This window comes from Burkholderia sp. BE17 (assembly GCF_009362305.1).
GTDB classification, from domain to species: domain Bacteria; phylum Pseudomonadota; class Gammaproteobacteria; order Burkholderiales; family Burkholderiaceae; genus Burkholderia; species Burkholderia pyrrocinia_C.
The window spans coordinates 1-55256 of the sequence record NZ_WHNU01000058.1; the positions used below are offsets into that span (position 1 = coordinate 1).

Annotated in this window: 57 protein-coding genes and 2 pseudogenes; 18 read left to right on the top strand and 41 right to left on the bottom strand. The window is 66.8% G+C overall.

Going from position 1 to position 55256, the window contains the following annotated elements; genetic code table 11:
• From GD429_RS35785 to GD429_RS35795, 3 genes and pseudogenes are all read left to right on the top strand, one after another.
• Positions 1 to 277 (top strand): annotated as a pseudogene (locus GD429_RS35785) (tetratricopeptide repeat protein); the annotation flags it as partial.
• A gap of 233 nt (positions 278 to 510) precedes the next feature.
• Positions 511 to 942 carry a large conductance mechanosensitive channel protein MscL gene (gene mscL / locus GD429_RS35790; RefSeq protein WP_152864388.1) on the top strand — a complete coding sequence of 144 codons (432 nt, stop codon included), beginning with the start codon at positions 511 to 513 and terminating at the stop codon, positions 940 to 942.
• A 333-nt stretch (positions 943 to 1275) separates the two neighbouring features.
• Entirely contained in the window at positions 1276 to 1722 is a 447-nt protein-coding gene (locus GD429_RS35795; RefSeq protein ID WP_027784713.1) for a hypothetical protein, read from the top strand.
• Between the two features lie 66 nt (positions 1723 to 1788).
• Here the strand turns inward: GD429_RS35795 and GD429_RS35800 are convergent, their stop codons facing one another.
• Positions 1789 to 2682 (bottom strand): NAD(P)-dependent oxidoreductase, encoded by an 894-nt coding sequence (locus tag GD429_RS35800; protein ID WP_321575101.1) that lies wholly within the window; start codon positions 2680 to 2682, stop codon positions 1789 to 1791.
• A gap of 135 nt (positions 2683 to 2817) precedes the next feature.
• Here GD429_RS35800 and GD429_RS35805 point away from each other — a divergent pair, with 135 nt between their 5' ends.
• The gene (locus tag GD429_RS35805; protein ID WP_021160372.1) at positions 2818 to 3027 is read left to right on the top strand and encodes a dodecin; all 210 of its coding nucleotides are present in this window, start codon (positions 2818 to 2820) and stop codon (positions 3025 to 3027) included.
• A 222-nt stretch (positions 3028 to 3249) separates the two neighbouring features.
• Positions 3250 to 4179 (top strand): LysR substrate-binding domain-containing protein, encoded by a 930-nt coding sequence (locus tag GD429_RS35810; protein WP_006478550.1) that lies wholly within the window; start codon positions 3250 to 3252, stop codon positions 4177 to 4179.
• 86 nt (positions 4180 to 4265) lie between these two features.
• Here GD429_RS35810 and GD429_RS35815 read toward each other — a convergent pair whose 3' ends face one another.
• Positions 4266 to 5678 (bottom strand): 8-oxoguanine deaminase, encoded by a 1413-nt coding sequence (locus GD429_RS35815; protein ID WP_152864390.1) that lies wholly within the window; start codon positions 5676 to 5678, stop codon positions 4266 to 4268.
• 519 nt (positions 5679 to 6197) lie between these two features.
• Here GD429_RS35815 and uraH point away from each other — a divergent pair.
• Positions 6198 to 6551 carry a hydroxyisourate hydrolase gene (uraH, locus tag GD429_RS35825; RefSeq protein ID WP_011352401.1) on the top strand — a complete coding sequence of 118 codons (354 nt, stop codon included), beginning with the start codon at positions 6198 to 6200 and terminating at the stop codon, positions 6549 to 6551.
• 54 nt (positions 6552 to 6605) lie between these two features.
• Positions 6606 to 7799, top strand: a complete 1194-nt coding sequence (locus GD429_RS35830) for a urate hydroxylase PuuD (protein ID WP_152864392.1) — start codon at positions 6606 to 6608, stop codon at positions 7797 to 7799.
• Between the two features lie 90 nt (positions 7800 to 7889).
• Here GD429_RS35830 and GD429_RS35835 read toward each other — a convergent pair whose 3' ends face one another.
• Positions 7890 to 8300 (bottom strand): ACT domain-containing protein, encoded by a 411-nt coding sequence (locus GD429_RS35835; RefSeq protein WP_152864394.1) that lies wholly within the window; start codon positions 8298 to 8300, stop codon positions 7890 to 7892.
• A 71-nt stretch (positions 8301 to 8371) separates the two neighbouring features.
• Positions 8372 to 9292 carry a LysR substrate-binding domain-containing protein gene (locus GD429_RS35840; RefSeq protein ID WP_152864396.1) on the bottom strand — a complete coding sequence of 307 codons (921 nt, stop codon included), beginning with the start codon at positions 9290 to 9292 and terminating at the stop codon, positions 8372 to 8374.
• 134 nt (positions 9293 to 9426) lie between these two features.
• Here GD429_RS35840 and GD429_RS35845 point away from each other — a divergent pair, with 134 nt between their 5' ends.
• The gene (locus GD429_RS35845) at positions 9427 to 10242 is read left to right on the top strand and encodes an aminotransferase class IV family protein (protein ID WP_152864398.1); all 816 of its coding nucleotides are present in this window, start codon (positions 9427 to 9429) and stop codon (positions 10240 to 10242) included.
• A 39-nt stretch (positions 10243 to 10281) separates the two neighbouring features.
• On the opposite strand, the gene GD429_RS35850 is transcribed toward GD429_RS35845, so the two are convergent.
• Positions 10282 to 10686, bottom strand: a complete 405-nt coding sequence (locus GD429_RS35850; RefSeq protein WP_152864400.1) for a RidA family protein — start codon at positions 10684 to 10686, stop codon at positions 10282 to 10284.
• Positions 10687 to 10838: 152 nt separating this feature from the next.
• Between GD429_RS35850 and GD429_RS35855 the strand changes: the two genes are divergently transcribed.
• The gene (locus GD429_RS35855; RefSeq protein WP_152864402.1) at positions 10839 to 11804 is read left to right on the top strand and encodes a LysR family transcriptional regulator; all 966 of its coding nucleotides are present in this window, start codon (positions 10839 to 10841) and stop codon (positions 11802 to 11804) included.
• 84 nt (positions 11805 to 11888) lie between these two features.
• Here GD429_RS35855 and GD429_RS35860 read toward each other — a convergent pair whose 3' ends face one another.
• The 11 genes and pseudogenes from GD429_RS35860 to GD429_RS35910 form a co-directional block, all read right to left on the bottom strand.
• The gene (locus tag GD429_RS35860; protein WP_152864404.1) at positions 11889 to 12401 is read right to left on the bottom strand and encodes an ureidoglycolate lyase; all 513 of its coding nucleotides are present in this window, start codon (positions 12399 to 12401) and stop codon (positions 11889 to 11891) included.
• Entirely contained in the window at positions 12398 to 13411 is a 1014-nt protein-coding gene (gene alc / locus GD429_RS35865) for an allantoicase (RefSeq protein ID WP_152864406.1), read from the bottom strand. Before alc ends, GD429_RS35860 begins: the two co-directional genes overlap by 4 nt.
• Before the next feature lie 62 nt (positions 13412 to 13473).
• A complete protein-coding gene (gene uraD, locus GD429_RS35870; RefSeq protein WP_152864408.1) occupies positions 13474 to 13995 on the bottom strand; it encodes a 2-oxo-4-hydroxy-4-carboxy-5-ureidoimidazoline decarboxylase in 522 nt (173 codons plus the stop codon).
• Positions 13992 to 14945 (bottom strand): allantoinase PuuE, encoded by a 954-nt coding sequence (gene puuE / locus GD429_RS35875; protein WP_152864410.1) that lies wholly within the window; start codon positions 14943 to 14945, stop codon positions 13992 to 13994. Before puuE ends, uraD begins: the two co-directional genes overlap by 4 nt.
• A gap of 149 nt (positions 14946 to 15094) precedes the next feature.
• Entirely contained in the window at positions 15095 to 15886 is a 792-nt protein-coding gene (locus GD429_RS35880; protein WP_034181155.1) for an aspartate/glutamate racemase family protein, read from the bottom strand.
• 10 nt (positions 15887 to 15896) lie between these two features.
• Positions 15897 to 17381 carry an NCS1 family nucleobase:cation symporter-1 gene (locus tag GD429_RS35885; RefSeq protein ID WP_152864412.1) on the bottom strand — a complete coding sequence of 495 codons (1485 nt, stop codon included), beginning with the start codon at positions 17379 to 17381 and terminating at the stop codon, positions 15897 to 15899.
• A gap of 147 nt (positions 17382 to 17528) precedes the next feature.
• Entirely contained in the window at positions 17529 to 18233 is a 705-nt protein-coding gene (locus GD429_RS35890) for a GntR family transcriptional regulator (protein WP_152864415.1), read from the bottom strand.
• A gap of 307 nt (positions 18234 to 18540) precedes the next feature.
• On the bottom strand, positions 18541 to 19479 hold the full coding sequence (ldcA, locus tag GD429_RS35895; protein ID WP_152864417.1) for a muramoyltetrapeptide carboxypeptidase: 939 nt from the start codon (positions 19477 to 19479) through the stop codon (positions 18541 to 18543).
• Positions 19480 to 19578: 99 nt separating this feature from the next.
• Complete coding sequence (tadA, locus tag GD429_RS35900; protein WP_321575102.1) at positions 19579 to 20175, bottom strand: tRNA adenosine(34) deaminase TadA; 597 nt, start codon at positions 20173 to 20175, stop codon at positions 19579 to 19581.
• Complete coding sequence (locus tag GD429_RS35905; RefSeq protein ID WP_072437118.1) at positions 20172 to 20573, bottom strand: DnaJ family domain-containing protein; 402 nt, start codon at positions 20571 to 20573, stop codon at positions 20172 to 20174. The genes tadA and GD429_RS35905 overlap by 4 nt, the downstream gene beginning before the upstream one ends.
• A gap of 280 nt (positions 20574 to 20853) precedes the next feature.
• Positions 20854 to 21549 (bottom strand): annotated as a pseudogene (locus GD429_RS35910) (MFS transporter); the annotation flags it as partial.
• Position 21550: 1 nt separating this feature from the next.
• On the opposite strand from GD429_RS35910, the gene GD429_RS35915 reads away from it, so the two are divergent.
• The 4 genes from GD429_RS35915 to GD429_RS35935 all read left to right on the top strand — a co-directional run bounded on the left by GD429_RS35915 (position 21551) and on the right by GD429_RS35935 (position 24276).
• Entirely contained in the window at positions 21551 to 21796 is a 246-nt protein-coding gene (locus GD429_RS35915; protein ID WP_034181146.1) for a ferredoxin family protein, read from the top strand.
• Between the two features lie 146 nt (positions 21797 to 21942).
• Positions 21943 to 22932, top strand: coding sequence for a HEAT repeat domain-containing protein (locus GD429_RS35920; protein ID WP_152864420.1), 990 nt, complete (start codon positions 21943 to 21945; stop codon positions 22930 to 22932).
• The gene (locus tag GD429_RS35925; protein WP_152864422.1) at positions 22929 to 23270 is read left to right on the top strand and encodes a gamma-butyrobetaine hydroxylase-like domain-containing protein; all 342 of its coding nucleotides are present in this window, start codon (positions 22929 to 22931) and stop codon (positions 23268 to 23270) included. The genes GD429_RS35920 and GD429_RS35925 overlap by 4 nt, the downstream gene beginning before the upstream one ends.
• Before the next feature lie 388 nt (positions 23271 to 23658).
• Entirely contained in the window at positions 23659 to 24276 is a 618-nt protein-coding gene (locus GD429_RS35935; protein WP_152864424.1) for a PolC-type DNA polymerase III, read from the top strand.
• 287 nt (positions 24277 to 24563) lie between these two features.
• Here GD429_RS35935 and guaA read toward each other — a convergent pair whose 3' ends face one another.
• The 5 genes from guaA to GD429_RS35960 form a co-directional block, all read right to left on the bottom strand.
• Positions 24564 to 26183, bottom strand: a complete 1620-nt coding sequence (guaA, locus tag GD429_RS35940) for a glutamine-hydrolyzing GMP synthase (protein ID WP_152864426.1) — start codon at positions 26181 to 26183, stop codon at positions 24564 to 24566.
• A gap of 107 nt (positions 26184 to 26290) precedes the next feature.
• Complete coding sequence (locus GD429_RS35945) at positions 26291 to 26890, bottom strand: hypothetical protein (protein ID WP_152864428.1); 600 nt, start codon at positions 26888 to 26890, stop codon at positions 26291 to 26293.
• 6 nt (positions 26891 to 26896) lie between these two features.
• Positions 26897 to 28357 (bottom strand): IMP dehydrogenase, encoded by a 1461-nt coding sequence (guaB, locus tag GD429_RS35950; RefSeq protein WP_034181136.1) that lies wholly within the window; start codon positions 28355 to 28357, stop codon positions 26897 to 26899.
• A 290-nt stretch (positions 28358 to 28647) separates the two neighbouring features.
• Positions 28648 to 29454, bottom strand: coding sequence for a DUF2182 domain-containing protein (locus GD429_RS35955; RefSeq protein WP_152864430.1), 807 nt, complete (start codon positions 29452 to 29454; stop codon positions 28648 to 28650).
• 30 nt (positions 29455 to 29484) lie between these two features.
• A complete protein-coding gene (locus GD429_RS35960) occupies positions 29485 to 30249 on the bottom strand; it encodes a DUF899 domain-containing protein (protein ID WP_152864432.1) in 765 nt (254 codons plus the stop codon).
• A gap of 114 nt (positions 30250 to 30363) precedes the next feature.
• Between GD429_RS35960 and GD429_RS35965 the strand changes: the two genes are divergently transcribed.
• From GD429_RS35965 to GD429_RS35975, 3 genes are all read left to right on the top strand, one after another.
• Complete coding sequence (locus GD429_RS35965) at positions 30364 to 31584, top strand: helix-turn-helix domain-containing protein (RefSeq protein ID WP_152864434.1); 1221 nt, start codon at positions 30364 to 30366, stop codon at positions 31582 to 31584.
• 31 nt (positions 31585 to 31615) lie between these two features.
• Complete coding sequence (locus GD429_RS35970; RefSeq protein ID WP_152864436.1) at positions 31616 to 32302, top strand: DUF5074 domain-containing protein; 687 nt, start codon at positions 31616 to 31618, stop codon at positions 32300 to 32302.
• Between the two features lie 175 nt (positions 32303 to 32477).
• Complete coding sequence (locus GD429_RS35975) at positions 32478 to 33461, top strand: DMT family transporter (RefSeq protein ID WP_152864438.1); 984 nt, start codon at positions 32478 to 32480, stop codon at positions 33459 to 33461.
• A 61-nt stretch (positions 33462 to 33522) separates the two neighbouring features.
• On the opposite strand, the gene GD429_RS35980 is transcribed toward GD429_RS35975, so the two are convergent.
• Together GD429_RS35980 and GD429_RS35985 are read right to left on the bottom strand one after the other, a co-directional pair.
• Positions 33523 to 33846: an RnfH family protein gene (locus tag GD429_RS35980; RefSeq protein ID WP_152864440.1), complete on the bottom strand. Its 324-nt coding sequence runs from the start codon at positions 33844 to 33846 to the stop codon at positions 33523 to 33525.
• 4 nt (positions 33847 to 33850) lie between these two features.
• Positions 33851 to 34288, bottom strand: a complete 438-nt coding sequence (locus tag GD429_RS35985) for a type II toxin-antitoxin system RatA family toxin (protein ID WP_152864442.1) — start codon at positions 34286 to 34288, stop codon at positions 33851 to 33853.
• A 98-nt stretch (positions 34289 to 34386) separates the two neighbouring features.
• Between GD429_RS35985 and smpB the strand changes: the two genes are divergently transcribed.
• On the top strand, positions 34387 to 34833 hold the full coding sequence (smpB, locus tag GD429_RS35990) for an SsrA-binding protein SmpB (RefSeq protein WP_047900992.1): 447 nt from the start codon (positions 34387 to 34389) through the stop codon (positions 34831 to 34833).
• Between the two features lie 242 nt (positions 34834 to 35075).
• Here the strand turns inward: smpB and GD429_RS35995 are convergent, their stop codons facing one another.
• From GD429_RS35995 to ppsA, 3 genes are all read right to left on the bottom strand, one after another.
• Positions 35076 to 36011 carry an SPFH domain-containing protein gene (locus tag GD429_RS35995; RefSeq protein ID WP_152864443.1) on the bottom strand — a complete coding sequence of 312 codons (936 nt, stop codon included), beginning with the start codon at positions 36009 to 36011 and terminating at the stop codon, positions 35076 to 35078.
• 33 nt (positions 36012 to 36044) lie between these two features.
• Positions 36045 to 36479: an NfeD family protein gene (locus GD429_RS36000; protein WP_152864445.1), complete on the bottom strand. Its 435-nt coding sequence runs from the start codon at positions 36477 to 36479 to the stop codon at positions 36045 to 36047.
• A gap of 252 nt (positions 36480 to 36731) precedes the next feature.
• On the bottom strand, positions 36732 to 39131 hold the full coding sequence (ppsA, locus tag GD429_RS36005; RefSeq protein WP_152864447.1) for a phosphoenolpyruvate synthase: 2400 nt from the start codon (positions 39129 to 39131) through the stop codon (positions 36732 to 36734).
• Positions 39132 to 39508: 377 nt separating this feature from the next.
• On the opposite strand from ppsA, the gene GD429_RS36015 reads away from it, so the two are divergent.
• Positions 39509 to 40324 carry a pyruvate, water dikinase regulatory protein gene (locus GD429_RS36015; protein WP_034181125.1) on the top strand — a complete coding sequence of 272 codons (816 nt, stop codon included), beginning with the start codon at positions 39509 to 39511 and terminating at the stop codon, positions 40322 to 40324.
• A gap of 100 nt (positions 40325 to 40424) precedes the next feature.
• Here GD429_RS36015 and GD429_RS36020 read toward each other — a convergent pair whose 3' ends face one another.
• From GD429_RS36020 to tsf, 15 genes are all read right to left on the bottom strand, one after another.
• Positions 40425 to 41207, bottom strand: a complete 783-nt coding sequence (locus GD429_RS36020; RefSeq protein WP_152864449.1) for a TrmH family RNA methyltransferase — start codon at positions 41205 to 41207, stop codon at positions 40425 to 40427.
• The gene (gene rnhB / locus GD429_RS36025; protein ID WP_152864451.1) at positions 41204 to 41848 is read right to left on the bottom strand and encodes a ribonuclease HII; all 645 of its coding nucleotides are present in this window, start codon (positions 41846 to 41848) and stop codon (positions 41204 to 41206) included. Before rnhB ends, GD429_RS36020 begins: the two co-directional genes overlap by 4 nt.
• Positions 41845 to 43014, bottom strand: a complete 1170-nt coding sequence (lpxB, locus tag GD429_RS36030; protein WP_152864453.1) for a lipid-A-disaccharide synthase — start codon at positions 43012 to 43014, stop codon at positions 41845 to 41847. The genes rnhB and lpxB overlap by 4 nt, the downstream gene beginning before the upstream one ends.
• A gap of 3 nt (positions 43015 to 43017) precedes the next feature.
• Positions 43018 to 43806, bottom strand: a complete 789-nt coding sequence (gene lpxA / locus GD429_RS36035; protein WP_152864455.1) for an acyl-ACP--UDP-N-acetylglucosamine O-acyltransferase — start codon at positions 43804 to 43806, stop codon at positions 43018 to 43020.
• A 58-nt stretch (positions 43807 to 43864) separates the two neighbouring features.
• Positions 43865 to 44332 carry a 3-hydroxyacyl-ACP dehydratase FabZ gene (gene fabZ / locus GD429_RS36040; protein ID WP_152864457.1) on the bottom strand — a complete coding sequence of 156 codons (468 nt, stop codon included), beginning with the start codon at positions 44330 to 44332 and terminating at the stop codon, positions 43865 to 43867.
• Positions 44333 to 44461: 129 nt separating this feature from the next.
• The gene (gene lpxD, locus GD429_RS36045) at positions 44462 to 45544 is read right to left on the bottom strand and encodes a UDP-3-O-(3-hydroxymyristoyl)glucosamine N-acyltransferase (protein ID WP_152864459.1); all 1083 of its coding nucleotides are present in this window, start codon (positions 45542 to 45544) and stop codon (positions 44462 to 44464) included.
• 16 nt (positions 45545 to 45560) lie between these two features.
• Positions 45561 to 46058, bottom strand: a complete 498-nt coding sequence (locus GD429_RS36050; RefSeq protein ID WP_034185423.1) for an OmpH family outer membrane protein — start codon at positions 46056 to 46058, stop codon at positions 45561 to 45563.
• Between the two features lie 64 nt (positions 46059 to 46122).
• Positions 46123 to 48432: an outer membrane protein assembly factor BamA gene (bamA, locus tag GD429_RS36055; RefSeq protein WP_152864461.1), complete on the bottom strand. Its 2310-nt coding sequence runs from the start codon at positions 48430 to 48432 to the stop codon at positions 46123 to 46125.
• Between the two features lie 62 nt (positions 48433 to 48494).
• Complete coding sequence (gene rseP / locus GD429_RS36060; protein WP_152864463.1) at positions 48495 to 49880, bottom strand: RIP metalloprotease RseP; 1386 nt, start codon at positions 49878 to 49880, stop codon at positions 48495 to 48497.
• An 11-nt stretch (positions 49881 to 49891) separates the two neighbouring features.
• Positions 49892 to 51088 (bottom strand): 1-deoxy-D-xylulose-5-phosphate reductoisomerase, encoded by a 1197-nt coding sequence (locus GD429_RS36065; RefSeq protein ID WP_152864465.1) that lies wholly within the window; start codon positions 51086 to 51088, stop codon positions 49892 to 49894.
• A 15-nt stretch (positions 51089 to 51103) separates the two neighbouring features.
• Positions 51104 to 51925, bottom strand: a complete 822-nt coding sequence (locus GD429_RS36070) for a phosphatidate cytidylyltransferase (RefSeq protein WP_152864467.1) — start codon at positions 51923 to 51925, stop codon at positions 51104 to 51106.
• Positions 51919 to 52701: a polyprenyl diphosphate synthase gene (gene uppS / locus GD429_RS36075; RefSeq protein ID WP_034207662.1), complete on the bottom strand. Its 783-nt coding sequence runs from the start codon at positions 52699 to 52701 to the stop codon at positions 51919 to 51921. The genes GD429_RS36070 and uppS overlap by 7 nt, the downstream gene beginning before the upstream one ends.
• Positions 52702 to 52748: 47 nt before the next feature.
• Positions 52749 to 53309 (bottom strand): ribosome recycling factor, encoded by a 561-nt coding sequence (gene frr / locus GD429_RS36080; protein ID WP_047901007.1) that lies wholly within the window; start codon positions 53307 to 53309, stop codon positions 52749 to 52751.
• A gap of 91 nt (positions 53310 to 53400) precedes the next feature.
• Positions 53401 to 54114, bottom strand: a complete 714-nt coding sequence (pyrH, locus tag GD429_RS36085) for a UMP kinase (protein ID WP_006402648.1) — start codon at positions 54112 to 54114, stop codon at positions 53401 to 53403.
• 156 nt (positions 54115 to 54270) lie between these two features.
• The gene (tsf, locus tag GD429_RS36090; protein WP_152864469.1) at positions 54271 to 55152 is read right to left on the bottom strand and encodes a translation elongation factor Ts; all 882 of its coding nucleotides are present in this window, start codon (positions 55150 to 55152) and stop codon (positions 54271 to 54273) included.
• Positions 55153 to 55256 lie beyond the last annotated feature (104 nt).

The window sequence follows — 55256 nt, forward strand, 5'->3', positions numbered from 1 at the left end:
GCAACAGCAGCCGTCCGTCGTGATCCAGCAAGGCGGCGGCGGTTTCGGCGGCGGGATGGGCGGGCTGCTGACCGGCGTGCTGCTCGGCGAGGCGATGTCGGGCGGCCGCGAGCGCGTGGTCGAACGCGACGTGATCGTCGACGGCGAGCGCCGCCGGCAGGAAACCGACCCGGGCTTCGACCTCGGCCGCGGCGACGCGTCGAACTGGAGCGACGGCGGCAGCGGCAACGTCGATCTCGGCAGCAACGACGACGGCTGGACGGACGACAACACCTGACCCTGCGCGGCGCGTCGACGTTCCCGTCGACGCGCCGCAACACACGCCACGCTCCCCTGCATGACCGGCCGCGCCGACGCGCGGATTTGTCAATCATTTCAAGATGGACTACCGGCAATGGGGAGCGTTCGCTATCATGCGGCCATCGGCGTGCCACCGACCCTCATTCGACGCAACACAAGCCTGCGCGTCGCGGCACGCCTCCTCTAGCACCAACAAGGAGAAAGCCGCTCATGAGCATCATCAAGGAATTCAAGGAGTTCGCCGTCAAGGGCAACGTGATGGATCTCGCCGTCGGCGTGATCATCGGCGGCGCCTTCTCGAAGATCGTCGACTCGATCGTGAAAGACCTCATCATGCCGGTCATCGGCTTGCTGACGGGCGGCCTGGATTTCTCGAACAAGTTCGTTCTGCTCGGCACCATCCCTCCGACGTTCAAGGGTAATCCCGATTCGTTCAAGGACCTGCAGACCGCCGGTGTCGCCGCGTTCGGCTACGGCTCGTTCATCACCGTGGCGATCAATTTCGTCATCCTCGCGTTCATCATTTTCCTGATGGTGAAATTCATCAACAAGCTGCGCAAGCCGGAAGAAGCCGCGCCGGCCGCGGCGCCGGAAGACATCGTGCTGCTGCGCGAGATCCGCGATTCGCTCAAGCAGCGCTGAGCGCCGAGCGCCCCGCCCGCCAGGCCCGCCCCGTGCGGGCCTTTTTATTGCGCGCGCCGTGCACCGCCGCATGCGGCCTGTCTCACTTTTTTGTGACGCGCGAATGCACGCGCGGGGAAAGCGGGTCTATGATGGAGACTAAACGACAGTACGGGCGCCAAGACGCTGGCTGTGTCGATCATGGCGAGCAGGTCGACGGGAGACATTGATCGTCGTACTGCACGAATGCAGCATTTTCGTGTGCTATAAAGGATCGACATGCGGCGTACATAGCCGGGAGTGGGTCGCATGAAAGTGCCGCATTTCTTGCAATTGTTTTTGAGGCGAGTGTTTATGTCCTTCCCGAAAAAACGTCGGCGTGCGCAGCAGGATGGCCAGGAGTCATTCCTTGCGGTGTTGCGCCACTCGAAACCTTTCGCCCAGCTCGACACCAAGATTGCCCGCGCCCGTGCGCAGGACGAACCCGTCCTCTACGCGCATGTGCTGCCCGGTCTCGACGTGCTCCTGTGCAGCGTGCGCGGCGCACAACCGCCCTATCCGGCCATCGCCGAGCTGCGCAAGCGCTGCATCGAATCGATCGCCAACGCACTCGAGCAGCCGCTCGACGGCCTCGAGAACGGCGGGTACTGGTACGAAGCGAACGGCTTCGGCTTCCTGGTATTCGCGAGCCGGGCACGCGCGCGCATCCTGCCCGAGTTTGGTGCAGGCACGAAAGCGAGCCTGCGCGGCGGGCTCGGTCGCCAGAACGCCGGCGACACGACACCTCGCTCGCTCGGCTGAACCGCCAGCCATTCGATGGGCCGCCTCCGGGCGGCCCATCTGCCATTCACGCGCGCCGCTTGCCCGTCACGCGTGCTGCCGACGCCCGTTGCCGGGCCGCACGATGTCGATGAACGCAGCGAAATCGGCGTCGGCGAGCCCCTGCGCGGCGCCGAGCCGCAGCACCTGCTGCACGGTGGCCGACACGGGCATCACCGCCCCCGTGTCGCGCGCCGCGTCGGCGATCGCATCGACGTCCTTCTGGAACGTGCTGAGCGCGCCGATCGACGCGTGACCGCCCGACGTCATGCGCGGCACGAACGTCTGCAGCAACACCGAATCGGCCCAGCCGCCGGCCAGCGCCTCGGCCAGCCGCGTGGCGTCGATGCCGCTCGCTTGCGCCAGGCCGACGGCCTCGGCGATCGCGGTCACCGTCGCGGTGACGATCGCCTGGTTGCACAGCTTCGCCGTCTGGCCCGCGCCCGCGTCGCCCATATGCGTGATGCGCGACGCGTACGTGCCGATCAGCGGCCGCACCGCGTCGAGATCGGCCGCGCGACCGCCGGCCATCACCGCGAGCGTGCCGGCCTGCGCGCCCGGCACGCCACCCGACACGGGCGCATCGACCCAGCCGGCGCCGAGCGCGGCCGCGCGCGCCGCGTAGACGCGCGTCGCGGCAGGCGGGATGCTCGAATGATCGACGATGCGCCGCAGGCGACGCGCAGCCGCATCGCCGGAGAACAGCCCGTGCTCGCCGAACGCGACGTCACCGACCGCACGCCCGTCGAGCACGCATACGAACACCGTATCGACGCGTTCCGCCAGTTCGCGCGGCGTGCCGACCACCTGCGCGCCGTCCTTCACGAGCGCCTCGGCCTTGTCGCGCGAGCGATTCCACACGCTGACGCGATGCCCGGCCGCCAGCAGATGCCGAATCATCGGCGCGCCCATCAATCCCGGTCCGCAAAATCCGACTTCCACGATGTTCCTCGTCTCCGATATGGGTTGCACTTGCCGCCCATCATACCTATCACTCAAGAAGCCGGGCACGCGCGGCGCAGCTTCGGGACCGCGGCTTGCACCGGCGAACCATACGGATATCCCAGGGAGCGCATCATGAGCGACCACGTGTACAAGATGATCGAACTGACCGGTTCGTCGCAGCAATCGAGCGACGACGCCATCCGCAACGCGATCTCGAAGGCCGGCAAGACGCTGCACAACCTGCACTGGTTCCAGGTGACCGAAACGCGCGGCCACATCGAAGGCGACCAGGTCGTTCACTGGCAGGTCACGCTGAAGGTCGGCATGCGCATCGACGACTGACGCAACCGCCGCATCGCACGCCGCGCCGCGATCCGGATTCGCACTACACGCACCTCCGCACGGCGCCGCACGCCCGCTTGCAACCCCGTTCAGGCCCCTTGTCGCGGCCCGGCCGGCGGGTGCCTGCGGGTATCCATCTCTTGACGCTGATTTTCGTTCATATTAAAAACGATATACCCACAGTACCCCTCGATCAGCCTGGACATATAACCCGGAGAAATCATGAGTCAGCAACGCGAGGCGATCGACACGTACCTCTTGCGCGTCTTGCACACCTTGTTGATGGAGCGCAGCGTCACGCGCGCGGCCGTCAAACTGAACCAGTCGCAACCGGCGATCAGCGCCGCGCTGCGGCGCCTGCGCGACATCACCGGCGATCCGCTGCTGGTGCGCGGCAAGTCCGGCATGGTGCCGACCGAATACGGGCTGCGTCTGCTCGAGCCCGTGCAGAACGCACTGCGTGAAATCGAGCGCATCAAGTTCCAGCAGCACAACTTCGACCCGGCCACGTCGATCCGCTGCTACCGGATCGGCTGCCCCGACTACCTGAACGTGCTGTTCGTGCCGACCGTCGTCGAGCGCTTCCGCCTGGCCGCGCCGAACGCGACGCTCGAGTTTCACTCGCTCGGCCCCGCGTTCGACTACGAACTCGCGCTGGAAGACGGCAAGCTCGACATCGTCGTCGGCAACTGGCCCGAACCGCCCGAGCAACTGCACCTGTCGAACCTGTTCGTCGACGAGATCGTCTGCCTGATGAGCAACACGCACCCGTTCGCGAAGCGCGGCGGGCTCACGCTCGACCAGTACCTGAACGCGCCGCATCTCGCGCCGACGCCGTACTCGGTCGGCCAGCGCGGCGCGATCGACGTGCATCTCGCGCGCGAACGGCTCAAGCGTCATGTGGTCGTCACGCTGCCGTACTTCAACCTCGCGCCGTACGTGCTCGTGAAGTCCGACCTGATCTTCACGACCACGCGCCTGTTCGCCGATCACTACGCGAAGTTCCTGCCGCTGTCGGTCGTGCCGGCGCCGCTCGACTTCCCGCCGATGCAGTACTACCAGCTGTGGCACGAGCGCTGCCACTACTCCGACGAAGTGCGCTGGCTGCGCAGCCTCGTCGCCGAAGCGACCCGCACGCTGATCGAGGCGTAACGGCACACGCCGCCCGCGCCGTCGCGGCGCGGTGACGGCTGGCGGCACGCCCGGCAAGGCGGCCGCCGTATCGCTTCAGGCTTCGTTCAGCGCGATGCCTCGACGAGCGCATGCGCGAGCGCGTTATGACGCTCGATAACGGGCGGCAGATCGAGCGTCGCCAGCCGCCCTTCCCGCACCACCACCTTCCCGTTCACCACCGTGTACGCCGTCTGTGACGGCGCGCAGAACACCAGCGCCGCGACCGGATCGTGCAGCGCGCCCGCGAACAGCGGCTGGCGCAGGTCGAACGCGGCGAAGTCCGCGGCCATGCCCGGCTTCAGCGCGCCGATATCGTCGCGGTTCAGCACCTTCGCACCGCCGAGCGTCGCGATCTCGAGCGCTTCGCGCGCGGTCATCGCATCGGGCCCGAAGCCGACCCGCTGCAGCAGCAGCGCCTGCCGCACTTCAGCGACCATCTGCGCGCCGTCGTTCGACGCGGAGCCGTCGACGCCGAGCCCGACCGGCACGCCCGCGAGACGCATCTTCTTCACCGGCGCGATGCCCGATGCGAGCCGCATGTTCGAGCACGGACAGTGCGCGACGCCCGTGCCGGTGCGCGCGAACAGGCCGATGCCCGCATCGTCGAGCTGCACGCAATGCGCATGCCACACGTCGTGGCCGACCCAGCCGAGATCTTCCGCATATTCGGCGGGCGTCATCCCGAACTTCTCGCGGCTGTATGCGATGTCGTTGACGTTCTCCGCCAGGTGTGTATGCAGCGACACGCCGTACTCGCGCGCGAGCACGGCGGCGTCGCGCATCAGGTCGCGACTCACGGAAAACGGCGAGCATGGCGCGACCACCACGCGCAGCATCGCGTAGCGGCCTTCGTCGTGATAGGTCTCGATCAGGCGCTGCGTGTCGCGCAGGATGTCGGGTTCGCGCTCGACGACCGAATCGGGCGGCAGCCCGCCGTCGCGCTGGCCGACGCTCATCGCGCCGCGGCTCGCGTGAAAGCGCATGCCAATTCGCTGCGCGGCGCCGATGCTGTCGTCGAGCCGGCTGCCGTTCGGATAGATGTACAGGTGGTCGCTCGACGTCGTGCAGCCCGACTGCAGCAGTTCGGCCATCGCGGTGAGCGTCGATACCTCGATCATCTCGGGCGTCAGGTGCGCCCAGATCCGGTACAGGTTCGTGAGCCAGCCGAACAGCTCGGCGTTCTGCGCGGCCGGCACCGCGCGCGTGAGGCTCTGGTACATGTGGTGGTGCGTGTTCACGAGCCCCGGGATCACGAGGTGGCCGCGCAGGTCGAGCACTTCGTCGGCCGTGTCGGGCAGCTCGGCGGTCGGGCCGACCGCGACGATCCGGTTGTCTTCGATGTAGAGCCCCGCGTCGCGCAGCTCGCGGCGCGTGTCGTCCATGGTCACAAGCACGTCAGCGTGCTTGACCAGGAGGGTTTTCGGGCGGGATGGGGATGCGTTCGGCGCGCGTGCGCCGGCGTGCTGCTCGAGGTTCATGCGTTCTCCGCGTCGGTCTGCCCCCAGGCGTCGATCCTGGGGACGGTCACAAAGCCGTTCGAACGCTGATTCGCGGCACGCCCCGGTGCCTGCGTCCGTTCGAACGCCCTGGCCCGGTTACCCGGCGTGCTCGCCGTCTTCGGGGTACGCGCGGGCCACTGGCCGACGCGCACGGCGGGAGGATCGCCCAAGCGCGCGCGGCGCACAATGCGCGATCCCGAATACCGCACTTCACGGTTCCGATATGGTACGCCGCGCGCGCCTGGTCCGCCCTGCCGCCGGAGGCCCGAAACGCCCGCTGGAAGCCCGATCGGCGTGCCGTCGACAGCCGTTCATGCGCGGCGCATTATCTTTGATATCGCGCCCGTATTTGCACGGGGAACGTTTTTACAATGCCTGCACGGCGCTCGCTTCACCTCGCCGACGGGTATGTAGCCACGTGACGTGGAGCCTCGATCCGCCGCACAGTCAATGGATCGAGTCGCCGCCGAACCTCGCATTCACACAAGGACACAACGAATGGGAAAGCTCACTACCCACGTACTCGATACGGCGCACGGTCGTCCCGGCGCCGCAATCAAGGTCGACCTCTACGCGCTGGACGGCGAATCGCGCCGCGCGATCAAGACCGTGCTGACCAATAGCGACGGCCGCTGCGACGAACCCCTGCTCGAAGGTGCCGCGCTCGCCGCCGGCGAATACGAACTCGTGTTCCATGCCGGCGACTACTTCGCGTCGCTCGGCGTGAAGGTGCCCGAACCCCGTTTCGTCGACCGCGTCGTACTGCGCTTCGGCATCGCCGACACCGGCTCGCACTACCACGTGCCGCTGCTCGTGTCGCCGTGGTCGTACAGCACCTATCGCGGCAGCTGACATACGCATCGGCGCCCACATCAAAGACAAACGATCTGAGTCTGGAGGAGTTTCATGGAAGGCTTCATCACTGACTGGCTGAACCTCGCGCTGCGATGGCTGCACGTCATCGTCGCCATCGCGTGGATCGGCGAGTCGTTCTATTTCGTCGCGCTCGACAACAGCCTGAAACCGCCGACCGACCCGAACCAGCGCAAGCGCGGTGTGTTCGGCGAACTGTGGCACGTCCACGGCGGCGGCTTCTACAACATGCAGAAGTACACGGTCGCCCCGCCGGAAATGCCGGATGACCTGCACTGGTCGAAGTGGCCGTCGTACACGACCTGGCTGTCGGGCTTCTCGCTGTTCTTCGTGCTGTACCTGCTCGCACCGAACACGTACCTGATCGACAAGAGCGTGCTCGACATGGGCCCCGTGGTCGCCGTCGCATCCGCGCTCGGCTTCCTCGCGGCCGGCTGGATCGTCTACGACTCGCTGTGTCGCATCCTCGGCACCAACGACCGCGTGCTCGGCATTTGCGTCGGCCTCTACGTCGTCGTCGCAGCGTACCTCGCGTGCCACATCTTCTCGGGCCGTGCCGCCTACCTGATCGTCGGCGCGATGCTCGCGACGATCATGTCGGCGAACGTGTTCTTCGTGATCATCCCCGGCCAGCGCAAGATGGTCGACAAGATGCTCAAGGGCGAAGAGCCGAACCCGATCTACGGCAAGCGCGGCAAGCAGCGCTCGGTGCACAACACGTACTTCACGCTGCCGGTCGTGTTCGCGATGCTGTCGAACCACTATGCGATGACGTACACGAACAAGTTCAACTGGGTCGTGCTCGTGCTGATCATGCTGGCCGGCGCGCTGATCCGTCAGTTCTTCGTGATGCGTCACCGCGGCAAGCAGCTGTGGTACCTGCCGATCGGCGGCGTCGCGCTGCTGTCGGGCGCACTGGTGTGGACGATGCCGAAGCCGGTCGCACCGGAGGCACAAGCCGCGAACGCGCCGAAGATCGTGATCAACGACATCATGCCGATCCTGCAGCAGCGCTGCGTCGAGTGCCACTCGTCGAAGCCGACGCTGATGGGCAGCGCGCCCGCCGGCGTGATGTTCGACACGCCGGACGAAGTGTCGAAGAACGCGCAGCGTATCTACGAACAGGCCGTGCGCCTGAAGGCGATGCCGATCGGCAACGTCACGCACATGACCGACGACGAGCGCACGAAGCTCGCCGCCTGGTTCGAGGGTGGCGCGGTCAAGTAAGCCGCCGTGCGCCGCTTGCCGGCGCAATCCTCTCCGTTCGCGGGCCCGATGACGGGCCCGTTTTTTTGCGCGTTTCGAATGCGCCGCGCGCTAGCCGTGCATCGCGTCGCGCTGAAGCGCGACGAGCGCATCGAGCGCGCGCGGGCCGTCGTCGAACGGCACGAAGATGTGATCGTGATACGCGGCGGCCATCACGTTGCAACTGATCCCGGCCGCGCCGAGCGCCCGCGCGAACGCCGCCGTGAGGCCGACGGCCGCGAGATCGGAATGCACGGTCAGCGTGATCCACGCGGCGCGGAACAGCACGGGCCAGCCGCGACGCACGGCCACACCCTCGCCGACCACGACCGTCAGCCCTTCCGCTTCGCGGAACGTCGCGATCGTTTCGGATAACGATACGTCTGCATCGGTCGGCAGCGATACGAACGCAAACACGCCCGGATGCAGTTCGGGTTGCATCGTGCGCAGCAGGATCGCGAGGTCGTTTTCAGGTTGGCTCATCGGAGGAACACGTCCGGATCCGGACGTCATGCCGTGGCGATGCAGGCACGATAGCACGCGTGATGACGGCGCTATGCACGCACCGCCGCCACTTCGTCCTCGAGCCAGCCGCGCAACGCGACGATGCGCGGATCGTCCTGCGTGCGTTCGGGATACACAACGTGATACGCGACCTCGGGCGACAGCGCGACGCTCACGTCGAACAGCCGCACGAGGCGCCCGTCCGCGAGATCGCGCGCAATCATGTGCGGCTCCGCAAGGCCGACCGCCGCGCCGTCCGTCACGGCCTGCACCACGTGGCTCGAATCCGGAAACGCGACACACCGGCTGTCGTCGAAACCGTCGACGCCGGCCGCGGCCATCCATGTCGACCAGCGCGGCCAGATCACGCCGTCGACTTCGCAGTCCACGTGGCAAAGCGTGTGGCGCAGCAAATCGCGCGGCTTGCGCAGCGGCGGCCCGGCCGACAGCAGCGCCGGGCTGCAGACCGCGACGACCGACGTGCCGAACAGGCGCTGCGCGCACGCGTCGCGGTAACTCCCGGTGCCGAAGCGGACCGCGACATCCACGTCGTCGTCATCGAAATCGCGCAACCGGTCGGTGATGTCGAACGTCAGTTCGAACGCCGGATGTGCGGCCCTGAAACGCGGCAGGCGCGGCAGCAGCCAGTGCGTCGCAAAGCGCGCACCGACCGACACGCGAAGCTCGGTCTGCTCCCGCGCGGTGCGCCGCGCCCGTGCGGTCGCGCGCTGCAGGCCCGCCAACGCATCGGCGGCCGCGCCAGCCAGCACGACACCGGCCGGCGTCAGCCGGATGCTGCGGCTCGTGCGGATGAACAGCTCGATGCCGAGCTGCGCCTCGATTTCCTTGATCTGGTGACTGACCGCCGCCGGCGTCAGCCCGACCTCGTCGGCCGCCCGCGAGAAATTCAGGTGCCGCGCCGCCGCATCGAACGTTCTCAGCGCGCGCGTACCGGGCCACATACGTTCCATCTATCTTCAAAAAGAATTTGATAACCGTTGCAAAATTACTCGTTTTTCAGCACGCCATCAATCGGCAAACAATAGGTTTTCTTGAAGATGCCGCGAGCCGACCCGTGCCCGCGGCCGAACCCGGAGATTTGCCGATGACCGCTGCCCCGTTCCCGTCCGTTGCCCAGATCAACGGCGTGGCCGCCACGCAAGACGCGCTCGCCGCGCTGGCGTTCGCGGGACACGCGCATTTCACCGCGATGCAGGTACGCGACGGCCGCGTGCGCGGCCTCGACCTGCACCTCGCGCGGTTGCGCGATGCATCGAACGCACTGTTCGGCCAGGCATTGCCCGACGAGCGGATTCGCGCGTTCCTGCGCGCCGCACTCGAGCGCGCACCGTCGGCACTGTCGCTGACCGCGACCGTGCATGCGACGACGGGCGAATTCGTCGCGGCGCGCAACGATGAAGCACTCGACGTGCTGGTCCGTACCGCCGCGCCGTCGTCGGGGCCGGCCGGCCCGCTCGATCTCGCACTCTTCGAATACGAGCGCGTGCTGCCCGACATCAAGCACGTCGGCGAAGTCGCGAAGACGCATTTCCTGCGCCGCGCGGTCGCGCAGGGTTTCGACGATGCGGCGTTCACCGATCGCCACGGGCGCATCAGCGAAGGCTCGATCTGGAACCTGGCATTCTGGACCGGCGACGCAGTCGTATGGCCGGTGGCCGGCATGCTCGGCGGCGTCACGATGCGCATCGTGCGCCGGCAACTGGGGCGCCTCGGCGTCGCGCAGCACGATCGCGAACTGACACCGGCCGAACTTCCTTCGATGGCCGGCGCCGTCGTGATGAATTCGTGGACGCCCGGCATCGCCGTGCGCCGGTTCGGCACGGCGACGCTGCCCGACTCGCCATCGTTCGCCGCGCTGCTGCACCATGCGTACGAGCAGGAGCCGCTCGTCGCCCTGTGACGTGCACCGACACGAAACGCGGGTGCGCTGCCGGCCACCTCACCCGTCGACGGACTCCGGCAGCCGCGCGATCGCCTTGATCTCGAACTGGAAGCCGTACAGCCAGGTCACGCCGACGGCGGTCAGCGTCGGGTGTGGCGCGTCGCCCCAGTACTCGGGGACGATCTCCCAGATCCGCTCGAACGTCGCTTCGGGGTCGACGAGGAACACCGTCACGTCGACGACATCGTCGAACGTGCAGCCGGCCGCGCTCAGCACCGCGTTCAGGTTCTCGAACGCGCGGCGGACCTGCGCGCCCAGCTCCGGCTCGGGCGAACCGTCATCGCGGCTGCCGACCTGCCCGGACACGAACAGGAAACCGTTCGAGCGCAGCGCCGGCGAATAGCGGTTGCGCTCATACAGCGCCCGGCGACCGGGCGGAAAAACTACGCTACGCTTTGCCATCCAACACCTCCATCAGTCAGTGGGGCGAAGCCGCCCCTGCATCAACGATGAAGGCACTTTAAGGACCGTTGCCCGGCGGATAAACCGGCAACCCTGTCCAACACTGTTTGCACGCACCAAACAATTTCCGACCGACGCGGAGCCCTGACCCGATGGATCGATTCGACGCAATGCAGGCGTTCGCCCGCGTAGTGGAAGCCGGCAGCTTCACGAAGGCGGCCGAAACGCTGCACATGAGCCGCACCACCGTCACGCAACTGGTGCAGCAGCTCGAAGCGCGGCTGCGCGTGAAGCTGTTCAACCGCACGACGCGCAAGGTTGTCGTCACGGCCGACGGTGCCGCGTACTACGAGCGCGTGGTGCGGTTGCTGGCCGACATGGACGATGCCGAAACGAGCCTGTCCGCAGCGTCCGCGTCGCCCCGGGGGCGGCTGCGCGTGGACGTGCCGAGCCCGTTCGCGCGCCTGATCCTGATCCCCGCGCTGCCCGCGTTCCATGCGCGCTATCCGGACATCCGGCTCGACATGGGCGTGAGCGACCGCGTGGTGGACGTGATCGGCGAGAACGTCGACTGCGTCGTGCGCGGCGGCGAACCGGCCGACCGTTCGCTGGTCGCGCGTCGCGTCGGCGACCTGCGGCTCGGCGTGTACGCGTCGCCTGCCTACCTCGCGCGCGCCGGCACGCCGTCGCATCCGAACGAACTGCAAGACACGCATCACCGGATCGTCGGCTTCCTGTGGGCGCGTACCGGCAAGGCGCTGCCGTTTGCGATGGAATGCGACGGCGAGCGCGTCGACGTGCGCGGGCGCTACGTGCTCGCGGTCGACGACGGCAACGCATACCTCGAGGCCGGCCTCGCCGGGCTGGGCATTCTGTGGCTGCCCGACTACATGGCTGCCGCGCATCGCGTGCGTGGCGAACTGGTGCCGCTGTTCGACGCGTGGCAACTCGAACCGATGCCGATGTACGTCGCGTTCGCACCGAACCGGCACGTCAACGCGAAGCTGCGCGTCTTCGTCGACTGGATCACCGACCTGATGGCGCAGCATGCGCCGGTCGCGAACCGGCGTCGCGGCGGCAACGGTTCGCGCGACACGGGCAAGACTGTGGCAGCCTGAGTCGCGCATAAACGGCCGCACATAAAAAAACCCGCGCAAGTTGCGCGGGTTTCGACAAGCGATGGCAGAAACGCCGACGACGACTCAGGCAGTCAACGCGGTCAGCGCCTCGTCGGTGAGCCACAGCGATTCCCGCAGATCCTGCTCGTTGAGGTTCAGTCCATCACCACCCCGATCCACGACGATGAAGTCGCTGACGCCGCCGAGCGCGATCAGCGGGTGATGCCACACGCCCTTCGCATAGTTGACGCCCTGCCAGCCGCTCGTCACGAACGCGCGGATCTTCGCCGGATCGAGATCGCCCGCGGGCGCCACGACGACGAGATACGGCTGGTCGTTCAGCGGCACGAACGCCTGGCTGCCGAGCGGGTGCCGCTCGAGCATCTTCACTTCGAACGGCAGTGCGCGCGGCTGGCCGCGAAACAGGTTGACGAGCGTGCGGCCGTCTTCGTCGGTCACGTCGACTTTCGCGAGATCGTGAAAACGGATCGTCGTGCCGAGGTTGATCGGGATCTGCTTCGCGCCTTCCGTTTCGATCACGTCGCCGAACGGCGCGAACGCTTCCTTGGTCAGCGGTTCGATAACAAGCGTCTTCATTTGTCGAGCGTCCCCCACAGACGCACGCGCGACACACCGCCGTCCGGAATGATGTTCAGTCGCACGTGCGTAACGGGGCCCAGCGACGCGATGTCGGCTTCGAAGTAATGCTGCTTGTCCATCTGCAGCTTCTGCTCGCCGAGCAGCACAGGCCAGAACATCGACTGCGTGATCAGCGAGCTGTCGGTGCCGCCCGACACATAAGCGGCCTGGATCGAGCAGCGATCCGGGTAGTTGCCCTTGAAGAACGCGGTATCGACTTCGATCTTGCGGATCACGCCCGGCTGCGCGAGCGCGATGATCGCCCAGTCGTTGCCCGGTTCGCGGCGGCGGCGGGTTTCCCAGCCGTCGCCCATGTTCACGCCGCGGCCCGGCAGCAGCAGGTTCGACGCGACGCCGAAATGCTGGTTGTTCGCGGCCACGACATAACCGCCGTTTTCCATCGCCGCGAGATCGAACTGCTCGGTCGCGCCCGCACCGGCCCAGTCGAGCTGCGGCTGGCCGTACACGCGCAGGCGCGCAATGCCGCCGTCCGGATAGATATTCACGCGCAGGTGCGTGAATGCACGTGCGTCGCTCGCTTCGACATAATGATGGCTGTTGCCCTGCAGCGTCGTCGACGGCACGATCTCGATCCACTCGGTCGCATGCGTCGGCGCGCCGTCGGCCACGAAGGCGGCCTCGATCGACGCGGCCGGCGGGAAGTTGCCGGTGAAGTGGCTCGTGTCGATGTCGAAGCCCTTGATCACGCCCGGGCGCGCGAGCTTGACGATGCACCAGTCGTAGCCCGTCGTGCGCTTGCGGCGCGTTTCCCAGCCGTCCATCCACTTGCCGTGGTCGTCGTACTTGCCGGGAATGAACACGGCCGGCTCGGGGTTCAGCATCCGGTCCTTCGGCGCGAAGAAATCGTCGCTGGCTTCGAGCGCCTGCGCACCGAGACGCGGGTCGGCAAGATTCACGTAGCGCTGCGTGAATTCGGGTGCGTTGGGATCGAGAAGCGGAACAGCCATGATATTTCCTTGTTTCAGTGATGCGATCCGGCCGCCGCGACGCAGCAGGCCGTATTGCGGTGTCAGGCGTCGATCAGGTCGTCGAGGCGGAAGCGCGCGATCCGGTAGATCTGGTCGAGGCTCGCGCGCAGTTCCTCGGCGCGCGAATGATTCACGCGTGACTCGAAGTTCGCGATGATGCCGTGCCGGTCGTAGCCGCGCACCGCGAGGATGAACGGGAAGCCGAACTTCTCGCGATACGTGCGGTTCAGCGTCAGCAGCTTGTCGAATTCTTCCTGCGTGCACTGGTCGAGGCCCGCGCCGCTCTGCTCGCGCGTCGACTCGGCCGTCAGCTCGCCGCGCACGGCGGCCTTGCCGGCCAGCTCCGGGTGAGCGTTGATCAGCGCGAGCTGGCGCACTTCTCCGCCCGTTTCCACCGCGCCCGACATCGTCTTGTGCAGCGCGTCGATGCTCGCGAACGGCCGCTCGCCCGCGGCGACCTCGGCCACCCACGGCGAATGTTCGAAGATCCCCGACAGCGCCGCGACGAATGCGCTCGGCGCCATCGTGTTCAGTTGACTCAACGTGTAACGCATCGCCTTCATGCTTTCCCTTCGTTTCGATGATTGGGCTGATACGGATGATGCTCACGCCAGTGACGCGCGATATCGACACGGCGCGTCACCCATACGCGATCGTGCTGCTCGATGTGATCGAGGAACCGCTGCAGCCCGCGGAACCGGCCCGGCCGGCCGAGCAGCCGGCAGTGCATGCCGATCGACAGCATCTTCGGCGCCTCGTCGCCCTCTGCGTACAGCACGTCGAACGCGTCGCGCAGATAGTCGAAGAAATGATCGCCGGTGTTGAAGCCCTGCGGCGTCGCGAAACGCATGTCGTTCGTGTCGAGCGTGTACGGCACGATCAGTTGCGGCGACGTGCCGCCGCCCGACACGGCGACGTCCATCCAGAACGGCAGGTCGTCGCCGTAGTTGTCGGAGTCGTACAGGAAGCCGCCGTATTCCGCGACCAGGCGGTGCGTATTGGGGCTGTCGCGGCCGGTATACCAGCCGAGCGGACGCTCGCCCGTCACGCGCTCGATCGCTTCCATCCCGAGACGCATGTGCTCGGCCTCGAGTTCGGGCGTCATGCTCTGGTAGTGGATCCAGCGCCAGCCGTGGCACGCGATCTCATGGCCGAGCTCGACGAGCGCGCGCGCGAGCTCCGGGTGACGCTCGATCGCCATGCCGACGCCGAATACCGTCAGCGGCAGCCCGCGCTTCTCGAATTCGCGCAGGATGCGCCACACGCCGGCCCGCGAACCGTATTCGTAGATCGACTCCATGCTCATGTGGCGGTCCGGATACGCGGCCGCGCCGACGATTTCCGACAGGAACTGCTCGGAGCCCGGATCGCCGTGCAGCACGCAGTTCTCGCCGCCCTCCTCGTAGTTCAGCACGAATTGCACGGCGACGCGGGCGCGCCCCGGCCAGTTCGCCTGCACGGGATGGCGGCCGTAGCCGATCAGGTCGCGAGGATAGTTGGGATCGAGTGACATGGTTCGAAGTGCGGCGAAGGTTTCGCTGAAATAATGGGTTCGCATCGACCGCGCGGATGCCGCAGGCCGGCCGCGCGGGCCGATGCGTTGACGGCCCAGTGTAGCGAAAACGTCCAGACGCGCCCATACAGCGGCGCAGATAGTGCGTGTCAGACGGTGTGTATGTGCGGTTGCGGCAAATTCGGGGCGGGTTCCGCCGCATCCCCGTCCGGCGGGCTGAAGCGGGCGAATGCGCCGTCATAGCGCTTCGGCAGCGGCCGCGCGTAGTCGCCGCGCTTCGCGGTCGCGAGGCGCAGCGCAACGAGCGCCTCGGCCCACTTGACGGCCGCCGTGACGCCCTCGACCACCGGCGCGCCGATCTGCTGCTCGATCTCGTGCGCGAATTCGGCCATCCCCGCGCAGCCGAGCACGATCGCGTCCGCGCCGTCCTCGTCGAGCGCGCGCCGGCATTCGTCGACGATGATCCGGCGTGCGGCCGAGCCCGGCCGGTCGAGTTCGAGCACCGCGACGTCGGTCGCACGCACGTTGCGGCAGAACCGCTTCATCCCGTAGCGCTCAGCCAGATGCCACGCCATCCCGCAGGTGCGCGCGAGCGTCGTGACGACCGAGAAGCCGGGCGCGAGCACGCTCGCCGCATGCATCGCGGCCTCGGCGATGCCGATCACCGGCCCGCGCGCGAGCTCGCGCGCCGCATAGAGGCCCGGATCGCCGAAACACGCGATCACATAGGCGTCGCAGCCGTCGCGCTCGCCCTGCGCGATCTCGGCGAGCAGCCCGGGCGTCGCGAGCGCCTCGTCGTAATACCCTTCGATCGACGGCGGCCCCATCGGCGGGCTCACCGCGACGATCTCCGTGCCCGCGGCCGCGACGTCGCGCGCGCAGCGGCCCATCGCATCGGTCATTCGCTGCGTCGTATTCGGATTGATCAGCCGGATCTTCATCGCATGCTCCTCACGCCTTCGCGCTCACGAGCAGCCGGTAGAACACGAAGCCGAGCCCCGCGCCGATGAACCACGAGAAGTTCGCGACGCCCTGCCAGCCCGGCACCATCACGCAGGCGACCGCGATCACCGCGGCCGGCAGCAGCGCGGCGAGCGCGCGGCGGTTCACGCCGCCCGTGTACCAGTAGGTGCCGCTCTCCGACATCGTGTACAGGTCGTCGCGCACGAGCCGGCCGCGCTTGACGAGATAGAAGTCGGCGATCAGCACGCCGTACAGCGGGCCGATGAACGCGCCGAGCACGTCGAGCGTGTAGTGGATCACGGCCGGGTTGTTGAACAGGTTCCACGGCGTGATGAAGATCGACGCGACGGCCGCGAGCATCCCGCCCGCGCGCCAGCTGATCAGCCGCGGCGCGACGTTCGAGAAGTCGAACGCGGGCGACACGAAGTTCGCGACGATGTTGATGCCGATCGTCGCGATCGTGAACGTCAGCGCGCCGAGGATCACCGCGGTCGGGTGGTCGATGCGGCCGACCGTCTCGACGGGATCGGTGATGAGTTCGCCGAACACCGGCAGCGTCGCTGCCGTCGTGATCACCGTGACGAGCGAGAACGCGAGGAAGTTGACGGGCAGCCCCCAGAAATTGCCGCGCTTCACTTCGCCGAACGAACGGCAGTAGCGCGAGAAATCGCCGAAGTTCAGCATCGGCCCGGAGAAGTACGACACGACCAGCGACACGGCCGTGATCATCACCGGGATCACTTCCGCGCCGTGATACTTGACGCCGCCGAGGTTGATGCCGATGTTGCGCCAGCCCGCGCGCCACACCATGTAGCCGGCGAGGATGAACATCACGACATAGACGGCCGGGCCCGCGAAGTCGATGAACTTCTTGATCGTCTCCATCCCGTTCCAGAACACGAACGCCTGCAGCACCCACAGCAGCATGAACCCGGCCCAGCCGACCGCGGACAGCCCGAGGAAGCCGTAGCGGTGCACGTCCGCGTACGGCAGCCATTGCGGGAAGAACTTCAGCACGACGATCACGAGCGCGCTCGACGCGAGATAGGTCTGGATGCCGTACCACGCGATCGCGATCAGCCCGCGGATCACGGCCGGCACGTTCGCGCCGAGCACGCCGAACGTCGCGCGGCACGCGACCGGATACGGCACGCCGATCTGCTGGCTCGGCCGCGCGATCAGGTTGCACAGCAGGTTCACGATGCCGATCCCGACGATCAGCGCGATCAGCACCTGCCAGCTCGTCAGCCCGAGCGCGAACAGGCTGCCCGCGAACACGTAGCCGCCGACGCTGTGCACGTCCGACATCCAGAATGCGAAGATGTTGTACGAGCCCCATGTCTGATTCCTCAGGGGTGCCAAATCTTCGTTGTACAGACGTTCGCTGTAACCGCCCGGCAGCGTCGGATCGCCGCCCTCGCCGCCTTCTTCCGCCGGATAGGCGCTGTCGTGCGCCACACTGAACTGAGCCATGACTTCTCCTTGACGCGGCCGGGGCCGCTCCACCGTCATCGTTACCGCTCCGGATCGTCGCCCGGAGTCGGACCAGCGGCCCGCGGCGGACACCGCAGGCCTGCATTGCTCTCGTTCTGTGGCGCGCGGCCGGGTTCGCGTCGCCGCTCAGGCGCCGCCGAACACTTCGCGCAAATCAACCTGCCCTTGCGCGGGCCGGTCCAGCATCTTCAGTTCGACATGCTGCAGGTGGCGCGCCATCAGCGTCACCGCCCGCTTCGGGTCCCCCGCCTCAAGTGCGGCGAGGATTTCGTCGTGGTCGTCGCACGAACACGGGCTGCGCCCGTGCGATTCGTACAGCGCCGACATCAGCGTCGAGCGTGCGACGAGCCCTTCGAGGCACTCGCTGAGCGTCGCATTGCCCATCAGCGCGGCGAGCGCCGTATGGAATTCGCCCGACAGCCGGATCCATGCCGCGAAGTCGTGCCGCTCGAACGCCTTGCGTTCCTTGTCGATCAGCGCGGCAACGCCCTTCAGCCGCTTCGCGCCGGGCCCGGTCGCGAGCCGCTCGACCACGGCGAGCTCGATGATCCGGCGCATCTCGAACACTTCGTGCACGTCCTGCAGCGTCGGGCTCGCGACGAACGCGCCGCGGTTCGGCTCGAGGTCGACCAGCCTGTCGGTCGCGAGCTGCGCGAGCGCCTGGCGGATCGTCCCACGCTTCACGCCGAACACGTCGCAGAGCTGCGCCTCCGTCAGCTTCGCGCCGGGCGCGAGCCGATGCTCGAGGATCGCCGTGCGAATCCGCTCGGCGATCGCTTCGGGACCGGCTGCACTGGACGGGTGGGAATCGGGCTCGTTCATGATCTGCATCGCGTGATGGTCCTTATCCTAGAATGGACATAAAGATTGTCAACAATTCTTTTCCGGAATTTCGCACAATCGCCGTGCACGGACGCGATCCCAATCGGTGCATGATGCGCGAAATCCATGCATATCAAGCCTGAACACCATGACAGAGGCCGTTCTCGTCTTATACCCTCCCGGTTATTTTGTTGACAAAACTAGTGCAAAACCCGGTGACGATTCTGTCGGCGTCAGTCGAAATTTTCGACCGTTAGTTGCACATTTACATAAAGAAAAAGGCGGGAGACCCGCCTTTCGATCGACCGCGCCCGCATCAGCCGAGATGCGGATAATCGGACAACGTGAGCCGGAAACCGTGCGCATTCGCGACCAGCTGCGCCTGCGCGCCGAACGGCAGCGTCAGCAGGTCGGGCACGTGGCCGAACTGCAGCCCCGTGACGACCGGAATGCCGACCGTCTCGCGCACCTGGTCGATCATCGCCTGCATGTCGTAGCCGTTGTCGTATTCGAACGGCCGCGCGCCGGTGAACTGGCCGAGCACGAGCGCCTGCTGGCGCGCGAGCAGCCCCGACAGGTGCAGTTGATAGATCATTCGCTCGATCCGGAACGGCTGTTCGTTGACATCCTCGACGAACAGGATGCCGCCCTCGATGTCGGGCATGTAAGGCGTGCCGATGAGCGACGTGAGGATCGCGAGGTTGCCGCCCCACAGCGTGCCCGTCACGTTCACGGTCTGCACCTGCGGTGCTTCGGCGATGATCGTCGTGCTCGGCTGCGTCAGCGTCTGCCAGAAGTGTTGCATCGTGAAGTCGCTCGGCGTTTCAGCGCCGAAGTCGGCGGACAGCATCGGGCCGCCGAACGTCTTGATGCGCGCCTTCGCGTACAGCGCGAGCTGGATCGCCGTGAAATCGCTGTGGCCGACGAGCGCGACCGGCCGGTCGCGCAGCCTGCGCTCGAGCCCGCGATAGTCGAGCCCGTGCAGGATCCGCGCGGCACCGTAGCCGCCGCGCACCGCGAGCGCGATGTCCGGCAGCGGCCGCTCGGGATCGGCGAGACGGTTCAGGTCGCCTGCCCGCTCGCCGTCGGTGCCGCCGAAACGCTGGAAGCGCCGCTGCGTCGCCTCGATGTTCTCGATGCGCTGCTGCGCGATGCTGAGGCGTTCGAGCGCGCGATTGATCGCGTCGGGATCGTGCGGATAACCGGACGGCGCCAGCAGGCGGATGGTGTAGGACGCGGCGGGCTGGAAGGACATGGCGAAAGGTGTCGGGTCGTCAAACCTGCTTAGAGGGTCCGAAGCGTCTTCGGTTCAGGGAACCGTGCGCGCCCGCAGCGACAGGCGCGGCCGGCACGACTATGACGCGCCGGTTTCGGCGTCGCGGGCCAGCCGCGCTTCGCGCAACGCGCGACGGCGCTCGGCGAAGAACGACTTCAGCGCGGCGCCGCACTCGTCGGCGAGCACGCCGCCGGTCACTTCGGTATGGTGGTTGAGCTGCGGATTCGCGAACGCGTCGATCACGCTGCCGCATGCACCCGTCTTCGGATCGGCGGCGCCGTAGACGACCCGCGCGATGCGCGCATGCATGATCGCGCCCGCGCACATCAGGCAAGGCTCAAGCGTCACGTATAGCTCGCAGCCGGGCATCCGGTAATTCTGCAGATTTTGCGCGGCCATGCGCAGCGCCGCCATTTCCGCATGGGCCGACGGGTCGTGCCCGCCGATCGGATGGTTGAAGCCGCGTGCGATCACTTCGTCGCCGCGCACGAGCACCGCGCCGACCGGCACTTCACCGGCCGCGCGCGCCTCTTCCGCGGCGGCCTGCGCGAGCCGCATGAAATGCAGGTCGCGCGCCGATACGGGCGCAGCTTCGGGAGCAGCAGGTTGGGTGGCGGGTTCAGCGGCCGCGTCGGCCGCCGATCGGGCTGCGTCGTGCAGCGTGTCGGACGTCACATCGGCCCCGCTTCGGCGGGCGCGTCGTCGAGCCCGCGCTCGCACAGGCGTTCCGCGATGCGACGGCAGTAGTCGCGCGGCATCACCATCGGGCCGCCGCGCAGCGATTCGAGCGCCATGTCGAGCGCCAGGATCTTCGCCTGCAGCCGGCAGCGCGCGGCGCGGTCGCTGACCGCCTGCACTTCGTCATGCAGGTTGCGCAGCGCGCGCAATTGCTCGACGGCCGGCGGCACGAAGCCCGCGTTCTTCAGGATACGGTTGGCCACCCGCACCTCCTCGGGCACGAGCAGGTCGTCATCCAGCGCCTGCGGCGCGCCGGTACCCGGCAAATCGTCGAACTCGCCCCGCGCGGCGGCGGCGGCAATACGTTGTTCGACCAGGGCGTCAAGCAATCTCATCAGTCAGTGGGAACAATGCGGCAGGCCGAATTCTAGCAGGGTGACGCGGGTATGACAGGCCCTTCGAATACATGCTCGATATTGTGTTTTTTAGGGGCCGAATCGTGACGCATGCGCGCCGATCGGCGCCAGTTGCCGGCCTGCTGCGCCGCAGCGAGCGAAGCGCCGTCCGGACACCGGCAAATGCAGGCGGTGTCGGGCCCTGTTTTTTATCTGCGTCGATGCGTTCCGGGCGTCGCCAATCCGGCAAAACGGACGTCGCCCCACTTCCGTTGCCGGGTCACGCGGCCACCGTTTCCGGCCGCGCTTTCGCAAACGGGCGGAACATCATCGCGATCAGGAACGCACCGAGACCGATCGCGAACGAACCGAGGTACAGCCAGCCGTAACCGCCGAACGTATCGACGATCAGGCCGCCGGCAACGGGCCCCGCGGCCATGCCAAGGCTGCCGGCCATCGCGCAGCCGCCGATCACGGTGCCCATCATCCGCAGCGGGAAGTTCTCGCGCGCGAGCACCGAATACAGCGGCATCACGCCGGCATAGATGAAGCCGAACAGCGTCGCGACCGCGTAGAACCCGTCCAGCGTGCGCACGAAGTAGTAGCCGAGCGCGCCCAGCGCCTGCGCGAGCAGCCCGGCCACCAGCATGCGCTTCGCGCCGACACGATCGCCGAGGAGCCCGAATACGATCCGGCCGCCCATGCCCGCGAGCCCTTCGACGCTGTAGATCGACACCGCGACGATCAGCGGGATCCCGCAAGTCACCGCGTAGCTGACCGTATGGAAAATCGGGCCAGAGTGTGTCGCACAACAGAAGAAATTGGTCAGCAGCAGCACCATGAACTGCGGCGAGCGCAGCGCGTCCGCGACCGACATCGCCGCGGGCGCGCCGGCGGGCGCAGGCGCCGCGTGCGTACGGGCATCTGCGCATTCGCGAATCCGCCGCGCTCGCGGCCGCACTTTGAGGAGACTTACCGTGCCCCATACCCCGCACGACATCTTCCAGCGCAGCAGCGCGCCCGTCACGATTGACGAGGCACTGTGCATCGCCGACAAGGGCTGCACCGTCTGCGTCGACGTGTGCCCGCTCGACCTGCTCGCGATCGACGTGACCAAGGGCAAGGCCTACATGCAGTTCGACGAATGCTGGTACTGCATGCCGTGCGAACGCGATTGCCCGACCGGTGCGGTCAAGGTCGAGATCCCTTACCTGCTGCGCTGACCGGGTGCGCGGCCGATCGTCGTCATGCCGCCCGAGTGGGTCGTGCATCGACGACGTGATGGCCGGGCCGGCGTTCGCCAGGTTCGCATCGCCCATGCACCGCGCTCCTTGAGCACCCGCCCTTTCATCGAACCGACCTTTTGCCCATGACCGCTTTTTCTTCCACCTCCTCGCTGCCCGGCACGCACGATCCGGATCGTGCCGCGCTCGTCGCCCGCCTCGCTGCGCCCGACGCATCCGTGCGCCGCATCGCGCTGCTCGAGCTCGCCGATCTCGAGGAATCCGCTCTCGTACCCGCGTTCGTCGCGGCGCTGCGCGACGATCCGTCGGCCAACGTGCGCGGCGAGGCTGCGCGCGTGCTCGGTGCGTGGGAACAGCCCGGCGTCGTCGATGCGCTGTGCCGCGCGTTGCTCGATCCGGACGACGGCGTGCGCGCCACCGCTGCGCAGAGCCTGTCCGAACTGAAGGACGCGGCATCGGGCGCCGTGCTGTGCGGCTGGGCCGACCGGCCCGAGCCGTTCGTGCGCAGCGCCGTGCTGCGCGGGCTGCGCGAGTTGCGCGATCCCGATGCGTTCGCGCCTGCGTTGCGCGCGCTCGACACCGACGCCACTGCCGTGCGTGCCGAGGCCGTCGCCGTGCTCGGCTGGCTCAGGGATATACGCGCACTGCCATCGCTCGCACGCATCGCGACAGCCGACGCCGATGCGGACGTGCGGCGTGTCGCGGTCGGCGCGATCGGGTTCACGGCACCCGGCGACACGACCGTTGTCACCGCATTGCTCGCGGCACTGCGCGACACTGCATGGCAGGTCCGCGAGGAAGCGGCCGCAACACTCGGCAAGCTGCGCGTCGCGATCGCGCGTAACCAACTCGTTGCCGCGCTCGACGACTACTGGCAAGTGCGCTTGCGTGCCGTGCGCGCGCTCGGGCAGCTACGCGATGCTGCCGCGGCACCGGCCGTCGTCGTGCTGCTCTCGCATGCGATCAGCAATCTGCGCAAGGAAGCCGCACTTGCACTCGGCGAATTGCGCGACCCCGGCACGCTGCCCGCACTGCACGACGCACTCGAGGATCGCGATCCCGAAGTGCGCAAGGCCGTGCGGATTGCGATCCGGCAGATCGGAGAGGCACGATGACGCCGCCGACCGAAATCGTGCTCGACCACGCTGCTCGCGTGTTGACGCTGCGCTGGCCGGGCGGCGACGTGCAACGCATAGATTATGTGCTGTTGCGCAGCAGTTGCCCGTGCGCTGCTTGCCGCAAGATCCGGTTCGACGCAGGCGTGGTCGACGCGCGACCGGACGTCACGCTGGACGACGTGGAAGCGGCCGGTTACGGCATTCGCCTGCTGTTCGGCGATGGTCATGCTCGCGGCATCTATCCGTGGCCGTATCTGGCGGAACTCGGAAAACGCGCGACGGCTCCGGACATCGGCACGCATTGCGTGCGCATGTTCGGCGGTCTCGCGAACTGACCGTCGGCGGGCCAGCCTCGCATCGGTGCCCCGTTCCGGCTCGCAGCATGCTCGATGTGCACCGCTCCCGCCCGGCACACTCGAAACGTTTCCGCCGAAGCCATCGCGCGCGGCACGCAGCCGTGTTACGTGTCATGCGTCATGCGCGACGCATCGGCAGCACGCGTTCGACGATCGAAAAGGCGCGCTGCATGAAACCGTTGAACCGATCTGCATCGCGCCGCAGTCTTGGAATCGGACGTTGACAACGCCCCCATGGCACAGGATCGCAAGCGGCGACATGGCGAGGACGATCGCTTCTCGGGCTGGACGCGTCTTTCACAGGCCCGAAGATGCTAACCTCTTGGCCAAACTAACGCGCCACCGCATGAAGCAATAGGATTCAACAATGCAAACCGTTGCGGTACTGGACTTCGAAACGACCGGGCTTTCGCCGAATCTGGGCGACCGTGCTACCGAAATCGCCGTCATCCTTCTACGCGACGGACAAGTCGTCGACCGTTTCCAGAGCTTGATGAATGCGGGCCGACGCATACCGTCCGATGTCGTCGCGCTGACCGGCATCACGAACGACATGATTGCGTCGGCTCCCCCGGCGTCGAAAGTCATGAAAGAAGCGGCGGCGTTCGTCGGCAAGCATGCCGTCGTGGCGCACAACGCCGGTTTCGACAAACGGTTCTGGCAGTCGGAACTCGGGCTTCTCGGCATGTCGGCCGAGCATTCCTTTGCTTGCACGATGCTCGTGGCGAGACGCATCTACCCGGATGCTCGGAGTCACCGCCTGTCGAGCCTGGCCGAGACGCTGCAGTTGCCGAAATCGGGCCGCGCTCACCGGGCCATGGTCGACGCCGAGATGGCCGGTCATCTGTGGTGGCGGTTGCAGCACGACATTGCGCGGACTTATGGACTGGATCGTATCGATCATGATCTGATGACACGTGTCCAGACAACGAGCAAGGCGAAGGTGCCCATGTATTTGCGTTCGCTCGTACGCTCGCACACGTGAAATCGGAGCAAGGGGCGCAAGCCATCGCCATCGAACGCACCTTCGGCTGCTGAAAGCAGTGCCGACGAAACCCGACAACGGATTGCCGCGGCAAGAATGCCGCACGACGTTTCCTGACTCACGCAACGCATCAATGCAAACGGCCTGGCAACCGCCAGGCCGTTTCTTGTCCGAATCTGCGACTGGACAGCTGACGCGCTGAACCAGCAATCCGCCTACGAACTATCGCGACATCAACCAATGCGCAACGACGAGAGCGGAATCAAGCGCTGATTCAGCAGGAATGCTTACTCCCACTCGATTGTCGCCGGCGGCTTCCCCGAGATGTCGTACACGACCCGGTTGATCCCGCGCACCTCGTTGATGATCCGGTTCGACGCGCGGCCGAGCAGCGCGTACGGCAGGTGCGCCCAGTGTGCGGTCATGAAGTCGGTGGTCTGCACTGCGCGCAGCGACGTCACGTAGTCGTACGTGCGGCCGTCGCCCATCACGCCGACCGACTTCACCGGCAGGAACACCGCGAACGCCTGACTCGTCAGGTCGTACCAGCTCTTGCCGACATCGGCCTCGCCGCACAGTCCGGCAGCCGCATCCTGCGCGGTTGCGGTCGTGTTGCGCAGCTCTTCGATGAAGATCGCGTCCGCACGCCGCAGCAGTTCGGCGTATTCGCGCTTCACTTCGCCGAGGATCCGCACGCCGAGGCCCGGGCCCGGGAACGGATGGCGGTACACCATCTCCGGCGGCAGGCCGAGCGCAACGCCCAGCTCGCGCACTTCGTCCTTGAACAGGTCGCGCAGCGGTTCGAGCAGCTTCAGGCCGAGCGTTTCCGGCAAGCCGCCGACGTTGTGGTGGCTCTTGATCGTCGTCGCCTTCTTCGTCTTCGTGCCGCCCGATTCGACCACGTCCGGATAGATCGTGCCCTGCGCGAGCCACTTCGCCTTCGACAGCTTCTTCGCCTCGGCCTGGAACACCTCGACGAACTCGCGGCCGATGATCTTGCGCTTCGCTTCCGGATCGGTCACGCCGGCCAGGTGGCCGAGGAACTGATCGGCTGCGTCGACGTGCACGACCTTCGCATGCAGGCGGCCCTCGAACATGTCGAGCACCATCTTGCCTTCGTTCAGGCGCAGCAGGCCGTGGTCGACGAACACGCAGGTGAGCTGGTCGCCGATCGCGCGATGGATCAGCGCGGCCGCGACGCTCGAATCGACGCCGCCCGACAGGCCGAGAATCACTTCCTCGTCACCGACCTGCTCGCGAATCTTCGCGACGGCTTCCTCGATGTGGTTCTTCATGATCCAGTCGGGCTTCGCGCCGGCGATCTGCAGCACGAAACGCTCGATGATCTGGCGGCCCTTCACCGTGTGCGTGACTTCCGGGTGGAACTGCACCGCGTAGTAGCCGCGCGCCTCGTCGGCCATGCCGGCGATCGGGCAGCTCGGCGTCGACGCCATCAGCGCGAAGCCCGGCGGCAGCTCGGCGACCTTGTCGCCGTGGCTCATCCAGACCTTCAGCATCCCGTGGCCGTCGGCCGTCGTGAAATCCTCGATGCCGTCGAGCAGGCGCGTATGGCCGTGCGCGCGCATTTCCGCATAGCCGAATTCGCGATGGTCGCTCCACTCGACCTTGCCGCCGAGCTGCACGGCCATCGTCTGCATGCCGTAGCAGATGCCTAGCACCGGCACGCCGAGATCCCACACGGCCTGCGGCGCGCGCAGTTGATGGTCTTCGTACGTACTCGCGTGGCTGCCCGACAGGATCACCGCCTTCGGCGCAAACTCGCGGACGAACTCGTCGGACACGTCGTTCGGATGGATTTCGCAGTAGACGTGCGCTTCACGCACACGCCGCGCAATCAGTTGGGTGACTTGCGAACCGAAGTCGAGAATCAGGATTTTGTCGTGCATGGCTGCGGACGGGATGAAGAGAATAAGAAAAGCAGCGCATCGTGCGCTGCGTCAATAGCATGGACAACGGTGTCGGGCGGCGGGTGGCACGCGCGACGCATGGCCGGTCAATCCTGCATCGGCGGGCGCTCGTCGAGTGCGACGCCGCCTGACGATTGACTGGGCGCGGCCGACGGCGCCGCCGCAGGCGCCGCGGGACGGCTGACGACGGGTTCGACACGCTGCGGTGCGGGCGACGACGCCGGCGCCATCGCCGGCTCGGCCGGACGCTGCGCCGGTGCGCGCGCCTCGAGCGCCTGCGCCTTCTCGCGCCGGCGCACGGCCGATGCGAGCCGCACGCCGCCGAGGCCGAGCACGATCAGCGCGACCCCGGCCACGGCCGACAGCACCCGGCCGGCGGCCGCGAGCGCGGGACCGCTGCCGGTGGCGAGCGACCAGACGATCGTCAGCGCGCCGGTCAGCCAGTACACGTGGCCGACCGACCGCGCGACGGGCGCCGTGAGATCGCCGTTGAACGCCGCATGAAACGCGAGCCACGCGAGCCCGAGCAACGCGATGCCGAACGCCTGGCCGAGCATCGCCGGCTGGATGTTCGCAAGCTGCAGCGCGTTGAAAAGCGACTGCCAGGGCGTCAGCACGAACAACACGCCGAACGCCAGCAGCAGCACGGCATCGATAATCAGCACGGCTCGCAGCAGCGGTTTCATCGGCGGTCAGTCCACGTGGTAGTTCGGCGCTTCCTTCGTGATCTGCACGTCGTGCACGTGCGACTCGCGCATGCCCGCCGCGGTGATCTGGACGAATTCGGCCTTGTCGTGCAGCTCGTCGATCGTCCGGCAGCCGCAGTAGCCCATGCTGGCGCGCACGCCGCCGACCAGCTGGAACAGGATCGCGTTGACCGAGCCCTTGTACGCAACACGGCCTTCGATGCCTTCCGGCACGAGCTTGTCGATGTTCGCCGAGTTGTCCTGGAAGTAGCGGTCTGCCGCGCCGTCCTTCATCGCACCGACCGAACCCATGCCGCGGTACGCCTTGTACTGGCGGCCCTGGTACAGGAATACGTCGCCCGGCGACTCTTCGGTGCCCGCCAGCATGCTGCCCATCATCACCGCGTTCGCGCCGGCCGCGAGGGCCTTCGACACGTCGCCCGAGAAGCGCACGCCGCCGTCGGCGATGCACGGCACGCCGGTGCCCTTCAGCGCTTCCGCGACGTTCGCGATCGCGCTGATCTGCGGCACGCCGACGCCCGCGACGATCCGCGTCGTGCAGATCGAGCCGGGGCCGATACCGACCTTGACCGCGTCCGCGCCGTATTCGACGAGCGCCTTCGCGGCGGCAGCCGTCGCGATATTGCCGCCGATCACCTCGACGTGCGGGAAGTTCTGCTTGACCCAGCGGACGCGCTCGAGCACGCCCTTGCTGTGACCGTGCGCGGTATCGACGACGATCACGTCGACGCCGGCCTGCACCAGCAGCTCGACGCGCTCTTCGTTGTCCGGACCGACGCCGACCGCCGCGCCTGCGCGCAGCTTGCCGTGTTCGTCCTTGCACGCGTCCGGGTGCTCGGTCTGCTTCGTGATGTCCTTGACGGTCATCAGGCCGCGCAGTTCGAACGCGTCGTTGACGACCAGCACGCGCTCGAGGCGGTGGCTGTGCATCAGCGCCTTCGCTTCGGCGAGCGGCGTGCCTTCCTTGACCGTGACGAGGCGCTCGCGCGGCGTCATGATCGACTTGACCGGCTCATCGAGGCGCGTTTCGAAACGCAGGTCGCGGTTCGTGACGATGCCGACGAGCTGCGGGCCTTCGACGACCGGGAAACCCGAGATGCCATGCTGACGCGACAGCGCGATCACGTCGCGCACCTTCATTTGCGGCGGCACCGTGATCGGGTCACGAACGACGCCCGACTCGAAACGCTTGACCTTCGCGACCTCGCGGGCCTGCTCGGCCGGCGTGAGGTTCTTGTGAACGATACCGACGCCACCCTGCTGCGCCATCGCGATCGCGAGACGACCTTCGGTGACCGTGTCCATGGCGGCGGACACGAGCGGCATGTTCAGGGAGATGTTGCGGGTCAGCTTGGTCTTGAGGCTGGTGTCGCGGGGGAGAACGTCGGAGAAGGCGGGAACGAGGAGCACGTCATCGAAAGTGAGTGCTTTTTGGATCAGACGCATGGCAAATCCTATGGGCGCAAAAGCGAATTATACGCGAAGCGCTGCGAATTTTCACAACACGAACAACGGCTTAGCCGTTTTCATGCGTCCGGGGGCCGAATCGTTCGGATCGCCGTTCGGTTCGTTTTCGATCGCCTTTCGTTTCGCCGCCGCATCGAGCCATTCGCGCAACGGGCTGCACCTCCGCAACCGCGCCTGTCGCGGCCGGGCCATGCGGCAGCGGCGGCACCGGTCGCCCGCGGCCCGGCAACGCGCCGGATCAGCCCGCAACGCAACTCGCCTCCCCGGTCTTACACCAGCCCGGCCGCGCGCGCGATCATCGCGATACCGCCCCCGATCGCGATGCCACCGGCGAGCCGCGCAACACGCTCGCCGGCCGGCGCCAGCCGCTCGGCGGCGATCGCGACCGTCACGGCCGCCATCACGCGCAGATCCATCATGCCGGCCGCCAGCGCGACCGCCATCAGGTTCCCGCAACAGGCGCCGCAACGCATCGCGGTTCGCACGCCGTGCCGCCAGGCCGCGCCGGCAGCATCCCGTGACCGGTGCGGGTCCGCCGCCACGTGCCCGCAGCACGCCAGCCGGCGCGCCTTCCACGCCGAGAACTGCAACACGCCCGCGCCGAGCACGACCGCGCCGGCCGCGAACGGCATCGCGCGGGCGAGCGCCGGCAGCCGTGCCGCGGCGGCGACCAGCGCGCTGCCGAGCGGATGCGCCACCGCGCCGAGCGCCATCCATACCGCGAAATACCCGGTGCCCGCGACGACGACGAGCCAGGTCGAGCGCGCCGCGCCCAGCGGGCCGACGCTCTGCCGATATCGCCAGAGCGTCGGCGCCAGCACGGGCAGCATCATCGTCACCGTCATCGCGCCCCACATGCCGGCGAACGCCGCGAATGCGCGGCCGGCGCCCCATCCGCATGGCCGCAGCCACGCCGACGACGGCGTCCAGCCGCCGGGCATCGGTTCGCCGCCCATCGCGTCCATCCACGCGTGCTGCGCCAGCATGGCCATCGCGGCGACGGCGAACACGGCGACGAGCGCCGCGCCGAATGCCCGCCGATCGCGGCCCGGATCGTCGGTTGCCGGCCGTGTCATCGCACGCTCCCGCCTGTCGCCGGCCCGCGCTCAACCGCGCGCGTATTCGTCGTGGCGGCGCCACCACGGGCCCGCCTCGTTGCGCCCGCGCGGCGCGCGATCGAGCCACTGGTACATGCCCCACAACCCGTCGAGCCCACGCGCATAGGTCGAGTACGTGTGATAGACGGCGCCGTCCTCGCGCACGAAAGCGCTCATTCCCGGCCGGTCGAGCGAATAGGTGACTGCGTCGGTGCCGCACGTCGCCGCGAACTGCACGACGGGCGCCGGCGGCGGATCCATGTCCATCGCGTGCCCCGCCCGCGCGTAGTTGTATTCGACGTCGCCCGCGCGCCGCTGCGTTTCGGTGAACGACACATTGAAGTCGAAGTTGAAATCGCTGCCGACCGACGACGCCCACGGGAAGGTCCACCCCATCCGCTGCCGGTACGCGAGCAGCTTCGCGAGCGGCGCGCGCGACACGGCCGCGAGCGTCACGTCGTGGTTCGCCAGGTGCACGGCAAAGCCGTCGAAGCCGTCCGCGAGCGCCGAGCACGACGGGCAGCCCGCCTTGTAGTCGGGTCCGAACATGAAGTGATAGACGAGCAGTTGCGAACGGCCGCGAAACAGGTCGTCGAGCGTCGCCTGCCCGTCTTCCGTGTCGAACCGGTAGGTCTTGTCGACGCGCACCCACGGCAGTGCCTGGCGCCGCCGCGCGAGTTCGTCGCTTTGCCGCGTCAGCGCCTTTTCTGCTTCGAGCAGCGCCCTACGCTCGGCCAGCCATTCGTCGCGCGTTCCGGTGAGATGGGTCGTCATTGCGGGTTCCTCCTTCCGATGGGTATCCGGGCACGGCGTACGGCGCCGTGTGCGTGGTGCTAGATTAGTGCTCGGCATCGGGCCGGAGGGAGTGACAAGTGTGTCGGGATTCGGATGGATTCGCTGATCACCGCGGCCGCGCGCGCGCTCGCGGCCGGTGACGCGCTCGGTGCGCTGAACCGCGTCGCGCTGCGCGACGATGCGCCGGCGCTCGCGCTGCGCGGGATCGCGATGGCGCAGCTCGGCGATTTCGAACGCGCGCGGGCACTCGTGCGCGGCGCTGCACGCGCGTTCGGCGCAAAGGAAGCCGTGGCGCGTGCGCGCTGCATCGTCGCCGAAGCCGAGATCGCGCTCGCGTCGCGCGACCTCCGCTGGCCGACCCGCGCGCTCGATGCCGCGTGCGCGACGCTCGACGCGCACGGCGACCGCGCGAATGCCGCGCATGCTCGTTATCTCGGCGTGCGCCGGCTGCTGCTGATCGGTCACATCGACGATGCCGAACGAATGCTCGCGCATCTCGATCCCGCGCCGCTGCCGGCCGCATCGCGCGCCGCCCATGAACTGATCGCGGCCGGCATCGCGATGCGCCGCATCCGCACGCATGCGGCCCGCGCGGCGCTCGCCCGTGCACACGCAGCCGCCCGCGACGCCGGCATCGCCGCGCTGACGGCCGAAGTCGACACCGCCGCGCGCGTGCTCGATGCGCCGGCCGCGCGACTCATCGCGCGCGGCACGTCGCGGCTCGTACAGCTCGACGAAGTCGAGACACTGTTCGCGTCGAATACGCTCGTCGTCGACGCATGCCGTTACACGGTGCGCGACGCGCGCACCACCGTGTCGCTCGCGCGCCGCCCCGTGCTGTTCGTGCTCGCCCGCGCGCTCGGCGAGGCATGGCCGGCCGACGTGTCGAGAAACGCGCTCGTGGCCGCCGCATTCCGTGCGAAACATGCGGATGAATCGCATCGCGCGCGCCTGCGCGTCGAGATCGGCCGACTGCGCGCGGTGCTGCGGCCGCTCGCGAACGTCACCGCGACGCCGCGCGGCTTCGCGCTCGAACCGCTCGGCGTGCGCGAGACCGTCGTACTCGCGCGCCCGGTCGACGATCGCCACGCGGCCGTGCTCGCGCTCCTCGCCGACGGCGAGGCGTGGTCGAGCTCCGCGCTGGCGCTCGCGCTCGGCGCGAGCCAGCGCACCGTGCAGCGCGCGCTCGACGCGCTCGCCGAAGCGGCCAAGGTGCAGGCCCTCGGTCGGGGCCGCGCGCGCCGCTGGATGACGCCGCCGCTGCCCGGATTCGCGACGACCTTGTTACTCCCTGCTCCGCTGCCGGGAGATTAGGATGGCCTCACCGAACGACGAGGTGACGAACATGAAACGCTCCAATGCAGAGATCATTCGCGAATACGGCCCGTTTCCGGGCGTCGACGGCGTGCACGGCGTCACGTTCGACGGGCAGCACGTGTGGTACGCGTCCGGCGACAAGCTGAATGCGCTCGACCCGGAGCGCGGCACGACCGTCCGCTCGCTCGACATCGCCGCGCATGCGGGCACGGCGTTCGACGGCCGCCACCTGTTCCAGATCGTCGAGGACCGCATCGAGAAGATCGATCCGGAATCGGGCCGCGTGCTCGCGACGATCCCGGCACCCGGCGGCGGCGCCGACTCGGGGCTCGCGTGGGCCGAAGGCACGCTGTGGGTCGGCCAGTACCGCGAACGCAAGATTCATCAGATCGATCCGGAATCGGGCGCCGTGCTGCGCACGATCGAATCGAACCGCTTCGTCACCGGCGTGACGTGGGTCGACGGCGAGCTGTGGCACGGCACCTGGGAAGCCGACCAGAGTGATTTGCGGCACATCGATCCGCGCACGGGACAGGTGCTCGAGCAGGTCGACATGCCGCCCGGCGTCGGCGTGTCGGGGCTCGAATCCGACGGCCACGAACGCTTCTTCTGCGGCGGCGGCAACAGCGGCAAGCTGCGCACCGTGCGGCGCCCGGCGCGGGTGCGGGCGTCGGGCGACGGCGCGGGTGCGACGCCCGATCCGGCAGACGGCTGATCCGCGGCGTACCGCAGTCGCGAACCCTCGATCCTTCGATAATCAGGAACAAATCGCGGCCGCTTCATCTCGCAACACGTCGAAACCCCGCCCTGCACCGAGTGCAGGAATGAACAAGACGCCGCCGAACCGGCGTCGCTAAGATGCGCGCTCGTTCATGTGTTCGGAGCGGTCGATGCGGCGCGGTGTGGTCTACGGTGTCCTGGCAGGTGCCCTGTGGGGCATGGTGTTTCTCGTTCCGCGGCTGCTGACGGACTTCTCGCCGCTGCTGCTGAGCGCCGGCCGCTACGCGATGTACGGCCTCGTGTCGCTCGCGGCCGCCCTGCCGATCACCCGCTCGCTGCTCGCGCGGCTAACCCGTGAAGATCTCGTTGCGCTCGTGAAGCTCGCGGTCGTCGGCAACGTCGCGTACTACATGCTGCTGTCCGGCGCCGTGCACCTGATCGGCATCGCGCCCAGTTCGCTGATCGTCGGCGTGCTGCCCGTCACCGTCACGCTCGCGGGCCTCGGCGACCACGGCGCCGTGCCGCTGCGGCGGCTGGCCGTCCCGCTCGCACTGGTGATCGCGGGCATCGCCTGCATCAACGTCGACCTGTTCACGTCCGAGGCCGCGCACGCGACGACGCTCGGCCAGAAGCTCGCGGGCATCGCCTGCGCGGCCGGCGCGCTCGCGAGCTGGACCTGGTACGCGGTCGCGAACGCGCGCTACCTGCAGCGCCATCATCATTTCGGCGGCAACGAATGGTCGGTGCTGTGGGGCGTCGTGACAGGCCTGATCGGCGGGCTCTGCTGGATCGCGATCCTCGCACTGCCGGCCGGCACGGTGCAGGCGGCCGTCCCGGCGTCACGCTGGCAACTGTTCTGGCTGCTCAACCTCGTGCTCGCGATCGGTGCGTCGTGGCTCGGCAACGGGCTGTGGAATGCCGCGTCGAAGCGGTTGCCGCTCACGCTGTCGGGCCAGTTGATCGTGTTCGAAACCGTGTTCGCGATGCTCTACGCGTTCGTCTACGACCAGCGGATGCCGCACGCGCTCGAGATCGCCGCGCTCGTGCTGCTGCTCGCAGGCGTGTACGGCTCGGTGCGACAGCACGGCGACACGCCCGCCGGCGGCGATACGCCGGGCAGCGCGTCGATCGACGCGAACGTCGCGGCCCACTGAGCGCCGCGGCGTTTGATCGGACGAATCGGAGCGGAAGGAACGAAAGAAGCGGAATCGCGCGTCAGCGCGCGTCCTTGTGCATCCACTTGCGGCCCTCGATGGAGCCGGCGCGGCGGGACTTGTCGACGCGCCGCTGGCGCGCCAGCTTCGGATCGACGATCAGCGGGCGGTAGATCTCGACGCGGTCGTGGTCGGCGAGCGGCGCGTCGAGCGGGGCGAGCTTGCCGTACACGCCCGTCTTCGCTTGAGCGAGGTCGATCTCCGGGTGCAGCGCGAGCACGCCGCTCGCGTCGATCGCGGAGCGAACGGTGGCGCCTTCCGGCAGCGACACTTGAATCAGCGTCTGGCGGTCCGGCAACGCATAACAGACTTCGATCGACAGCATCGCGTCACCCCTTTCCGTAGCGCTGGTCCGCACGCTTCACGAACGAATCGACGAACGTGTTCGCGATGTGGCTGAACACCGGCCCGATGATCTTCTCGAGCAGGATGCTCGAAAACTCGTAGTGCAGCGCGAATTCGATCTTGCACGCATCGGCGCGCAGCGCGGTGAAGCGCCACGAGCCCGTGAACTTCCTGAACGGGCCATCCGTGAACTCCATGTCGATCCGCGTCGGACGCTGCTGCGTGTTGCGCGTTGCGAAGTGCTGCTTGATGCCCTTGAAGTTGATATCGATGCGCGCTTCCATTCCGCTGTCGTCCTGACGGCGAATCTCGACGCCGCCGCACCAGGGCAGGAAATTGGGGTAGTCGGCCACGTCGGTGACGAGGTCGAACATCTGTTCCGCCGAATGACGGATCAATACGGTTTTCTGGACATCTGCCATAAATCGCGCGGCATCGCTCAAGGTGGGAACGCAAGCCGGGCGATTCTCGCCCCGCTTTGCTAAAATCGTGATTTTAAACGAGTTGGCCCAATCCTTTCATGAGCATCATCGACAACAGGAAAGCGCACTTCGATTATCACATCGAGGAACGCTACGAGGCGGGGCTCGTGCTGGAGGGCTGGGAAGTCAAGGCGCTGCGCGCCGGGCGCGGCCAGATCAAGGAAGGCTACGTCGTGGTGAAGAACGCCGAGATCTTCCTGATCGGCACCCATATCAGCCCGCTGCCCGAAGCCTCGACGCACATCAATCCCGACCCGGTTCGCACGCGCAAGCTGCTGCTGCACCGTGAGGAAATCAAGAAACTGATCGGCAAGGTCGAGCAGCGCGGCTACACGCTCGTGCCGCTGAACTTCCACTACAAGGGCGGCCGCGTGAAGTGCGACATCGCGCTCGCGAAGGGCAAGAAGCTGCACGACAAGCGCGAAACCGAGAAGAAGCGCGACTGGGAACGCGAGAAAGCGCGCATCATGCGCGCCGGCACCTGACGCGCGCGACGCGCATCGCAAACGACACGGCCCGCTCGAAGCGGGCCGTGTTGCTTTGTGCAACGTGATTCGTGCATGCCGGCAACCGGACGCAGGCGACGGAATTCCGGATGCCGCGCCGGTTCGGCTCACGATACGGGGCGGCAGGCAACCGACGGACGTCATACGGGCCCGCCCGGCTGCGCGACGATTCGCCGCATGCTGACCGCACACGGCGGCCGTCGGCGCATAGTACGTCCGGCTCAGCCCTTCCCGCCCGCGGCCGGCGACACGTTCTTGACGATCGACATCGCCGATGCGATCGCACTGCCGAGATCCGACAGGTTCGACGGCACGATCAGCGTATTGCCCTGCTTCGCGAGATTCGCGAACGCGCCGACATACTGCTCGGCGACCTTCAGGTTCACCGCGTCCATCCCGCCCTGCGACTGCATCGCGTTCGCGATCTTCTGGATCGCCTGCGCGTTCGCCTCGGCCACGGCAAGAATCGCGGCAGCCTCGCCCTGCGCCTGGTTGATCGCGGCCTGCCGCTCGCCTTCGGACTTCTGGATCGCCGCCTCGCGCGCACCGGACGCGAGGTTGATCTGTTCCTGCTTGCGGCCTTCGGACGCGGCGATCAGCGCGCGCTTCTCGCGCTCCGCGGTGATCTGCGCCTGCATCGCGTGCAGGATCTCCTTCGGCGGCGTCAGGTCCTTGATCTCGTAGCGCAGCACCTTCACGCCCCAGTTCGCCGCGGCGTCGTCGAGCGCCGACACGATGCTGTGGTTGATGAAGTCGCGCTCCTCGAAGGTCTTGTCTAGCTCGAGCTTGCCGATCACCGAACGCAGCATCGTTTGCGACAACTGCGTGATCGCGAACACGAAGTTGCTCGACCCGTACGACGCCTTCATCGGGTCCATCACCTGGAAATACAGCACGCCGTCGACCTGCAACTGCGTGTTGTCGCGCGTGATGCAGATCTGGCTCGGCACGTCGAGCGGAATTTCCTTCAGCACGTGGCGGTACGCGATGCGATCGACGAACGGCAGCACGATGTTCAGCCCCGGCGACAGCGTCGCGTGATAACGCCCGAAGCGCTCGAGCACCCACGCATGCTGCTGCGGCACGATCTTCACCGTCTTCGACACGATCACGATCGCGATGACGAACAGGACAACCCAGACGATCAGCGAATCCATGAACTATTCCCTCCTTGTTTTATCAGCGGACGATCAGCCCGCGGGTTTCGCCACGACCACGAGACAGCTGCCGCGCACCGCGCTTACCTGATACACGTGCGCATCGTCGCGCTCGCCGTCCGCGAGTTCGACGTCCCAGTCGGCGCCGCGATACTGCACGCGCGCGCGACCGTCACGCCACGCGTCGACCGTGACGGTCGCGCCGATATCGAGATTGACGTCCGGATTCGTCGACGTGTCGCGTTTCTGCTTGCGGCCGAGCCCCGATCGGCGCAGCGCGATCATCGCAACGATCGCGACCGCGGCCGCCGCGCCGAACTGCACGTGCGGCGCGAAACCGGCCAGTTGCAGCAACCCGCCCGCGAGAAAGCCGAGCGCGATCATCAGCAGGTAGAACGTGCCCGTCAGCAACTCGGCCACGACCAGCACGCCCACCGCGACCCACCAGAACAGATGCCCCGACATCATTGTGGTCTCCAGAAAAACGCCCCCACGCTCATTTGCGTTGCATGGGACCGGAGTATGCGCCTGAAGCGCTGCTCCGGATCGACACGTTCGCCGCCCCCGAGGGGCGGTCGGCACGCTTGGGGCAGCCCGGCGCGCAACAACAAAAAAAAACACCCCGGTACCTACCGGGGTGTTTATAGCATGAACCTTGCATTTTGCCTTCAACGAAAGCACGACAGACCCGCGCTTTCGCCGAGGGTGCATTACCGGCCGTTACTTCCGGTTGGCGAGCGCCTGCCACGTTTCGATGATCGTGTCCGGGTTCAGCGAGATCGACACGATGCCTTCGTCGGCCAGCCATTGCGCGAAGTCCGGGTGATCGGACGGGCCCTGGCCGCAGATGCCGACGTACTTGCCCATCTTGCGGCAGGTATCGATCGCACGCTTCAGCAGGAACTTGACGGCCGGGTCGCGTTCGTCGAAGTCGACTGCCAGCAGTTCCATGCCCGAGTCGCGGTCGAGGCCGAGCGTCAGCTGCGTGAGGTCGTTCGAGCCGATCGAGAAACCGTCGAAGTGTTGTAGGAACTCTTCGGCGAGGATCGCGTTGGTCGGGACTTCGCACATCATCACGAGGCGCAGGCCGTTTTCGCCGCGCTTCAGGCCGAACTTCTCGAGCAGGCCGACGACACGCTCCGCCTGCTTCACGGTACGCACGAACGGCACCATGATCTCGACGTTGGTCAGGCCCATCTCGTCGCGCACGCGCTTCAGTGCACGGCACTCCATCTCGAACGCCGGCGCGAAGTCTTCAGCGATGTAGCGCGACGCGCCGCGGAAGCCCAGCATCGGGTTTTCCTCGTCCGGCTCGTAACGCGAACCGCCGATCAGCTTCTTGTACTCGTTCGACTTGAAGTCGGACAGGCGCACGATCACGGGCTTCGGATAGAACGCCGCGGCGATCGTCGCGACACCTTCCGTCAGCTTGTCGACGTAGAACTGACGCGGCGACGCGTGGCCGCGCGCGACGCTCTCGACGGCCTTCTTCAGGTCCTGGTCGATGTTCGGGTACTCGAGGATCGCCTTCGGGTGTACGCCGATGTTGTTGTTGATGATGAACTCGAGACGCGCGAGGCCCACGCCGGCGTTCGGCAGTTGCGAGAAGTCGAACGCGAGCTGCGGGTTGCCGACGTTCATCATGATCTTGACCGGGATTTCCGGCAGTTCGCCGCGCTGCACTTCCGTGACTTCGGTCTCGAGCAGGCCGTCGTAGATCTTGCCTTCGTCGCCTTCCGCGCACGACACGGTGACGAGCGCGCCGTCCTTCAGCACATCGGTTGCATCGCCGCAGCCAACCACCGCCGGCACGCCGAGCTCACGCGCGATGATCGCCGCGTGGCAGGTCCGGCCGCCACGGTTCGTGACGATCGCGGCCGCGCGCTTCATCACCGGCTCCCAGTTCGGGTCGGTCATGTCGGCAACCAGCACGTCGCCCGGCTGCACGCGTTCCATTTCCGACGGATCCTGGATCACGCGCACGGGGCCCGCGCCGATCTTCTGGCCGATCGCACGGCCCGTCGCGAGGACCTGCGACTGGCCCTTCAGCTTGAAGCGCTGCTCGGCCTTGCCGGTCGCCTGGCTCTTCACCGTTTCCGGGCGAGCCTGCAGGATGAAGATCTTGCCGTCGCGGCCGTCCTTGCCCCACTCGATGTCCATCGGACGCTGGTAGTGCTTCTCGATGATGACCGCGTACTTCGCCAGCTCGATCACGTCCTCGTCGGTGATCGAGTAGCGGTTGCGCTGCTCGTGCGACACGTCGACCGTCTTCACGCGGCCCGGCTCGCCCGGCTGCGTGAATTCCATCTTGATCAGCTTCGAGCCGATCGAGCGGCGGATGATCGGGTACTTGTCCTGGGCGAGCGTCGTCTTGAACACATAGAACTCGTCCGGGTTCACCGCGCCCTGCACGACGGTTTCGCCCAGGCCGTAGCTCGACGTGATGAACACGGCGTCCTTGAAGCCCGATTCGGTGTCGATCGTGAACATCACGCCGGCGGCGCCGACGTCCGAGCGGACCATGCGCTGCACGCCGGCCGACAGTGCGACCTCGGCGTGCGTGAAGCCCTTGTGCACGCGGTACGAGATCGCGCGGTCGTTATACAGCGACGCGAACACGTGCTTCATGCGGTCGAGCACGTCCTCGATGCCGACGACGTTCAGGTACGACTCCTGCTGGCCGGCGAACGATGCGTCGGGCAGGTCTTCCGCGGTCGCGGACGAGCGCACGGCGAACGACAGCTCGCCCGGCGAGCCGTTCTTCAGGACTTCGAACTGCGCGCGGATTTCCTGCTCGAGGCGCGCCTGCATCGGTGCGTCGACGATCCACTTGCGGATTTCGGCACCGGCTTCGGCGAGCGCCTTCACGTCGTCGATGTCGAGCGACTCGAGACGTTTGGCGATGCGGTCGGCAAGGTCGTTGTGCTTGAGGAAATCGCGAAAGGCGAGCGCGGTCGTGGCGAAACCGGTGGGCACGCGAACGCCTGCTTCGGAAAGCTGGCTGATCATCTCGCCGAGCGACGCATTCTTGCCGCCGACGATCTCCACATCGGTCATCCGCAACTGCTCGAACGGAATTACATACGCCTGGTCCTTTGCGACGTTTGCTGCGTTAGTCATACAAGCCCCTAAGTGTGAAAAAAATGCTCGATCGCGCAAGTGGGCTTGGACGCGGGCGCTTGCAAAAAGGCGCGGCGCGTCTTGCGCAACCTGTTAGATAAACAATCGCAGCGGCGGAAAATCATCCGACCCGATTTGCAAAAATCCCGGCAGAACGGCGATATTTGCAGACAAATCGCCAAACTTGCCGGGAATATTGGAATCGAGCGGCCAAGCCACGGACGCCGTTCGCGCCCTGCCCCCGCAATTGCTTATCCAACAGGTTGCCGCTATTCTACCGTGCCGGCTGCCGGATGTGGCGCGACCTTGTCACTGCGTCTGGAGGCGAACCTCCAGCCGCCCCGCGCAACTGCCCTTCACGTTCGACACCCAGATTCATGCTGCCTACCGTTTTCATCGTCTCCGACGGCACCGGGATCACTGCCGAAACCTTCGCGCATTCGATCCTCTCCCAGTTCGACCAGAAATTCCGTCTCGTGCGCGTGCCGTTCGTCGACTCGCTCGACAAGGCCTATGCGACCGTCGAGAAGATCAACGAGGCCGCCGTGCACGACGGCCGCCGCGCGATCGTGTTCACGACGCTCGTCGACAGCGAATCGAACGACATCGTCAAGCGCTCGAACGCGCTCGTGCTCGACATGTTCCAGCGCTTCGTCGAGCCGCTCGAGCAGGAGCTGGAGCTCAAGTCGAGCCACGCGATGGGCCGCGGCCACCAGAACGCGGACACCGAGGAATACAAGACGCGGATCGAGGCGATCAACTTCTCGCTCGCGCACGACGACGGCCAGTCGAACCGCAACCTGTCGGAGGCCGACGTGATCCTCGTCGGCGTGTCGCGCAGCGGCAAGACGCCGACGAGCCTGTATCTCGCGATGCAGTACGGCGTGAAGGCCGCGAACTATCCGCTGATTCCGGAAGACTTCGAACGCGGCAAGCTGCCGTCGGCGCTCTCCGCGCACCGCGAAAAGCTGTTCGGGCTGTCGATCGACCCGCAGCGCCTGTCGGAGATCCGCAACGAGCGGCGACCGGGCAGCAAGTACGCGGCGCCCGAGAACTGCCGCTTCGAGATCAACGAGGCCGAAGCGATGATGCGCCGCGAAGGGATCAAGTGGCTGTCGTCGACGCACAAGTCGATCGAGGAAATCGCGACCACGATCCTGCAGGAAATCCGCCTCGACCGGCAGTCGTACTGAGCGCCTGCGCGCTTGCGGCCGCTCGGCCGCCGCCGGAAAAACAAAAAGGCCGCGTCGAACGCGGCCTTTTTCGTGGTGCGGGGAATGCTTGCGTGGGGCATCATGCGCGCCGCTGCTGCCGCACCTGCTCGAACAGGCAAACCGCAGCTGCCGCCGCGACATTCAGCGACTCCATCCCGCCCGGCTGCGGAATCGTCACGCGATGCGTGGCCGCATCGCGCCAGAACGCCGATACGCCGGCGCCCTCGTTGCCGAACACCCATGCGACGGGCCCCGACAGGTCGCAGTCGTAGAGCGCCTGCGCGCCATGCGAATCGGTCAGCGCGACCGGCACGTCGAGGCGTTCGGCGAGCGCCGCGGCTTCAACATCCTCGTGGATCGACAGCAGGAAATGCGCGCCCATGCCCGAACGCAGCACCTTCGACGACCATGCGTAGGCCGTACCCGGCGCGCAGAACACGTGGCGCACGCCGGCAGCCGCGGCGCTGCGCAGGATCGAGCCGACGTTGCCGGCGTCCTGCACGCCGTCGAGCACGACCGACGTGTGCGTCACGCGCCCGGGCAGCGGTTGTGCCGGCCGGTCGACTAGCAACAGGAAACCGACGCCGTTGACGACGTTCGACAACTGTCCGAACAGCGCATCGGGCAGCGTGACGACACGCTGCGCGTCGACGCGCGCAACGATCGCCTGCGCCTCGGCGTGCCCGAGCGCGCCTTCAGTGGCCACGCACAGCTCGGGCGTCGCGCCCGTGTCGAGATACGCGCTCGCGAGGTGGAACCCTTCGAGCAGCGCCTGGCCGCTGCGGCGCTGATGGTGCGTCGAACCCGCGAGCGCCTTCAGGCGCTTGTACAGCGGGTTGTCGCGGGAAGTGATGCTTTTCATCGAATCAGGTCGAGTGCCGCGCGGACCGGCGCGAACGAGCGCCGGTGCGCTTCGCACGGGCCGTGCTCGCGCAGCGCGGCAAGGTGTTTCGCGGTGCCGTAACCCGCGTGCACGTTGAAGCCGTACACCGGGAAGCGTTCGTGCAGGTCGACGAGCATGCGGTCGCGCGTGACCTTCGCGAGGATCGACGCGGCCGAAATGCTCGGTACGAGCGCATCGCCGCTGACGATCGCCTCGGCACGCACCGTCAGCGTCGGGCAGCGGTTGCCGTCGATCTGCGCGAGCGTCGGCAGGACCGACAGGCCCTCGACGGCGCGCTTCATCGCGAGCATCGTCGCGTGCAGGATGTTCAGCGTATCGATTTCGTCGACGCTTGCCGACGCGACGCAATACGCGCGCGAACGCGCGACGATCAGGTCGTACAGCGCGTCGCGCTTCTTCGCGGACAGCGCCTTCGAATCGTCGAGCCCGTCGATCGGCTGCGCCGGATCGAGAATCACCGCGGCGGCCACCACCGGCCCCGCGAGCGGACCGCGGCCGGCTTCATCGACGCCGCAGACGATCTCGTCGGGCCGACTGAAGTCGAAGCCGCCCTGCACGTCGCTCGACGCGCGGCGGCGCGGTGCACGTACTGCCGTCATGCGCGCCCCTTGCGTTGTTCGAGCACGCGCACGACCGCTTCGGCCGCCTTCGCGGCCGTGTTCTGCCGCAGCGAAAGATGCATTTCGGTAAACACTTCGGTCAGCGTGCGGCGGTTCGCGTCGTCGCGCAGTTGCGTGAGCGTCGCATCGGCGAGCGCCTCGGGCGTCGCGAAATGCTGCAGCAACTCGGGCACGACGAAGCGCCCCGCCAGGATGTTCGGCAAGCCGACATACGGCAGGTAGCCCTGCCGGCGCATGATCTGCCCGGTCAGCCAGGGCACCTTGTACGAGATCACCATCGGCTTCTTCAGCAGCGCGGCTTCCAGCGTGACTGTGCCGCTCTTCACGAGGATCGCGTCGGCGGCCGTCATCGCGACCTGCGAACGGCCGTCGGTGATCGTCAGCGCAAGCTGCGGATGCGCGTCGACGAGTGGTTGCAGCAGCTCGCGCAGCGCGGGCGTCGCCGCCGGCATCACGAACCGCACGCCGGGCTCGCGCTGTTGCATCAACGCCATCGCCGCGAAGAACGTCGGGCCGATCAGCGCGATCTCCGAGCGCCGGCTGCCCGGCAGCACCGCGATCACGGGGCCGTCCGCGGGCAGGCCCAGCGCGATGCGCGCGCCGTGCGTGTCGGGCTCGAGCGGGATCTCGTCGGCCAGCGGATGGCCGACGTAGGTCGATGCAACGCCGGCCTTGTCGAGAATCGCCGGTTCGAACGGGAACAGGCACAGCATGTGATCGACGGACTTGGCGATCTTCTTGATCCGGCCACCTCGCCATGCCCAGATCGACGGGCACACGAAGTGGATCGACGGGATGCCCGCGTCGCGCGCGGCCTGTTCGACGCTGAAGTTGAAATCCGGCGCGTCGACGCCGATGAACGCGGCCGGCCGCTCCGCGAGCAGCTGGCGCTTCAGCTCGCCGCGAATCCGCAGGATCTCGGGAATCTGGCCCAGCGCCTCGACATAACCGCGCACGGTCAGCTTGTCCATCTGCCAGTGCGAGTCGAAGCCCTGCGCGATCATCCGCGGCCCGCCGATCCCGTAGTACTGGGCCGATTCGGGCAGCCGCTCGCGCAGCCCGCCGAGCAGCGACGCCGCGAGCAGGTCGCCCGACGGCTCGCCGGCCACCATCGCGAGCCGGAGCTGATTGGTCGGAAGCGGCATCGCTTAGCGGATGATGCCGCGTTGGGACGCGTCGACGAACTCGACGAGCGCCTTCACCGGCGCATCGCCGTCGCCGCCCGACTCAGCCAGCTCGCGCAACTGCACCTTCGCTTCCTCGAGCGACAGGCCGTTCTTGTACAGCAGGCGGTACGCGCTGCGCAGCGCCGAGATCGCGTCGGGCGAGAAACCGCGCCGGCGCAGCCCTTCGACGTTGATCCCGTGCGGCTCGGCCTTGTTGCCAGCCGCGATCACGAACGGCGGAATGTCCTGCACGAGCGCCGACGCGCCGCCCAGCATCGAATGCGCACCGATGCGCACGAACTGGTGAACACCCGACATCCCGCCGACGATCGCCCAGTCGCCGATCTCGACGTGGCCGGCCATCTGCGCGTTGCTCGACATGATTACGTTGCTGCCGACCTTACAGTCATGGCCGATGTGCACGTAGGCCATGATCCAGTTGTCGTCGCCGAGCGTCGTCACGCCGACGTCCTGCACGGTGCCCGTGTGGATCGTCGTGAATTCGCGGATCGTGTTGCGGTTGCCGATCACGAGCCTCGTCGGTTCGTCCTTGTACTTCATGTCCTGCGGACGGCCGCCGACCGACGCGTAATGGCCGATGCGGTTGTCCTCGCCGAGCACCGTGTGACCTTCGATCACACTGTGCGAGCCGATCGTCGTGCGCGCGCCGATCGTGACGTTCGGGCCGACGATCGCGTACGGGCCGATCTCGACCGATTCGTCGATCTGCGCGCCCGGTTCGACGATCGCGGTGGGATGAATCCTGGTCATGCGCCGTTGCCTCTCGATGTGATGTGTCGCGTTGCGTTGCCCATGCGTGCCGCGTCGCTCAGGGCGCCGCGTCGGCCGTCTTGACCGTGCACATCAATTCGGCTTCCGTCGCCACCTTGCCGTCCACTTCCGCCACCGCCTTGAACTTCCAGATGCCGCGGATGTAGCGTTCGAACGTCACGTTCAGAATCAATTGGTCGCCCGGTTCGACCACGCGCTTGAAGCGTGCGCCGTCGATCCCGACGAAGTAGTACAGCGTGTTCTCCGGATCCTTCGGCTGCTCTTCCGCGAAGGTCAGCAGCGCCGCGGCCTGCGCGAGCGCCTCGAGGATCAGCACGCCCGGCATCACCGGCCGCTTCGGGAAGTGCCCCTGGAAGAACGGCTCGTTGATCGACACGTTCTTCAGCGCTTTGATCCCTTTGTGCGGCTCGAGTTCGAGCACGCGATCGACGAGCAGAATCGGGTAGCGATGCGGCAGCAGCGTGAGGATCTTGTGGATGTCGAGATTGATTTTTTCAGTGCTCATGATGGTTCGTCTCACGCAGAGGCTGCGCGGTGGTGATGCAAAGGCTGAAGCGGGCCGCCGTGCGGCCCAGTCTGGCAAACCGGGCCGGTTGCGCTGGCCGTGCCCGGTTGGTGGTCTCGCATGGCGCGCTCAGGCGTCCGTGCCGCCCTGGGCGGCAAGCGTGGCTTCGAGCGCCTTGATGCGGTCGCGCAGCTTGTCGAGGTTGCGCACGAGCGCGGCGCTCTTGTTCCATTCGCCGTGGTCGACGGCCGGGAACGCGCTGGTATAGATGCCAGCCTTCGGCAGCGACTTCGAGACGCCCGACTTCGCGGTGATGATCACGTAGTCGCCGAGCGTCACATGGCCGGCGATCCCGGCCGCGCCGCCGATCATGCAGTGGCGGCCGATCGTCGTGCTGCCCGCGATGCCGGCGCTGCCGGCGATCACGGTATAGGCGCCGATCCGGCAGTTGTGGCCGATCTGCACCTGGTTGTCGATCTTCACGCATTCCTCGATGACGGTGTCCGCCATCGCGCCGCGATCGATCGTCGTGTTCGCGCCGATCTCGACGTCCGGGCCGATCGATACGCCGCCGACCTGCGGGATCTTGACCCAGCTGCCGGTGCGCGCGTCGCCGTCGCCGACGAAATCCGGCGCGAAGCCGAAGCCGTCGGAGCCGATCACCGCGCCAGAATGAATGATCGCGCGCGGGCCGACCTTGCAGCCGTGGTACACCGATGCGTTGGGATAAAGGTGCGAGCCTGCGCCGATCGTCGTGCCGCGGCCGACGAATACGTTCGCGTCGAGCTGCACGCCGTCCTCGATCACCGCACCGGCCTCGACCGTCACGTGCGGGCCGATCACCGCGCTCGCGGCGACCTTCGCGGCCGGATCGATCGTCGCGCTCGGATGCACGCCGGCTACGCGCGGCGGCGCGGCCAGGTCGATGAACATCTGCGCGACGCGCGCGAAGTACGCGTACGGATTCGGCGTCACGATGAAACTGCGGGGGCCGCTAGCGGCCGCGCCCAGCTTTTCCAGATCCTTCGGTGCGATCAGCACCGCGCCGGCGCGGGTCGACTCGACCTGCGACAGGTACTTCGGATTCGCGAGGAACGCGAGTTGCTGAGGGCCTGCCTGGTCGAGCGGCGCGAGCCCGCTCACCTTGCACTGTGCGTCGCCGGCGATCTCGCCGCCGAACCGCTTTACGAGTTCCTCAAGCGTCAATGCCATTCGTCGTCTGCTCCGTTCAGTTCGTCGAGCCGGACGCGAGCGCCTTGAGCACCTTGTCGGTGATGTCGATGCGCGGACTGACGTACACGGCTTCCTGCACGATCAGGTCGTAGTTCTGCTGCTCGGCGATCTGCTTGATGACCTTGTTCGCCCGCTCCAGCACGGCCGCCAGTTCCTCGTTGCGACGCTGGTTCAGGTCCTCGCGGAACTCGCGCTGCTTGCGCTGGAAATCGGTGTCGAGCTGAGCGAGATCGCGCTGCTTCTGCGCGCGATCGGCCGCCGACAGCGACGTGCCGCCCTTGTCGAGCGAATCGGACATCGACTTCAGACGCGCCGCCAGATCCTGCAGATCCTTGTCGCGCTTCGCGAACTCGGCTTCGAGCTTCGTCTGCGCCGCCTTCGCGGGCGCCGACTCGCGCAGGATCCGATCCGAATTGACCGCCGCGATGCGGGCGACGTCCTGTGCGTGAACCGTCGCCGCGCCCAGGGCCAGCGCAACGGTCAGCGCGCACATCACTCGTTTCGAAAACTTACCGGTTAGCAAAATTACCCTCTCGTTGCTGTTGTCATGCGTTCGGTCAGAACGCCGTCCCGATCTGGAACTGGAATTTCTGGTACTGGTCGCCTTCGTGCTTCTGCAGCGGGAAGCCGAGGCTCAGCTTCAGCGGGCCGATCGGCGAGATCCACGCGAGACCCACACCATAGCCGTAACGCAGGCCGTTCGCGCCCGTACTCGTGCCGCCCGGCGCGTTGCCCCACACGTTACCGCCGTCGAGGAACGTGAACACGCGCAGCGTGCGGTCGTAGCCGGTGCCCGGCAGCGGGAACGTCAGCTCGATGTTGCCGACCAGCATCTTCGAACCGCCGATCGGGTCATTCGTCTTCGTGTCGCGCGGGCCCAGCGAGCTCGGCTCGTAGCCACGCACGGAGCCGATACCGCCCGCGTAGTAGTTCTTGAAGATCGGGTATGGGTTGCCGATACCGTTACCGTAGCCGCCTTGCAGGTTCAGGCCCAGGATGAAGCCGCGCGAGAACGAATAGTAGTACTGCGCCTGCAGGTCGGCCTTGTAGTACTGGATCTTGCCGACCGGCACGCCGTATTCGACGTTCGCCTGCGTGAAGTAGCCGCGGCTCGGGATCAGCGCGCTGTCGCGCGCGTCGCGCGACCACGCGACGGTCAGCGGCACCGTGTTCGACACGCGGCCGAATTCGTTCACGTAATCCTGGTAGCTCTGCGGCGTGTTCGAATCGACGTCGAGGCGGTTCTGCTCGAAGCCCGCGCCGAAGTAGACGGTGTCGACTTCCGAGAACGGGATGCCGAACTTCAGGTTGCCGCCCGCGCTGATGATGCGGAAGCTCGAGCTGGTCGAATAGTAGAGCGGCTGGTACGTGCGGTAGTAGACGTCCGTGATCCGCTTGATGCCGTCGACCGTGAAGTACGGGTCGACCTGCGTGACGGTCAGCGTGCGGTAGCTCTTCGCGGTGTTGACGTTCACCGACAGGCTGGTGCCCGAACCGAACACGTTGTCCTGCGACACGCCGGCCGACAGCACGACCTTGTCCGTCGACGAGAAGCCGGCACCCAGCGTGATCGCGCCGGTCGGCTTTTCGTCGACCTTCACGTTCACGTCGACCTGGTCGTTCGTGCCTTCGACCGGCACCGTCGTCACGTCGACGTTGGTGAAGTAGCCGAGACGGTTCACGCGGTCCTTCGACAGCGCGAGGCGGTTCGAATCGAACCACGAGCTTTCGAGCTGGCGCATTTCGCGGCGCACCACTTCGTCGCGCGTGCGCGTGTTGCCGACGACGTTGATGCGGCGCACGTACACGCGGCGGCTCGGATCGACGACGAGGTTCAGGTTCACCTTGTGGTTCGCCTGGTCGATGTCGGGCTGCGCGTTGACGGCCGCGAATGCGTAGCCGTATTCACCGAGCTTGTCGACGATCGACTTGGTGGTCTGCTGCAGCTTTTCGGCCGAGAAGCGGTCGCCCGGCTTGATCTTGATCAGCTTGTTGAGTTCGGCCTCGCGGTCGAGCAGGTTGCCCGACAGCTTGATGCCCGACACCGTGTACGGCTCGCCTTCGTGCAGCGTGACCGTCAGGTACATGTCCTTCTTGTCGGGCGAGATCGACACCTGGGTCGACTCGATGTTGAACTCGAGGTAGCCGTGGTTCAGGTAGTACGAGCGCACGGCCTCGAGGTCGCCCGTCAGCTTTTCCTTCGAGTACAGGTCGTTCTTCGTGTACCACGAGAACCAGTTCGGCGTCGAAAGCTGCATCTCGTCGCGCAGCGTGCTGGTGCTGAACGCCTTGTTGCCGATGAAGTTGATCTGGCGGATCTTCGCGCTCGGGCCTTCGGCCACCGCGAACAGGATCGACACGCGGTTCGCATCGACCGGCGTGACCGTCGTCTTGACTTCGGCCGCGTAGAAGCCGCGCGTCAGGTACTGGCGCTTGAGCTCCTGCTCCGCCTTGTCGACGAGCGCCTTGTCGTAGTAGCGGCCGTCGGCGAGACCGACTGCGCGCAGCGCCTTCGTCAGGTTGTCCTTGTCGAACTCCTTCGTGCCGGTGAAGTCGATCGACGCGATGGCCGGACGCTCCTGCACCTGCACGATCACGACGTTGCCTTGCGTGGCGATGCGCACGTCGTTGAAGAAGCCCGTCGCGTACAGCGCGCGAATTGCTTCGGATGCCTTGTCGTCCGTGAAGGTATCGCCCTGCTTGATCGGCAGATAGGCGAACACCGAACCCGCTTCGACGCGCTGCAGCCCCTCGATCTTGATGTCTTGCACCACGAACGGTGCCGCTGCATGCGCCGCGAGGCCGTGCGCGGCGAGCGCGGCCGCTGCAACTGTCTTAGGTACAAAGCGATGAGGTTTGAACAACATGCATCCCCAATATTTAAGCTGCATCAAATCGGGCGGCTGCCCAGCGGCGGCCGCCTGACGCTTCAGAAATGGATTAGCCGAGCCAGATCGTTGAACAGCGCGATCGCCGACAACGCGACGATGCAGATCAACCCGGCTCTTTGCAGAATCAGTTGCCAGCGCTCCGAGACGGCTTTCCCGGTCGCGGCTTCAACCGCATAATATAACAGATGCCCCCCGTCCAAAACGGGAATCGGCAACAAGTTCAGGACGCCAAGGCTAATGCTGACAAGGGCGAGGAACGACAGGAACGCCGACGGACCGAGCCGCGCGCTCTTGCCCGCGTAGTCGGCGATCGTCACGGGGCCGGACAGGTTCTTCAGCGACGCGTTGCCGGTGATCATCCGCCCGAACATCCGCAGCGAATACACGGAGATGTCCCACGTGCGGTGCACGCCGAGCCGCAGGCTCTCGATCGGCCCGTAGCGCACGTCGACGGACGGCGCGTGCATCGACAGCGCCGCGCCGATGCGGCCGACCTGCTGCCCCGATTCGTCGTCGCGCTGCATCTGCGGCACGATCGATACCGTCTGCGCGGCGCCGCCGCGCTCGATCTGCAGGTCGAGCGCCTTGCCCGCATGGTGCTTGACGGAATCGATGAAGCGCGACGCGCCGCCGATCGGCTTGCCGTCGAGCGCCACCAGCTTGTCGCCGGCCTTCAGGCCCGCCTGCTCCGCCGCACTGCCGGGCTGCACCGACGCGACCGACAGCGTGCCGCCGCCGGCCTCGAAGCCCAGGTGCGCCATGAAATCGTCGTCGAGCTGACTTTCGGGAACATTGCGGAGGTCGACGCGGAAATCGAACGTCGTGCTGCCGTCGCGCGCGCCGAGCACGATCTCGCGATGATCGAACGCGGCCGACAGCAGCTTCCAGTGCAGGTCCGACCACGACCGCACCGGCTCCGACTCGCCGCCCTGCGCGTCGCCTACGCGCACGTTGCGGATCGACACGATCGTCTCGCCGCCGTCGAAGCCCGCGCGGGCCGCCACCGTGCCGGCGGCCGGCGGCGCGACGATCGCGGCCGGCTCGGTCACGCCGGTGGCGAATACAACGGAAAACAGCACAATTGCCAACAGGAAGTTCGCGATCGGCCCGGCCGCGACGATCGCGATGCGCTTGTAGACCGACTGGCGGTTGAACGCCTGGCCGAGTTCCTCCGGCTTGACGCCGGGGCCCGGATCGCGCTCGTCGAGCATCTTCACGTAGCCGCCGAGCGGCAGCGCGGACAGCGTCCACTCGGTGCCCGTCCTGCGGCTGACCCAGCGCGCGACGGGCTGCCCGAAGCCGATCGAGAAACGCAGCACCTTCACGCCGCACCAGCGCGCGACGCGATAATGTCCGTACTCATGCACGACGACCAGCACCCCGATCGCCACCGCAAACGCGATCAGTTCGACCAGCACGTTCATGAGCACTCCATTCAGACAGCACGCTCCACGCGGGGCGCAGGCGCTTTTGCAATGATCGCGGCGGCGAGGCGGCGTGCCTCGGCATCCGCCGCCAGGACGTCGTCGAGCCCGTCGGGCGCACGGTTCGGCAGCGCGTTGAGCACTGCGTCGACCGTCGCCGCGATCGCCATGAAGCCGATCCGGCGCTCGAGAAACGCTTCGACCGCAACCTCGTTCGCCGCGTTCAATGCGGCGCTCGCGATGCCGCCTTCCTCAAGCGCCTTCAGCGCGAGCGCGAGGCACGGGAAGCGCGCGTAATCGGGCTTCTCGAACGACAGCTGCGCGATCTGCGCGAGGTCGAGCTGGTCGACGCCCGCATCGACGCGATCGGGAAACGCAAGCGCGTGCGCGATCGGCGTGCGCATGTCGGGGTTGCCGAGCTGCGCGAGCACCGAGCCGTCGCGGTACGACACGAGCGAGTGGATCACGCTCTGCGGATGGATCAGCACGTCGATCCGGTCGCCCGGCAGCCCGAAGATCCAGTGCGCCTCGATCACCTCGAGACCCTTGTTCATCATCGTCGCGGAATCGACCGAGATCTTGCGGCCCATCACCCAGTTCGGGTGCTTGCACGCCTCGTCCGGCGTCACGTCGACGAGCGTGGCCGGCTCGCGCGTGCGGAACGGGCCGCCCGACGCGGTCAGGATGATCTTCGAGATCCCGCCGTGCTCGCCCGCATCGCGCGGCATGCACTGGAAGATCGCGTTGTGTTCGCTGTCGACCGGCAGCAGGATCGCGCCATGGTCGCGCACGGCGTCCATGAAGATCGCGCCCGACATCACGAGCGCTTCCTTGTTCGCGAGCAGGATCCGCTTGCCGGCACGCGCGGCCGCGAGGCTCGGCGCCAGGCCGGCCGCACCGACGATCGCCGCGACCACCGTGTCGCAGCCGTCGCTCTTCGACACGTCGACGAGCGCCTGCGGCCCGTGCAGCACGACCGTCTTGCTGCCCGCCGCGCGCAGTTTCGCTTCGACGTGCGCGGCTGTCGCGGCATCGCCGACCACCGCCACTTCAGGCGCGAAGCGCAGACACTGCTCGACGAGCTTGTCGCCGTTGCGGTGCGCGGTCAGCGCGTAGACCGAGAATCGCTCGGGATGGCGCGCGACCACGTCGAGCGTGCTATCTCCGATCGAGCCCGTGGAACCGAGCAATGTCAGACGTTTTTGCATAACAGAGATAATGGTTTAACCAAGCAGCAGCATCGCGAGCGGCAGCACCGGCAGCAGCGCGTCGACACGGTCGAGCACACCGCCATGGCCAGGCAGCAGCCCGCTCGAATCCTTTACCCCGGCCTGCCGCTTCAGCAGCGACTCGAACAGGTCGCCGATCACGCTGTAAGCGACCAGCAGCGTCAGTGCGGCCCATGCACCGGGCATTCCGTAGCGCACGGCGAATGCGGAAAACAGGGTCGGCTCGAACGCATGCATGGCCATCGCGACACCGGCGACGACCATCACTGCAAGCCAGCCGCCGATCGCGCCTTCCCAGCTCTTGCCGGGACTGATCGTAATGGCCAGTTTACGCTTTCCGAAGGCCTTGCCCGCGAAGTATGCGCCGATATCGGCCAGCCAGACGACCAGAAGCAGCGACAGCACGAACGGCACGCCCTGCGCGCGCGCCGCGACGAGCGCATGCCAGCAGGCTGCAAACACGACAAGCCCGGCCGCCAGCAGGAACGGCCGCCAGACGCCGCCCGAGAGTTCGGGCTTGCGCCGCAGCGCGAACGGGCCGACCAGCAGCCAGAACACGCCGGCCGCCATGAAAAGGGGACGGGATCCAGCCGCATCGATGCCGAACGGCGTGGTGGCCGCCAGCGCAAGCGCCGCGACGACCGCATAGACGACCGGGCCGGCGCCGCCGAGCTTCAGCAGGCGCGCCCATTCCCACGCGGCAAACACGAGCACGACGCCGATCAGCGCGCCGAACCCGGCCAGCGGCGCGAACAGCGTCACCGGCAGCAGCACTGCCAGCATCACGAGTGCCGTGATCACACGGGTTTTCAGCATGAAAGGGAATCGGCGTTCTGCGATTGCGGTTCGAGCTGCGCGCTCGTGCGCCCGAAACGGCGCTCGCGCTCGGTATACGACGCCATCGCGTCGGCCAGTGCCGCGCCGTCGAAATCCGGCCAGTATTTGTCGGTGAAATAGAATTCGGCGTACGCGAGCTGCCACAGCAGGAAGTTGCTGACGCGCTGTTCGCCGCCGGTGCGGATGAAGAGATCGGGCTCCGGCGCGTAGGCCATCGCCAGGTGCGGCGCGAACGCGTCCTCGGTCACTTCGACCTCGCGACCCTCGCGCACGGCCTGCTCGACGAGCTTCTTCGTCGCCTGCAGGATGTCCCACCGGCCGCCGTAGTTGGCAGCGATGGTGAGCGTAAGACGGGTGTTGCGCGCCGTCTTGGTTTCGGCGCGGCGAATCAGTTCGCGGATGCGCGGCTCGAAACGCTCGAGATCGCCGACCACACGCAGGCGGATCCCGTTCGCATGCAGCTTGCCCACCTCGCGCTCGAGCGCGGTGATGAAGAGCCGCATCAGGAACGACACTTCGTCGTTCGGCCGGCGCCAGTTTTCCGAACTGAACGCGAACAGCGTCAGGTATTCGACGCCGGCGCGCGCGCAGCCTTCGACCACCGCCCGCACGGCATCGACGCCGCGGGTATGCCCCGCGACGCGCGGCAAGCGGCGTTCGGTCGCCCAACGGCCGTTGCCGTCCATGATGATCGCGATGTGACGCGGCACGACGCCGACGTCAGGCACGCGAACGGTAGAGCTGGTATAGGTCATGGCCGTTGAGACAGTTGCGGGAAGAAGGCGGCGCGCGAGGACGGTCGTCAGACCGTCATGATCTCGGCTTCCTTGGTCTGCACGAGCTTGTCGATTTCGGCGACGTGCTTGTCGGTCAGCTTCTGCACGTCGTCGCTCGCACGGCGCTCGTCGTCTTCCGAGATTTCCTTGTCCTTCACGAGCTTCTTGAGCGCTTCGTTCGCGTCGCGGCGCAGGTTGCGGATCGCGACCTTGGCCGTTTCGCCTTCGCTCTTGACGACCTTGGTCAGCTCGCGGCGGCGCTCTTCCGTCAGCGCGGGCATCGGCACGCGGATCAGGTCGCCGGACGTTGCCGGGTTCAGGCCGAGATCGGCTTCGCGAATGGCCTTCTCGACCTTCGCGACCATCGGCTTTTCCCACGGCTGCACACCGATCGTGCGTGCGTCGACGAGCGTCATGTTGGCAACCTGCGAGATCGGCACCATCGACCCGTAGTAGTCGACCTGCACGTGATCGAGCATGCCGGTGTGCGCACGGCCCGTACGGATCTTCGCCAGATCGCTCTTGAATGCATCGATCGAGCGCTGCATCTTCTGCTCGACGCCCTTCTTGGTATCAGCGACACTCATTTCAACCTCCGAACCTTCAAACCTTCAAAAAACGCGGACGCTGCCCGGCGCGCCACGCACACCTGAGCCGACGACCCGCATCCGCGGGAGTTTACACGTGGACGAGCGTACCTTCGTCCTCGCCCAGCACGATGCGCTTGAGCGCGCCCGGCTTGTTGATCGAAAACACGCGAATCGGCAGCTTCTGGTCACGGCACAGCGCAAACGCCGTCGCGTCCATCACCTGCAGGTTGCGGCTGATCGCCTCGTCGAAGCTGATCGTCGTGTAGCGCGTGGCCGACGGATCCTTCTTCGGATCGGCAGAATATACGCCATCGACCTTGGTCGCCTTCAGCACGACCTCGGCGCCCACTTCCGAACCGCGCAGTGCCGCGGCGGTGTCCGTCGTGAAGAACGGGTTGCCGGTGCCGGCCGCGAAGATCACCACACGGCCTTCCTCGAGCTGGCGGATCGCGCGGGGCCGGATGTACGGCTCGACGACCTGGTCCATCCGCAGCGCGGACTGCACGCGCGCCTCGATGCCGGCGTGGCGCATCGCGTCCTGCAGCGCCAGCGCGTTCATCATCGTCGCGAGCATCCCCATGTAGTCGGCGGTCGCGCGGTCCATGCCGGCCGCGCCGCCCGCGACGCCGCGGAAAATATTACCGCCACCGATCACCACCGCAAGCTGCGTACCGAGACGCACGACTTCAGCGATATCGGCCACCATCCGTTCGATCGTCGCGCGATTGATGCCGAAGGCATCGTCGCCCATCAGCGCTTCGCCGGAGAGTTTGAGGAGGACGCGTTTGTAGGCATTGGACATAGGGGCTTCCGAGCGACGAGAGGATGACAACCACGAACTGTAGGGGCGAAATACTGATTCGGGCAAGCGCCGACGGTCGGACCGGGGTTCCCGGCCGGCCGGCGGCGCCGCCGGCCGCGGCGGAGCGGACGCCCGCCGCGGATACTGCCTGACTGCTTACTGCTGCTTTGCTGCTGCGACTTGCGCGGCCACTTCGGCGGCGAAGTCGTCCTGGCGCTTCTCGATGCCTTCGCCGACGACGAACAGCGCGAACTTCTGCACCGCGGAATCCGCTGCCTTCAGCATCTGCTCGATCGTCTGCTTGTCGTTCTTCACGAACGTCTGGTTCAGCAGCGACACTTCCTTCAGGTACTTCTGGACGCTACCGTCGACCATCTTCGCGACGATCTCGGCCGGCTTGCCCGATTCCGCGGCCTTCTGCTCGGCCACGCGGCGTTCCGTCTCGATCAGCTCGGCCGGCACGTCGGCCGACGACAGCGCGACCGGCTTCATTGCCGCGATGTGCATCGCGACGTCCTTGCCGACCTGCTCTTCCGCACCCGTGTACTCGACGATCACGCCGATGCGCGCGCCGTGCAGGTAGGTTGCGATCTTGTTCGCGGTTTCGAAGCGGACGAAACGGCGGATCGACACGTTCTCGCCGATCTTGCCGATCAGTGCCAGGCGCACTGCGTCGACCGTCGAGCCCTCGAGCGGCAGTGCCGACAGCGCGACCACGTCGGCCGGGTTCTGCGTCGCGACGAGTTCGGCGACCGTCTTCGAGAATGCGAGGAAGTCGTCGTTCTTCGCGACGAAGTCGGTTTCGCAGTTCAGTTCGACCAGCGCGCCTGCGTTGCCGCCGACGAACGATGCGACGACGCCTTCGGCCGTCACGCGCGATGCCGCCTTGCTCGCCTTGTTGCCGAGCTTGACGCGCAGCAGCTCTTCAGCCTTGGCCAGGTCGCCGTCGGCTTCCGTCAGCGCCTTCTTGCACTCCATCATCGGTGCGTCGGTCTTTGCGCGCAGTTCTGCCACCATGCTTGCGGTAATTGCCGCCATCATTCGCTCCTTGAGTCTGTATTCACAACGCCGCCCGCTTGGACGCGAACGGCCGAGATTCGTTTCCGGACCCGCGCCGATTCGGCGCGATCAGGTCCGGCGCA

Bases quoted from the DNA above. Each gene is read 5' to 3' on its own strand.
- GD429_RS35815 (WP_152864390.1), bottom strand. From the start codon at position 5,678: ATGAACCTCGAGCAGCACGCCGGCGCACGCGCGCCGAACGCATCCCCA.
- GD429_RS36070 (WP_152864467.1), bottom strand. From the start codon at position 51,925: ATGCTGAAAACCCGTGTGATCACGGCACTCGTGATGCTGGCAGTGCTG.
- GD429_RS35945 (WP_152864428.1), bottom strand. From the start codon at position 26,890: ATGAAACCGCTGCTGCGAGCCGTGCTGATTATCGATGCCGTGCTGCTG.
- guaB (WP_034181136.1), bottom strand. From the start codon at position 28,357: ATGCGTCTGATCCAAAAAGCACTCACTTTCGATGACGTGCTCCTCGTT.
- GD429_RS35920 (WP_152864420.1), top strand. From the start codon at position 21,943: ATGACCGCTTTTTCTTCCACCTCCTCGCTGCCCGGCACGCACGATCCG.
- guaA (WP_152864426.1), bottom strand. From the start codon at position 26,183: ATGCACGACAAAATCCTGATTCTCGACTTCGGTTCGCAAGTCACCCAA.
- GD429_RS35890 (WP_152864415.1), bottom strand. From the start codon at position 18,233: ATGCAGATCATGAACGAGCCCGATTCCCACCCGTCCAGTGCAGCCGGT.
- ppsA (WP_152864447.1), bottom strand. From the start codon at position 39,131: ATGACTAACGCAGCAAACGTCGCAAAGGACCAGGCGTATGTAATTCCG.
- GD429_RS35810 (WP_006478550.1), top strand. From the start codon at position 3,250: ATGAGTCAGCAACGCGAGGCGATCGACACGTACCTCTTGCGCGTCTTG.
- lpxB (WP_152864453.1), bottom strand. From the start codon at position 43,014: ATGCCGCTTCCGACCAATCAGCTCCGGCTCGCGATGGTGGCCGGCGAG.
- pyrH (WP_006402648.1), bottom strand. From the start codon at position 54,114: ATGTCCAATGCCTACAAACGCGTCCTCCTCAAACTCTCCGGCGAAGCG.
- GD429_RS35880 (WP_034181155.1), bottom strand. From the start codon at position 15,886: ATGAAGATCCGGCTGATCAATCCGAATACGACGCAGCGAATGACCGAT.
- alc (WP_152864406.1), bottom strand. From the start codon at position 13,411: ATGGCTGTTCCGCTTCTCGATCCCAACGCACCCGAATTCACGCAGCGC.
- uraH (WP_011352401.1), top strand. From the start codon at position 6,198: ATGGGAAAGCTCACTACCCACGTACTCGATACGGCGCACGGTCGTCCC.
- GD429_RS35960 (WP_152864432.1), bottom strand. From the start codon at position 30,249: ATGACGACCCATCTCACCGGAACGCGCGACGAATGGCTGGCCGAGCGT.
- GD429_RS35995 (WP_152864443.1), bottom strand. From the start codon at position 36,011: ATGGATTCGCTGATCGTCTGGGTTGTCCTGTTCGTCATCGCGATCGTG.
- uppS (WP_034207662.1), bottom strand. From the start codon at position 52,701: ATGACCTATACCAGCTCTACCGTTCGCGTGCCTGACGTCGGCGTCGTG.
- lpxA (WP_152864455.1), bottom strand. From the start codon at position 43,806: ATGACCAGGATTCATCCCACCGCGATCGTCGAACCGGGCGCGCAGATC.
- GD429_RS35850 (WP_152864400.1), bottom strand. From the start codon at position 10,686: ATGGCAAAGCGTAGCGTAGTTTTTCCGCCCGGTCGCCGGGCGCTGTAT.
- GD429_RS35985 (WP_152864442.1), bottom strand. From the start codon at position 34,288: ATGGCAGATGTCCAGAAAACCGTATTGATCCGTCATTCGGCGGAACAG.
- bamA (WP_152864461.1), bottom strand. From the start codon at position 48,432: ATGTTGTTCAAACCTCATCGCTTTGTACCTAAGACAGTTGCAGCGGCC.
- mscL (WP_152864388.1), top strand. From the start codon at position 511: ATGAGCATCATCAAGGAATTCAAGGAGTTCGCCGTCAAGGGCAACGTG.
- GD429_RS36015 (WP_034181125.1), top strand. From the start codon at position 39,509: ATGCTGCCTACCGTTTTCATCGTCTCCGACGGCACCGGGATCACTGCC.
- lpxD (WP_152864459.1), bottom strand. From the start codon at position 45,544: ATGGCATTGACGCTTGAGGAACTCGTAAAGCGGTTCGGCGGCGAGATC.
- GD429_RS36050 (WP_034185423.1), bottom strand. From the start codon at position 46,058: ATGTGCGCGCTGACCGTTGCGCTGGCCCTGGGCGCGGCGACGGTTCAC.
- GD429_RS35905 (WP_072437118.1), bottom strand. From the start codon at position 20,573: ATGAGATTGCTTGACGCCCTGGTCGAACAACGTATTGCCGCCGCCGCC.
- GD429_RS35980 (WP_152864440.1), bottom strand. From the start codon at position 33,846: ATGCTGTCGATCGAAGTCTGTTATGCGTTGCCGGACCGCCAGACGCTG.
- GD429_RS35840 (WP_152864396.1), bottom strand. From the start codon at position 9,292: ATGGAACGTATGTGGCCCGGTACGCGCGCGCTGAGAACGTTCGATGCG.
- GD429_RS35855 (WP_152864402.1), top strand. From the start codon at position 10,839: ATGGATCGATTCGACGCAATGCAGGCGTTCGCCCGCGTAGTGGAAGCC.
- rseP (WP_152864463.1), bottom strand. From the start codon at position 49,880: ATGAACGTGCTGGTCGAACTGATCGCGTTTGCGGTGGCGATCGGGGTG.
- GD429_RS35860 (WP_152864404.1), bottom strand. From the start codon at position 12,401: ATGAAGACGCTTGTTATCGAACCGCTGACCAAGGAAGCGTTCGCGCCG.
- GD429_RS35925 (WP_152864422.1), top strand. From the start codon at position 22,929: ATGACGCCGCCGACCGAAATCGTGCTCGACCACGCTGCTCGCGTGTTG.
- tsf (WP_152864469.1), bottom strand. From the start codon at position 55,152: ATGGCGGCAATTACCGCAAGCATGGTGGCAGAACTGCGCGCAAAGACC.
- GD429_RS36065 (WP_152864465.1), bottom strand. From the start codon at position 51,088: ATGCAAAAACGTCTGACATTGCTCGGTTCCACGGGCTCGATCGGAGAT.
- GD429_RS35935 (WP_152864424.1), top strand. From the start codon at position 23,659: ATGCAAACCGTTGCGGTACTGGACTTCGAAACGACCGGGCTTTCGCCG.
- frr (WP_047901007.1), bottom strand. From the start codon at position 53,309: ATGAGTGTCGCTGATACCAAGAAGGGCGTCGAGCAGAAGATGCAGCGC.
- GD429_RS35805 (WP_021160372.1), top strand. From the start codon at position 2,818: ATGAGCGACCACGTGTACAAGATGATCGAACTGACCGGTTCGTCGCAG.
- GD429_RS35975 (WP_152864438.1), top strand. From the start codon at position 32,478: ATGCGGCGCGGTGTGGTCTACGGTGTCCTGGCAGGTGCCCTGTGGGGC.
- GD429_RS35970 (WP_152864436.1), top strand. From the start codon at position 31,616: ATGAAACGCTCCAATGCAGAGATCATTCGCGAATACGGCCCGTTTCCG.
- GD429_RS35885 (WP_152864412.1), bottom strand. From the start codon at position 17,381: ATGGCTCAGTTCAGTGTGGCGCACGACAGCGCCTATCCGGCGGAAGAA.
- puuE (WP_152864410.1), bottom strand. From the start codon at position 14,945: ATGTCACTCGATCCCAACTATCCTCGCGACCTGATCGGCTACGGCCGC.
- rnhB (WP_152864451.1), bottom strand. From the start codon at position 41,848: ATGACGGCAGTACGTGCACCGCGCCGCCGCGCGTCGAGCGACGTGCAG.
- GD429_RS35845 (WP_152864398.1), top strand. From the start codon at position 9,427: ATGACCGCTGCCCCGTTCCCGTCCGTTGCCCAGATCAACGGCGTGGCC.
- GD429_RS35830 (WP_152864392.1), top strand. From the start codon at position 6,606: ATGGAAGGCTTCATCACTGACTGGCTGAACCTCGCGCTGCGATGGCTG.
- GD429_RS35835 (WP_152864394.1), bottom strand. From the start codon at position 8,300: ATGAGCCAACCTGAAAACGACCTCGCGATCCTGCTGCGCACGATGCAA.
- GD429_RS36020 (WP_152864449.1), bottom strand. From the start codon at position 41,207: ATGAAAAGCATCACTTCCCGCGACAACCCGCTGTACAAGCGCCTGAAG.
- uraD (WP_152864408.1), bottom strand. From the start codon at position 13,995: ATGAAGGCGATGCGTTACACGTTGAGTCAACTGAACACGATGGCGCCG.
- GD429_RS35795 (WP_027784713.1), top strand. From the start codon at position 1,276: ATGTCCTTCCCGAAAAAACGTCGGCGTGCGCAGCAGGATGGCCAGGAG.
- GD429_RS35955 (WP_152864430.1), bottom strand. From the start codon at position 29,454: ATGACACGGCCGGCAACCGACGATCCGGGCCGCGATCGGCGGGCATTC.
- GD429_RS35965 (WP_152864434.1), top strand. From the start codon at position 30,364: ATGGATTCGCTGATCACCGCGGCCGCGCGCGCGCTCGCGGCCGGTGAC.
- smpB (WP_047900992.1), top strand. From the start codon at position 34,387: ATGAGCATCATCGACAACAGGAAAGCGCACTTCGATTATCACATCGAG.
- GD429_RS36000 (WP_152864445.1), bottom strand. From the start codon at position 36,479: ATGATGTCGGGGCATCTGTTCTGGTGGGTCGCGGTGGGCGTGCTGGTC.
- ldcA (WP_152864417.1), bottom strand. From the start codon at position 19,479: ATGTCCTTCCAGCCCGCCGCGTCCTACACCATCCGCCTGCTGGCGCCG.
- fabZ (WP_152864457.1), bottom strand. From the start codon at position 44,332: ATGAGCACTGAAAAAATCAATCTCGACATCCACAAGATCCTCACGCTG.